The 47,274-nt window shown below is 44.9% G+C and carries 35 protein-coding genes, 1 tRNA gene and 2 pseudogenes; 17 read left to right on the top strand and 21 right to left on the bottom strand.

Annotation, left to right across the window (positions count from 1 at the left end):
- Window positions 1-635: IS91 family transposase (locus ACFOEE_RS17325; RefSeq protein ID WP_449301154.1), on the bottom strand; the 635-nt coding region annotated here is incomplete at its 3' end.
- Window positions 632-910 (bottom strand): annotated as a pseudogene (locus ACFOEE_RS17320) (tyrosine-type recombinase/integrase); the annotation flags it as partial. The gene ACFOEE_RS17325 and the pseudogene ACFOEE_RS17320, both read right to left, overlap by 4 nt.
- Here ACFOEE_RS17320 and ACFOEE_RS17315 point away from each other — a divergent pair.
- Window positions 872-1,063: a hypothetical protein gene (locus ACFOEE_RS17315; protein WP_377127243.1), complete on the top strand. Its 192-nt coding sequence runs from the start codon at window positions 872-874 to the stop codon at window positions 1,061-1,063. The pseudogene ACFOEE_RS17320 and the gene ACFOEE_RS17315 overlap by 39 nt on opposite strands.
- A 58-nt stretch (window positions 1,064-1,121) precedes the next feature.
- Here ACFOEE_RS17315 and ACFOEE_RS17310 read toward each other — a convergent pair whose 3' ends face one another.
- On the bottom strand, window positions 1,122-3,659 hold the full coding sequence (locus ACFOEE_RS17310) for a glycoside hydrolase family 3 protein (protein WP_377127237.1): 2,538 nt from the start codon (window positions 3,657-3,659) through the stop codon (window positions 1,122-1,124).
- Window positions 3,660-3,685: 26 nt separating this feature from the next.
- Window positions 3,686-4,924 (bottom strand): sugar MFS transporter, encoded by a 1,239-nt coding sequence (locus ACFOEE_RS17305; protein WP_377127234.1) that lies wholly within the window; start codon window positions 4,922-4,924, stop codon window positions 3,686-3,688.
- A gap of 335 nt (window positions 4,925-5,259) precedes the next feature.
- Here ACFOEE_RS17305 and ACFOEE_RS17300 point away from each other — a divergent pair, with 335 nt between their 5' ends.
- The 3 genes from ACFOEE_RS17300 to ACFOEE_RS17290 are packed head-to-tail and all read left to right on the top strand — an operon-like array spanning window position 5,260 to window position 8,994.
- Window positions 5,260-6,585 carry a GH1 family beta-glucosidase gene (locus ACFOEE_RS17300; protein ID WP_377127231.1) on the top strand — a complete coding sequence of 442 codons (1,326 nt, stop codon included), beginning with the start codon at window positions 5,260-5,262 and terminating at the stop codon, window positions 6,583-6,585.
- A 22-nt stretch (window positions 6,586-6,607) separates the two neighbouring features.
- Entirely contained in the window at window positions 6,608-7,948 is a 1,341-nt protein-coding gene (locus ACFOEE_RS17295; RefSeq protein ID WP_377127228.1) for a glycoside-pentoside-hexuronide (GPH):cation symporter, read from the top strand.
- Between the two features lie 41 nt (window positions 7,949-7,989).
- Window positions 7,990-8,994 (top strand): LacI family DNA-binding transcriptional regulator, encoded by a 1,005-nt coding sequence (locus ACFOEE_RS17290; RefSeq protein WP_377127225.1) that lies wholly within the window; start codon window positions 7,990-7,992, stop codon window positions 8,992-8,994.
- Window positions 8,995-9,074: 80 nt separating this feature from the next.
- Here ACFOEE_RS17290 and ltaE read toward each other — a convergent pair whose 3' ends face one another.
- The 5 genes from ltaE to ACFOEE_RS17265 form a co-directional block, all read right to left on the bottom strand.
- Window positions 9,075-10,085 (bottom strand): low-specificity L-threonine aldolase, encoded by a 1,011-nt coding sequence (gene ltaE, locus ACFOEE_RS17285; protein ID WP_377127222.1) that lies wholly within the window; start codon window positions 10,083-10,085, stop codon window positions 9,075-9,077.
- Between the two features lie 200 nt (window positions 10,086-10,285).
- Window positions 10,286-11,038: a peptidylprolyl isomerase gene (locus tag ACFOEE_RS17280; protein ID WP_377127219.1), complete on the bottom strand. Its 753-nt coding sequence runs from the start codon at window positions 11,036-11,038 to the stop codon at window positions 10,286-10,288.
- Window positions 11,039-11,389: 351 nt separating this feature from the next.
- Window positions 11,390-12,400, bottom strand: a complete 1,011-nt coding sequence (locus ACFOEE_RS17275) for a hypothetical protein (protein ID WP_377127216.1) — start codon at window positions 12,398-12,400, stop codon at window positions 11,390-11,392.
- Between the two features lie 85 nt (window positions 12,401-12,485).
- Window positions 12,486-13,946: a bifunctional metallophosphatase/5'-nucleotidase gene (locus ACFOEE_RS17270; protein ID WP_377127213.1), complete on the bottom strand. Its 1,461-nt coding sequence runs from the start codon at window positions 13,944-13,946 to the stop codon at window positions 12,486-12,488.
- Between the two features lie 124 nt (window positions 13,947-14,070).
- Window positions 14,071-14,310, bottom strand: a complete 240-nt coding sequence (locus tag ACFOEE_RS17265; protein WP_377127210.1) for a DUF2960 domain-containing protein — start codon at window positions 14,308-14,310, stop codon at window positions 14,071-14,073.
- Between the two features lie 200 nt (window positions 14,311-14,510).
- On the opposite strand from ACFOEE_RS17265, the pseudogene ACFOEE_RS17260 reads away from it, so the two are divergent.
- Window positions 14,511-17,662, top strand: a pseudogene (locus ACFOEE_RS17260) (two-component regulator propeller domain-containing protein).
- 12 nt (window positions 17,663-17,674) lie between these two features.
- Here the strand turns inward: ACFOEE_RS17260 and ACFOEE_RS17255 are convergent.
- Window positions 17,675-19,783, bottom strand: a complete 2,109-nt coding sequence (locus ACFOEE_RS17255; protein ID WP_377127208.1) for a deaminase — start codon at window positions 19,781-19,783, stop codon at window positions 17,675-17,677.
- A 306-nt stretch (window positions 19,784-20,089) separates the two neighbouring features.
- Between ACFOEE_RS17255 and ACFOEE_RS17250 the strand changes: the two genes are divergently transcribed.
- Entirely contained in the window at window positions 20,090-20,860 is a 771-nt protein-coding gene (locus ACFOEE_RS17250) for a hypothetical protein (RefSeq protein ID WP_377127205.1), read from the top strand.
- Here the strand turns inward: ACFOEE_RS17250 and ACFOEE_RS17245 are convergent.
- The 3 genes from ACFOEE_RS17245 to ACFOEE_RS17235 form a co-directional block, all read right to left on the bottom strand.
- Window positions 20,857-22,152: a methyl-accepting chemotaxis protein gene (locus ACFOEE_RS17245; RefSeq protein WP_377127202.1), complete on the bottom strand. Its 1,296-nt coding sequence runs from the start codon at window positions 22,150-22,152 to the stop codon at window positions 20,857-20,859. The genes ACFOEE_RS17250 and ACFOEE_RS17245 overlap by 4 nt on opposite strands.
- 355 nt (window positions 22,153-22,507) lie before the next feature.
- Window positions 22,508-23,434: an electron transfer flavoprotein subunit alpha/FixB family protein gene (locus tag ACFOEE_RS17240; protein WP_377127200.1), complete on the bottom strand. Its 927-nt coding sequence runs from the start codon at window positions 23,432-23,434 to the stop codon at window positions 22,508-22,510.
- Complete coding sequence (locus tag ACFOEE_RS17235) at window positions 23,431-24,183, bottom strand: electron transfer flavoprotein subunit beta/FixA family protein (RefSeq protein WP_377127197.1); 753 nt, start codon at window positions 24,181-24,183, stop codon at window positions 23,431-23,433. Before ACFOEE_RS17235 ends, ACFOEE_RS17240 begins: the two co-directional genes overlap by 4 nt.
- A gap of 266 nt (window positions 24,184-24,449) precedes the next feature.
- Here ACFOEE_RS17235 and ACFOEE_RS17230 point away from each other — a divergent pair, with 266 nt between their 5' ends.
- The 3 genes from ACFOEE_RS17230 to ACFOEE_RS17220 all read left to right on the top strand — a co-directional run bounded on the left by ACFOEE_RS17230 (window position 24,450) and on the right by ACFOEE_RS17220 (window position 28,870).
- Window positions 24,450-26,099 (top strand): electron transfer flavoprotein-ubiquinone oxidoreductase, encoded by a 1,650-nt coding sequence (locus ACFOEE_RS17230; RefSeq protein ID WP_377127194.1) that lies wholly within the window; start codon window positions 24,450-24,452, stop codon window positions 26,097-26,099.
- A 287-nt stretch (window positions 26,100-26,386) separates the two neighbouring features.
- Entirely contained in the window at window positions 26,387-26,872 is a 486-nt protein-coding gene (locus ACFOEE_RS17225; protein ID WP_377127191.1) for an acyl-CoA thioesterase, read from the top strand.
- Between the two features lie 129 nt (window positions 26,873-27,001).
- Window positions 27,002-28,870, top strand: coding sequence for a methyl-accepting chemotaxis protein (locus ACFOEE_RS17220; RefSeq protein WP_377127188.1), 1,869 nt, complete (start codon window positions 27,002-27,004; stop codon window positions 28,868-28,870).
- 100 nt (window positions 28,871-28,970) lie between these two features.
- Here the strand turns inward: ACFOEE_RS17220 and ACFOEE_RS17215 are convergent, their stop codons facing one another.
- On the bottom strand, window positions 28,971-30,194 hold the full coding sequence (locus ACFOEE_RS17215; RefSeq protein ID WP_377127185.1) for an FG-GAP repeat protein: 1,224 nt from the start codon (window positions 30,192-30,194) through the stop codon (window positions 28,971-28,973).
- A 127-nt stretch (window positions 30,195-30,321) separates the two neighbouring features.
- On the opposite strand from ACFOEE_RS17215, the gene ACFOEE_RS17210 reads away from it, so the two are divergent.
- The 4 genes from ACFOEE_RS17210 to efp all read left to right on the top strand — a co-directional run bounded on the left by ACFOEE_RS17210 (window position 30,322) and on the right by efp (window position 36,553).
- Window positions 30,322-30,400, top strand: a tRNA-Leu gene (locus ACFOEE_RS17210).
- 126 nt (window positions 30,401-30,526) lie between these two features.
- The gene (locus ACFOEE_RS17205) at window positions 30,527-34,702 is read left to right on the top strand and encodes a DEAD/DEAH box helicase (RefSeq protein WP_377127182.1); all 4,176 of its coding nucleotides are present in this window, start codon (window positions 30,527-30,529) and stop codon (window positions 34,700-34,702) included.
- Window positions 34,703-34,861: 159 nt separating this feature from the next.
- Window positions 34,862-35,959, top strand: coding sequence for an elongation factor P maturation arginine rhamnosyltransferase EarP (gene earP, locus ACFOEE_RS17200; protein ID WP_377127180.1), 1,098 nt, complete (start codon window positions 34,862-34,864; stop codon window positions 35,957-35,959).
- A gap of 30 nt (window positions 35,960-35,989) precedes the next feature.
- Window positions 35,990-36,553, top strand: coding sequence for an elongation factor P (gene efp / locus ACFOEE_RS17195; RefSeq protein WP_377127177.1), 564 nt, complete (start codon window positions 35,990-35,992; stop codon window positions 36,551-36,553).
- A 28-nt stretch (window positions 36,554-36,581) separates the two neighbouring features.
- Here efp and ACFOEE_RS17190 read toward each other — a convergent pair whose 3' ends face one another.
- Complete coding sequence (locus tag ACFOEE_RS17190) at window positions 36,582-36,869, bottom strand: hypothetical protein (RefSeq protein ID WP_377127174.1); 288 nt, start codon at window positions 36,867-36,869, stop codon at window positions 36,582-36,584.
- Between the two features lie 297 nt (window positions 36,870-37,166).
- Here ACFOEE_RS17190 and ACFOEE_RS17185 point away from each other — a divergent pair, with 297 nt between their 5' ends.
- Window positions 37,167-37,604 carry an energy transducer TonB gene (locus ACFOEE_RS17185; RefSeq protein ID WP_377127171.1) on the top strand — a complete coding sequence of 146 codons (438 nt, stop codon included), beginning with the start codon at window positions 37,167-37,169 and terminating at the stop codon, window positions 37,602-37,604.
- A gap of 112 nt (window positions 37,605-37,716) precedes the next feature.
- Here ACFOEE_RS17185 and upp read toward each other — a convergent pair whose 3' ends face one another.
- From upp to trhO, 3 genes are all read right to left on the bottom strand, one after another.
- A complete protein-coding gene (upp, locus tag ACFOEE_RS17180) occupies window positions 37,717-38,352 on the bottom strand; it encodes a uracil phosphoribosyltransferase (RefSeq protein ID WP_377127169.1) in 636 nt (211 codons plus the stop codon).
- A 189-nt stretch (window positions 38,353-38,541) separates the two neighbouring features.
- On the bottom strand, window positions 38,542-39,144 hold the full coding sequence (locus tag ACFOEE_RS17175; protein WP_377127166.1) for a DUF998 domain-containing protein: 603 nt from the start codon (window positions 39,142-39,144) through the stop codon (window positions 38,542-38,544).
- A gap of 358 nt (window positions 39,145-39,502) precedes the next feature.
- Window positions 39,503-40,486 (bottom strand): oxygen-dependent tRNA uridine(34) hydroxylase TrhO, encoded by a 984-nt coding sequence (gene trhO, locus ACFOEE_RS17170; RefSeq protein ID WP_377127163.1) that lies wholly within the window; start codon window positions 40,484-40,486, stop codon window positions 39,503-39,505.
- Between the two features lie 202 nt (window positions 40,487-40,688).
- Here trhO and ACFOEE_RS17165 point away from each other — a divergent pair, with 202 nt between their 5' ends.
- Both ACFOEE_RS17165 and ACFOEE_RS17160 read left to right on the top strand, forming a co-directional pair.
- Window positions 40,689-42,026 carry a DEAD/DEAH box helicase gene (locus ACFOEE_RS17165; protein ID WP_377127160.1) on the top strand — a complete coding sequence of 446 codons (1,338 nt, stop codon included), beginning with the start codon at window positions 40,689-40,691 and terminating at the stop codon, window positions 42,024-42,026.
- 3 nt (window positions 42,027-42,029) lie between these two features.
- Window positions 42,030-42,860: a CvfB family protein gene (locus ACFOEE_RS17160; RefSeq protein ID WP_377127157.1), complete on the top strand. Its 831-nt coding sequence runs from the start codon at window positions 42,030-42,032 to the stop codon at window positions 42,858-42,860.
- Window positions 42,861-42,954: 94 nt separating this feature from the next.
- Here ACFOEE_RS17160 and ACFOEE_RS17155 read toward each other — a convergent pair whose 3' ends face one another.
- The 3 genes from ACFOEE_RS17155 to ACFOEE_RS17145 all read right to left on the bottom strand — a co-directional run bounded on the left by ACFOEE_RS17155 (window position 42,955) and on the right by ACFOEE_RS17145 (window position 46,169).
- Window positions 42,955-43,170: a hypothetical protein gene (locus ACFOEE_RS17155; RefSeq protein ID WP_377127154.1), complete on the bottom strand. Its 216-nt coding sequence runs from the start codon at window positions 43,168-43,170 to the stop codon at window positions 42,955-42,957.
- A 131-nt stretch (window positions 43,171-43,301) separates the two neighbouring features.
- Window positions 43,302-43,586 carry a hypothetical protein gene (locus ACFOEE_RS17150; protein WP_377127151.1) on the bottom strand — a complete coding sequence of 95 codons (285 nt, stop codon included), beginning with the start codon at window positions 43,584-43,586 and terminating at the stop codon, window positions 43,302-43,304.
- Between the two features lie 396 nt (window positions 43,587-43,982).
- Window positions 43,983-46,169 (bottom strand): OsmC domain/YcaO domain-containing protein, encoded by a 2,187-nt coding sequence (locus ACFOEE_RS17145; protein ID WP_377127148.1) that lies wholly within the window; start codon window positions 46,167-46,169, stop codon window positions 43,983-43,985.
- Between the two features lie 460 nt (window positions 46,170-46,629).
- Between ACFOEE_RS17145 and ACFOEE_RS17140 the strand changes: the two genes are divergently transcribed.
- Entirely contained in the window at window positions 46,630-47,157 is a 528-nt protein-coding gene (locus tag ACFOEE_RS17140) for an AidA/PixA family protein (RefSeq protein ID WP_377127145.1), read from the top strand.
- The last annotated feature ends 117 nt before the right edge of the window (window positions 47,158-47,274 follow it).

The following is a 47,274-nucleotide window of genomic DNA, read 5'->3' as shown; positions in this document are numbered from 1 at the left end:
CATTCTGTCGGCGTGTTTATATGCACAATATCCTTATTTTTTGCATACAATGCCGCTAGCATTTTGCCTCTAAATACGCGCGAGAGTGCTTTGACTGGGTATAAGTAACGTTTCTTTACCACACACCACCTCCCTTGGCGTATCGACCCCGCCGGAATTAGACAGTGTAAATGGATATGCTGACTCAGAGTTTGCCCCCATGTATGTAACACACAGGTCATCCCCAATTGACCCTGTCCTTTCTTTGCGGCGAACTGGGTCAGTGTCGCCCAAGCAGCCTGAAATAAGCTTTGGTACACCAATGCTGGCTGATGTTGAGCCAGTGGATTCAGTTCATGAGGCAGCGTAAATACCAAGTGGAAGTAACGGCACGGCAATAGTCTTGCCTGTTGCTTCGCTATCCACTGCTGTGTCGCATAGCCCTGACAACGTGGACAATGCCTATCTCGACAACTGCACCCAATACGTTCAACCTCAGAGCAAGCTTCGCATTGCCACTCTTGATAACCCAGTTTACCCGTGCGACAAGATTGAATATGCTGACATGCTCTTATTTGCTGATAACTTATCGTATGGTGCTGTCGGTAGGATGCTAACCCCTCATGTAAAATATCGGCAATGTGGTACCCACTCACGGGGCTAACCAATTGGCCAGTAAATCCACACCACCATGCCCGAGTTCCGGCAGCCAATGCAGGTACGCCTCGGTGGTTTTTATGTTGTTATGCCCTAATTGATGTTGTAACTGGTGCAGCGGCATGCCTGCTTCAAGTTGATGAGTGGCATAGGCATGACGCAGTGCATGAGGGTGGTAGCGCGTCTCCAGTCCTATCGCTTTTGTGTGTCCTTCGCATAAAGCAAAGACAGCTGTATGGACTGCCATCAGTACGCAAATATTGCCAAACCAACGCAAACTGCGGTTATCGCGGCTTTTAATCAGCTGAAATTGGCAGGTAGCAAGGCGCCAAGAAGTTTGGTTGCAGCAAGCACCTCTAAGGCCAATGCCGATGCTTCTTATGCCTCTTACTATTCGTTTGTATTCTCAGCGCATACCGTGAGGTAGCGTAGGAAGAGTTAAGCCCTCTTAATCTTAAGAGGGCTTAAGCTGGTGCGTCACTCACTTATTGACAAGTTAACTCAGTAGCCGGGTGTACTTTGGCGTCAATATAAACCTCAGATACCGCAAAGCTTGCTTTATCGCCAGCACTTAATTGCAATAACGTCATCGCTCCTGCCATTGGGTTATTGTCACTTTGCAAACAGCGTAGTGGGATAGCCAAGGTTTGCCATTGCCCTTCGGGTTGAGAGAGCAACTGCTCGCGAATTGAAATGGCTTTACCACACTCTGCATCGCACAACGCGTTGAGCTGCACATCGGCAATCTCAGCGCTTTGGCGCGCAACCGATAGATACAATTTCGCATCGGCCGCCAGTTGACTGCGTAAATCCAGAGGGAAAGCTGCACGAATAGCAAAGCTGGCATTGCCTTGGCCGTTAAACTCTAAGCTGCGCGCGTCTTCTTGCACTTTGCGGTCTGCAGTTTTCACTGTTAAGTATTGTCCGCTTAGCGTACTTGACGCAATGCGTAAGGTACTATCGGCTTCTACCACTTCAGCCCAGTTTGGCGCTTTGATGTCGCCAAGCATGATATCTACCACTGCGGTTTCCGTAGTGAGTGTGCTTTGCTCAGACAAGTCACTGAGTTTAATCTTGTCTTTATCGTGACTTTGGTAGCTCAAGCCATAACCATAAGGTAGGAGTGGCTGGTAATCAGCATCAAAGCGATTAACTGTGGTTTGCTCTGGCGTTGCAGGCCACGAAAACGACAGCTTACCTTTAAAGTCATGCTGTACTTGACCATGCGCATCTTGTAACAACACATCAGCCACCGCACTCCCTTCAGAACCCGGTAACCACGCCGCGACAAACGCATCAGAGGCATTCAGCTCAGGGTTAACCCATAGCGGACGTCCAGAAATAAATACGGAAACCACTGGAATGCCTTGCTCTTTTAGCTTTTTCAGTAAAGCAAGGTCGCGCTTATTACCACGCTGGTATTCTAAATTGGCAATATCGCCGTTACCTTCTGCGTAAGGTTCTTCACCAAATACCACCACGGCAACATCAGGTTTTTGGCTATAATCACCCTCGGTGTTGAGTTCAATCTCTCCCCCTGCGGCTTTAACTTGTGCTGCGATACCATCGTAAATGCTCGTACCACCCGGAAAGTCATCGTTGCTGTTGCCAGTCCCTTGCCAAGTAATGCTCCAACCACCCGATTGCTTGCCAATATTGTCCGCAGCATCACCTGCCAATAAAATTCGCTGTTTAGGATTGAGCGGCAGTAAGGCTTGCTCATTTTTAAGCAGCACAAGGGATTCGCGCACCGCTTGTTTAGCCACTTCGCGATGTGCCTTGGCACCAATCACATCCGCACTCACTTGCAGTGCTCTTTGCGCTGGGCTTGGGGCTGTAAATAAACCCGCTCTTACTTTTACGCGCAAAATACGCGCCACCGCATCATCTAAGCGCGAAAGCGGAATTTCACCACTTTTAACTTGCGCTATGGTGTTCTCGAGTAATGGCTTCCATTCCGGGCCTGGCACCATAAACATATCAAGGCCCGCATTCATTGCTTGGGCGCAGCTTTCGTTACTGCAGCCCGGCACTTGACCATGACCATTCCAATCACCAACTACAAAGCCATCAAAGCCCATTTTGTTTTTTAGTACTTCTGTCAGCAAATAATGACTACCATGGGCTTTATTACCTTGCCAGCTGTTAAACGACGCCATGACAGTTTGGGCACCCGCTGCCAGCCCACCTACATAACCTTGGGCATGAATATTGAAAAGTTCCGCCTCGCTCGCGATGTTGTCACCTTGGTCATCGCCCCCCACAGTGCCACCATCACCGATAAAATGTTTCACTGTGCTTATGACTTTATCTTTGCTAAACAGATCTTGTTGCGGCTCGCCTTGTAAACCCATAACCATAGCTGCCGCATAGGCTCTGACCAATTCTGGGTCTTCCGAATAACCTTCATAAGTGCGCCCCCAACGGTCATCACGTACCGTTGCCACCGTTGGTGCAAACACCCAATCTATACCGGTAGCGCGCACTTCTCGTGCCGTGATAGCCCCAATTTGTTTGATCAGCTCAGCATTATGGGTTGCACCAAGGCCGATATTATGCGGGAAAATAGTCGCGCCAATTACATTATTGTGACCGTGTACGGCGTCGGTCCCCCAAATCGTAGGGATCGTTGTACCGTCTAAGGTATCGTCGATAGAAGCTTGATACATGGCCTCAGCCAATGCGACCCAATCGCTAATCGCGGCGTGTTTGTTGTCATTGGGAAATGCGCCGCCGCCATTAAGATAAGAGCCAAAACCGTAGCGTTGCATGTCTTCAACTGTAATTGAACGTATCTCGGGTTGAATAGTTTGTGCAACTTTTTGCTCTAAGGTCAGCTCTGCAAGCAGCGCCTGCACTTTGGCTTCAACTTGAGCATCAGTGGCAATTGCTGACTGAATATGTGGCCAGATTTCGTCTGGCTTTTTAGTCTGCGTTTCAACTTGCGGTTTACTACACGCGGCCAATAAAGACGATGCTACGGCTGCGGCCGCCAGGTTAAGTATAAAGCGATTTTTCTTCATTTTTTGTTCCCTAATTTAACCTGAAATTAAGCTGTAGTAGCCTGCTGACGACGAATATAACGGCCATAAAACGCGATATAAACGTAACATACTACTGGCACCAATAGAGAGAATTGAATGCCATAAAGATCAGCGAGTTGCCCTTGAACTAACGGAATAATCGCGCCGCCAACAATGGCTAAGCAAAGTAAGCCCGATGCCTGCGCAGTTTTAATGCCAAGGCCAGATACCGCCAAGCTGAAAATAGTTGGGAACATAATAGAGTTACACAAGCCAACCAGTAATAGCGCCCACATTGCTATGCTGCCCTGAGCAAAAACCGCAACCAAAATTAGCGCCACCGCAGCCACACCGTTAAATGCCAGCACTTTGGCCGCTGACACTTTTTGCATCACCATAGCGCCAATAAAACGCCCAACCATGGCACCGCCCCAATAGTAAGCAAGGTAACTCGCTGCTTGCGACTCACTGAGCGCGGCTATCTCGTCTAGCATTAAAAAGTTAACCATAAAACTGCCGATGGCCACTTCTGCGCCAACGTAACCAAATATCGCTAATACACCAAACAGTACTTGCGGTTCTTTTAAGGTTTGTAGAAATGATGCGGGCGAAGCGCTACTTGCTTCATGCGCAAGTTTAGGTAATTTCAGGCACTTAAACACCACTGCTAACACCACAAAACTTGCAGCGAGCATTAAGTAAGGTAATTGTACCGATGAGGCGTCTTCAACCCCAGCCGCCGCGGCTTTATCTAAAATCAGCAAAGCACCAAAAAATGGCGCAATCGTGGTGCCAAGCGAGTTAAACGCTTGGGTCATGGTTAAACGTGACGATGCAGTTTCCTTATCACCTAAGGTTGCCACATAGGGATTTGCTGACACTTGTAAAATGGTGATCCCCGCCGCTAACACAAATAGCGCGCCAAGAAACAAAGCATAAGTATGAATTTGTGCCGCCGGATAAAATAGCGCACAGCCAAGGCCTGCCACCAGCAAGCCAGTCACTATGCCATTTTGATAACCGATTTTTTCAATCAACTTACCAGCGGGTAACGAAACCAAAAAGTAGGCGCCAAAAAAGCAGAACTGCACCAACATCGCTTGGCTATATGAAAGCGCAAAGGTATCTTTTAAATGAGGGATTAAAATATCGTTTAAACAAGTAATAAAGCCCCATAAAAAAAATAAAGTGGTCAGCCACGCCAGTGCAACAGGCTGTCGCTGCCCCGCTTGCGTTTGTCCCTGTTCAATTAAGGTTATCGCCATATTGTTCTCCAACTTGGTTGTTTGTGTATCGCTTTAAAAGCAAAGTCATGGTCAATATAAGTTTTCCTTTGGCGTAATAGTAAAGCCTACTTAGGTTCTTCGCATGTCACTTGGCAGACCACCAAGCGCAGCGAAAATACCTGTTCATCTTATGTTTTACCTTGACCGATGCGTTGTTTGTTATGTAATCTAAATCAAAATGTAAGCGCTTTCATATCACTTTAAACTGTTATTGGAATGCATTTCAAGCATTTTTGTAACCGCTTACATTGCTGACTTTACGTGGAAGACTGATGACAAATACAACAACACTGACTCTAACGAAGGACTCTCGCATGCATAACGCCGATTTTATCTTCGGTGTTGCCACTGCCTCATTTCAAATTGAAGGCGCAGCCGACCAACGCTTACCCTGCATTTGGGATACCTTTTGCAGCACCCCCGGGAAAATCGCGGATGGTTCAGACGGTCTTACCGCTTGTGAGCACGTAAAATTCTGGCGCGATGATGTAGAGTTGATAGCGAGCTTAGGTGTTGACGCCTATCGTTTATCTATTTCTTGGCCGCGAGTCATCACCCAAAATGGCGAACTTAACGCCGAAGGGGTTAAGTTCTATTGCGACTTGCTTGATGCGTTAAATGCCAAAGGCATTAAACCTTTTGTGACCCTTTACCACTGGGATTTACCGGCGCATATTGAAGCCAATGGTGGCTGGTTAAATCGCCAGACTGCGTTTTTGTACGCAGATTATGTCGAAAAGATTGTCACTGCGTTTGGCGCGCGGGTTTATTCTTATGCCACCTTCAATGAGCCTTTTTGTAGCGCATTTTTAGGCTATGAGGCGGGTGTGCATGCACCGGGCTTAACTGGGCAAAAAAATGGCCGTCAGGCGGCACATCATATTTTGTTAGCACACGGCTTAGGCTTGCAAGTATTAAGACGCCTCTCGCCACATACCATTAATGGCATAGTGTTAAACTTTACCCCCTGCTACGCCAATAGCAGTGCTGAGGCGGATTTACGAGCCACGCAAGCCGCCGACGAATATCATAACTTATGGTATTTAATGCCAATCATGACTGGCCGTTATCCGTATGTGATGGCACAAATTCCAGAACAAAATCGACCACATATTGAAGCCGGTGACATGCAGCTTATTTCAGCACCGCTCGATTTTCTTGGTATTAACTTTTATACCCGCCGCTTTTACAGTGCACCAAACGAGCCTGATGCGCTCTTCCAAGAATTACCCCATCGCGCACCGCTAACAGATATTGGCTGGGAAATTTACCCGCAATCATTTACTAAGTTACTGACAGATTTACACCAGCGTTTTCAACTGCCACCTATTTACATTACCGAAAATGGCGCGGCAATGGCAGATGAATACGTCGCGGGTCAAGTTCATGATGTCGGGCGCTTAGCCTATTACCAAAGCCATATCGGCGCGGTTAACGACGCTATGGAGCAAGGCGTTGATGTACGCGGCTACTTTGCGTGGAGCTTGATGGACAACTTTGAATGGGCCGAAGGCTATTTAAAACGCTTTGGCATAGTGTATGTAGATTACCTCACGCAGCAACGCACAATTAAGTTGAGCGGCTTGGCTTATCGGGATATGTTAGCCGCACGCCGCAACAGCAATCTGTGCCAAAAATAACTTAAGTTGCAGGGCAACAAAAATGATAACGATAAAAGAAAAAATTGCCTATGGACTTGGCGACACCGCCAGTAACATCATTTTTCAAAGCGTAATGATGTTTTTAATGCTCTACTACACCGACATTATGGGGTTAAACCCTGCGGTGGTTGGCACTATGTTCTTGGTGGTGCGCGTTTTAGACGCCATTACCGACCCCTTGATGGGCGCATTGGCCGACAATACCAGAACCAAATATGGGCAGTTTCGCCCTTATTTGCTGTGGCTCGCGCTACCATTTGCAATAGTCAGCGTGCTCGCCTTTACAGTGCCAGATCTCTCGCCTGCCAATAAAGTCATTTATGCCTATGTGACTTACGGTTTATTGATGTTGGCCTACACCGCTATCAATATTCCTTACTGCGCGCTCGCAGGCGTACTTTCTAACGACCCTTCTGAACGGGTCAGCATTCAATCGTTTCGCTTTGTGTTTGGTATGCTAGGTGGCCTGATTGTCGCCAGTTTAACTTTGCCGCTCACCGAGTGGTTTGGTCAAGGTGATGCCGCCAAGGGCTATCAATTGGCGATGTTAGCCATGAGTACATTAGGTTTTGTGCTGTTTATTCTGTGCTTTTTAGGCACCAAAGAGCGCGTTGCTAGCCCTGAAAAGCAAGGCTTTAACCTCAAGCAATTTAAAGTCTTACTCGCAAACGACCAATGGCGCGTGCTCTGTGCTGCGGCCTTGTTTTTACTTTCTGGCCAAGTTTTACGGTTAACTTTAGCGGTATATTATGTGAAGTATTTTCTTGGCCGTGAAGACTTAGTCAGCCTCTTTATTACCCTCGGCGTGCTTGGCAGTATGTTTGGGTGTGCAGTCGCGCAGCCCTTAGCGGCACGTTTTTGTAAGGTAAAATTATATATTGGCCTGCAATTTAGCGCGGCTGTACTGTGCGCATTAAGTTACTTTATTCCCGCATCAGAAGTAGTATTAGCATTTGCCGCCTTTATTGTATGGAAGTTTTTAACTGACGCAGCAACGCCGCTACTCTGGGCGAAAATGGCTGATACCATTGATTATGGCGAAGCTATCTCGGGCGTACGCACCACTGGGCTGGTTTATTCTAGTGTGATATTTTTCATTAAACTCGGGATTGCCATAGGCGGAGCGTTAGCCGGGTGGTTTTTAGCCTACTTTGATTATCAAAGCGGCGCTGTGCAAACCACCGACACCATCCACGGCATAGTGCTGACTTTCACCTTGCTTTCTTCTATTGGTTCTTTATTGGTGGCTTGGGTAATGCGTTACTATCGCCTAAACAATAAAAAACTAGAGGAAATTCAAAGTACATTAACTTTTAAAGGTGAGCCACACGCGCTAACATAGCAGAGCGGCAATTTTGCCTGCAGGAATAATAAAGGTATTTCATGGCGACAATTTACGACGTTTCAGTAATGGCTGGGGTTTCACTCGCAACCGTTTCTCGCGTGATCAACAAAACCGGTAACGTGAGTGAGAAAACCACCCAAAAAGTAACGCAAGCCATGGAGCGCCTTGGTTATCGCCCCAATGCCATTGCCCAATCATTAGCCTCAAATCGCTCGAACAGTATTGGTATTTTAATTCCTGAATTGTGCGGCCCGTTTTTTGGCAACCTGATGGCAGGTGCTGAAAAACGCTTACGCGAAGCCAACAAGCATGCCATCATCACCGCAGGTCACAGTAAGGCTGAAACTGAAAAAGCCGGTATCGAGTTTTTATTAAGCCGAAACTGTGATGCTTTGATCTTACATATTGATGCGCTATCTGATCAGTATTTGGTCGATTTAGCCGCCCAAGGCAAGGAAATTGTCGTTATCAACCGATATGTTGAGCCGCTCAAGTCGCGCTGCATTTATCTTGATAATAAAACTGGCGGCTATCTAGCTACCAAAGCCATGTTAGACGCAGGCCATAGTAAAATTGCTTATATCAGTGGCCCGACTTGGAAAGAAGATGCCAATCAACGTTTAGCTGGACATCACCAAGCGTTACAAGAAGCCGGTATTGCCGACAACCCGCACCTTTACGTCACGGGCGATTTCAAACAAGAAAGTGGTACAGCAGGGTTACAAACCTTACTCGCGCGCGATAGCGATTTTACCGCCTTAGTTTGCGCCAATGACGAAATGGCTTCTGGTGCTATGGCCTATGCGCGTGACATCAAATTGGCGCTACCTGAGCAACTGTCCATTATTGGTTTCGATAATATCGTCTATTCCAGCTACCTTTACCCAAGCCTAGCGACGGTTGACTATCCAGTAGAAGAAATGGCAAAAATGGCTGCGGCACTGATTTTAAAAGAGGTCTACCAGCAAAAAGGGTTGCAGATCAATAACGAGTTTTATCCGTCTATCGTGATGCGCGACTCACTACAAAAACGGCCAAGTTAGTTGCAGTAAAAATGCGCATAGAAAATCGATCGCCAAATTCTGAGGCAGAAAGTCGTAACGCTCACTGCCTCATGCGCTCTTTAGAGTAATTGTTGCAAACAAGCAATAAGCTTATCGATATCGCTTTTTGTCACCCCTAAGTGCGTCACCAAGCGCATCTTCTCATAGCTTGGGCTCATAATAATGCCCTGCTCTCTAAGCTGCAGCGCTACGGCTTTAATATCAATATGCGGTGCAACATCAACAAACACAATATTGGTTTGTACTGGGTAGCGGCGGGTATCAAATCCCGGCAAAGTATTTAATTGCTCTGCCAAGTAAGCGGCGTTGTGGTGATCTTCTTGCAATCTTGCCACGTTATGCTCAAGCACATACTGACCTGCTACCGCCAAAATACCAGCTTGACGCATACCACCACCGAGCATTTTACGAATACGTCGTGCTTTGGCGATAAATTCACGATTGCCAAGTAGTAAAGACCCCACTGGCGCGCCAAGCCCTTTGGACAAACAAATGGTCATAGAATCAAAATGCTTGGCAATGGCTGTGATATCAACATTTAGTGCCACAGCCGCGTTATACACCCGCGCACCGTCTAGGTGCAAAATCAGTTGATGAGCATCACAAAACGCCCGCGCCTGTGCCATATAATCAAGGCTCAGCACTTTACCGCCTATGGTGTTTTCCAAACTGAGTAGTTTGGTTCGTGCATAGTGAAAATCATTGGGCTTAATAGCGGCGGCTAGCTTTTTAAAACATAAACTGCCGTCCGGCTCATTGTCGATTGGTTGAGGTTGCACCGAGCCAAGCACCGCAGCGCCGCCCGCTTCATAGCGATAGTTATGGGCATTTTGACCACATAAGTACTCGTCACCCCGTTCACAGTGGCTCATAATGGCCAATAAGTTAGCTTGTGTGCCCGAGGTGACAAACAAAGCTGCTTCAAAACCATGGCGCTCTGCCGCAAAAGCTTCTAGGTGATTAACGCTCGGATCGTCGCCATATACATCATCACCGACTTCTGCATTGGCCATTAAAGTACGCATCGCAGCGCTTGGTTTTGTTACGGTATCGGAGCGAAAATCTATCATGGATATCCCTTAGTTTGAGCAGTAAGACCACAACTTAACAAGCAGTCCTTCGGCATTCAATCAAGTTGAGATAAGTGGTTAGGCAATCACAATAATAGGGATATGGGTTTAGTCGGCAGATTTTCCAACCATGAGTGCTGTCGCTAAGCGCAAATCAATTATGGAAAATCTGCATTTTTCGGCAATCTGTCGGTGGCAGCTTACTGGTTAAAACGGCGACGCGCCGCAAAACCGACTAAACCAGCAAGTAACCAACCAAATAACGCACCACCTGATGACCCCCCATTGTCCACTGGCTTTTGAGTAATTAAAGTATTTGGCTTAGGATTTAGACCCTGAGCTGATTTTGGATCTTCATCAATTACCGTCACCGAGTAAATCACCACATGGTTTTCTTGTGCCGGTTTCACCGCAGTGTCTTTACACTGAGCATCAGTAAAATTCACCACAGGTACTTCACCACAACGACTTAACTTAGCAATTTTGTCGATAACCGTCATGCCTTCACCAATCACTTGACCAAACACAGTGAAACCACCATTTTGTAAATCTAAGTTAGCACTGTTATCAGTGAGGCTAATAAACCATTGACTAGTTGCACTGTTTACGTCACCTGGTTTTTTCGCCATGGCAATTGTGCCTTTTACATTCGATAATTTTGGCTCGTTTTCAACCGCAGGGAAAGTTGCAATCGCTTCTACTTCGGCTTTACCTTGGAAACTGTAACCACCACCTTGTACCACAAAATCACTCACTGCACGGTGGATAATCGACTCTTTGTAGCTTTCTTCACCAACGTATTTCAGGAAATTAGCGACCGTTTTTGGCGTTGTCTCATCATAAAGATTGACTTGGAAATTACCTTGCGAGGTTTGAAATTCAACGATTGTTGCTTGTGAGCCAAAGCTTGCTGAAAAAGCAGAGATAAGCGCAAGTTTAGTTAGTTTTCTCATTGTTAAAATACCCTGTAATTTTGAAAGATATAAATTGCAATAAACGACATAGTAAAGTGAACCACTGCCTCAGCTAAAAACTCGAGTACAATGCACAAACATTACACTTAGTCATTTGTTTTATTTGAATTTTATTTTTACAACTGCGAATGCCGAACCAGCCGTCGATGAAAAAATACTTGTTATTTACGGTTTTACGATGATTTAAGCGTATAAGGTTCTAAATAAGAGTTCTAGAGTTTAAAACAATTGATAACAAAAGGGATATCTTTTTGTAAACTACGCGTAGGAGAATATACGGGCTCGCTCTTATTGCAAGCAAATCGGAGGAATTGCTTAGCTTGCGGAGCGCTACAGTAGGGCTTGCCACCAGTTGAAAAACGCTTGTTCATACAAGGGAAAATGGTTTTCCATTAAAGCTTGGATGTGCTCAGCTGTGAGCGTAGTACAAGGTGTTTGCGCTTCGGCATGCAAGATGGCTTTAAGCGCGTTGCGTCCTTGAACATGAGTCATTAAAAACTGACTCCAAACCCGCGCGGAAAAATACAATTGGTCACGGCTTTGGGTCTCCCACTGCGCTTCTGAGCTGAGCATAACCGAGAACTCTAAGGGTTGTGTTTTATCGCTCAACACCTGCCCTTTACCAGCCAGTTTGATACTCGCAAGCATTTCAAAATACTCTGCTAAACCTTCGTTTAGCCACCTTGGCAACACGCCAACTAGGCGATAGTTATAAACATGGATTGCCTCGTGCACAGCAGTGGTTAAAGCCTGATGTACACTATTGTTCTCAACCAGCACAGTGTTACTATCGCCAAGGTAGAAACCTTGCGAGCCACGTGGATCAACACCCAGTCGCGACGCTAAGTCATCAAATGAAGTCGCATAATTTGGTGCGAACACCATATTGACGGTAAACCTGCGTCTAGCAGATAACGCAAAAGCGTTGCGATATTCGCTATAGCTTTGTGTCAGCAAGCTTTTTATTCGCGGCATGTGTTCTTCAAGCTCGGTGGGCAGATAGAGTTCAAGCGCAGCTAAATTAGACAATTGTCCATGGTATGGCGTCAGTTCATCACTGAGTTCTTGAAGCAGTTCTTCAACATACTGGATAGCATCAGGGTCATGGCGCTCTGCTGCACAAACCACCGCTGCAGGTTCGATAGGTTTAGTGGGTTCGTTGGCACGAGAATGTGTTGGTGGCATTACATCATTTTGCGTCGCAAATATTTTTGCCGCCACCTGCCGCGTTTGAATTCTGACTTCAGTTTCAAGAGGGCTGACTACATCATCAAATAGGTTACGCATCAATAGGAGCACTAAACTTATGAGCAAGATCACCCACAATAATCGCTGTTTCATCACGCCCACCTTACCACTTCGCGCCGCCCAAAATTGCTGCTGAAACACCAAACCTAATCATGATCCAACTTATCTTGCCGAGCGTTTAAATTGCATGGCTGGCTAAATAAGCAATTAACGCCTTGCGGGCATCTACTTTATCTTGTGATAACACTTTGATGCGAGGATTGTTGACCAAAAACGTTAAATTCGCATCTCCACGCTCAATCAAAAAGCTGGCTATTACTATTTTGTATTCTCGCTTCGCGTCTATATCTGCGCCATCGAGTTGCCATTGATTACCGCGTCGGCTGATATTCGCCATTTGCAAGTAGCCACCTGTACCTTTATTGCCAGCACCTGCATCCAAAGTTTGGATTAATAAATCACCGGGGATCTCTACTAAGCTATAGTCCCCGCCAAACGGTAAAATGCGTATCACATCATACTCGCTCAGTTCTCCTGCTGGTAATACATCATCAATACGAATACTGCCGGCATTGTAAATAGCCGCTTGCGCGTCTGGATACGCGAGCAGTTCACTTTGCGCGATTACTTGGGTGAGGTTAGTTACGCCGTTTCGCACATCCGCCTCCAAGCCGTTTAGATCCGTTTTGGTGGTAGCTATGACTTTGGTTGGTTCAAAACCTTGCGCCCGAAACGCGTCAAATGCTTTGTTTTGCCACGCCTTTGCTCGTGCGGCGATGACTTTATCTTCAGCAATTGCAGCGGTGACAAGCTTTAACTCTGAGTGGACTTTTAAGGTTTTGCGCTCAGTGTCAAACTGCAAATGGTGAATGTAAACAGAGCGCGCATTGGCATCTGCTTTAGCAACGGGAACGAAGTGCGCACCACGGCGAAAATACATATTTTCGTGCTCATGGCCACCTAGAATAAGGTCAACATCCAACTGGTTTGCAAATGCCAAGTCCGTTTCAATTTCTTGATGTGTTACCAACACCACAATATCAGCGCCTTGGTTTTTTACTTTCTCGATTGCTGCTTTTGTCTGAGCAAGTGGGTCAAGAATTTTTACAAAGTCTTTCGCCAGTGAAGGCAACACTACACCAATCAGCGCCACTTTCACTCCATCAACACTAAACACCACCTCGCCCTTTAGGTTTGCCAGAGGCTTATTCGTTTTGGGATCAAGTACGTTGCTGCTAAAAATGGTAAATTGCGCTTCTGCCAAACGCGCCAGTAGCGGCTCATAACCATTATCAAATTCATGATTACCTAAGGTCATAAAGTCCCAGCGCATGGCATTGAGCACATCAACCATTTGCTTACCCGCGAGTTTATCACCGTCTACGACTGCGGTACCAATGGCAGACGGGCTAAATAGGTCACCAGCGAGAATAGAAAAGGTATTGGGGTTGCGTTGTCGCAATTCCTTCATGATGGTTTCAACTCGAGCTAGGCCGCCAAATTTTCCGCCGTTAACCGGGGTCATTTCATAAACATCATTGGCGTGCAAAAACGTAATATCGACGTTTTTTGCCAATCCGAATGAAGAATAAAATGAAATTAGTGCGACAAGCAGGAGCTGTTTAATAGTATGAGGCATAAGCGATTCCTTCAGCTGTAATTTTATTTACTTTGGAAATCAGTGTAATCGCCTTTACCGAGATTGCACTGCATAAGTTTAACAAAATCACGCAGTGCCCTTAGGAAAGTAGAGAGGATATAGCTTACTCTTTAATGAACTTAACGTTGCTAAAACCCAACTTAGCGAAGTACTGATCGCGGAAGTTACGCACCGCCGCAGAGCCTTTTGAGGTCATCGCTACGGCTTGTTCCATTTTCACGTAATCACGAATATCAACGCCTTCAGCAGCTGCTATCGCTTCAAACATATCGTGATATTTGTCGTTGGCGAAGTTGATTTCTTTAGCTTTATTTTTAAACGTGTATTGAATTCTGCGTGCCATAAAATGCCCTACTGTAAATTTGCGGCGGTATTATAACGCCAATCGCCGACATCCGTGTAAAAATCTCTCTTCAGAGTACTCGAATTGGGCCACAAATCTCAGCTAAAACTATGATTAATGATAAATATTAAACAAATAGGTTTTCACAATCCCTCCGCTTGCATTACTATTTAACTACTCAATAACATCTAAACCCTGCCATGCGCTGCTTATCTATCTTATTTTGTTTGTGGTTTTGTTTGTCATTCAATGTGCAAGCGAAATTATTTGACCAAGGTATGCCCTACTTAGAGCATGTTGCTGCGGAGGTTAAACAATTAAGCGGTGCAATCACTGCCATAGCGCAAGATAAACAAGGGTTTATGTGGTTTGGCACGCAACATGGCTTAGTGCGCTTTGACGGTTATCAAATTCGCCATTATCACGCGTCGCAGTTAGACCCGAGATCGTTGCCTGGCAACTTTGTTATCAGCCTGCATGTAACTGCGGACGGGCAGCTGTGGCTTGGTACACGCGGCAACGGCGCGGCACTTTATAACCCTAAAACAGATGACTTCACCCGTTTTGTGCATAACGCTGCAGAGCCGCAATCGCTTGCCAATAACCGTATTTCAGCGATTGTGAGCGATACCCTTGGCCAAATTTGGCTAGCCACAGACAGCGGTCTCGACAAATTTGAGCCTGCAACCCAGAGCTTTATCCATTTCACCGTCGAAAATGCCAGCGGCCTTAACGACAATCGCATTCGCTCTTTATTACTGAGCCGTGATGGCAGTTTATGGGTTGGCAGTTATAAAGGACTCAATACACTGCGTAAAGGCAATTCAAGGTTTCAATCCATACTAAGTCAGCCTGACGAGCCATTTCACGACCATGTGGTCTTCAAATTATTTGAAGCCCGTGACCATAGCCTCTGGTTTGCAACACCCCGCCGTGGGGCAGTAAAGCTTAACTTAACCACTTCGCAGTTTACCCGTATCGCCCCTGATTCCGAAAAACCTTATCAACTGAGTGACCCTTGGGTAACCGCGATTGCTGAGCCGATTACCGGCGAAGTATGGCTTGGCACTGAAGGTGGCGGTGTTGCCATTGTGGAAGGCCAATCAGCGCAAATAAAACAAATCCTGCGCCCTGCCAAGGGTATTCCCGGCACATTAAGGCACGATGATATTGGCAGTTTTTTTGTTGATAAAGCAGGCCTTTTATGGATTGGTACGTGGGGCGCTGGTATCAATCGTTACAACCCAAGCAATCAAGCCATTCGCACGCTCCGTGCGCTAACAGATAAACCGGAAACCTTATCCAGTAGCCAAATTTTCAGTATTCTAGAAACCCAAGACCACGCAGTGTGGCTGGCAACGCAAAGCAATGGTATAGATATTTTTGACCCAAAGCTTGGGCGTTTAACTACCCTTTCAGCTTTTCCCGGTCAAGCCAATGCGCTGCAAGAAACCAGTATTCGCGCCCTAGCACAAACTCGCGATGGCACCATTTGGGCAGGTGGCGCACAAACTGGGTTATATCAATATCGCCAAGCACAACAAGATTTTAAGTTATTTACCAGTAAAGATGGTTTGGTCAATGATCAAATCCGACGGCTAAAAAGCGTGGGGAATGACCTTTGGATAGCCACCTTCCGTGGCCTGAGCAAGTGGCAAGCAAGCAGTCAAACTTTCCTGACTCCACGGTTAGAGAATCAGCAAAGCTTTGGCAAACCTGTGCTTGCCATGGCACCCAGTGAGCAAGGTGCGCTGTGGTTTGGTAGTACCGATGGGCTCTACCTAGTAAGTTTTGATGGCAACACAATTTATCCGCAGCGTATCGCCAATTTTCCCGAAGGGCTGCAAGTTAACGACTTGCTGTTTGCAACAGACAAACGTTTATTTGCCTCCACCAGTGAAGGCATTTATCGCATTGAATTAGACAGCGCAGGGAAGCCCATTGCTGCGCAGTTGGTCAACACTTTGCTTGCCGTACCAAAGCAAGATTTAGGCGCCAACATGTTGCTGGATGATCAAGGCCGCCTTTGGACCGCAATTAATGTTATTGACCTTGACAACAATAGCATTCAGCCTTTGGCTAAACCGCAAGGTGTTGATGTAGGTGTCGCCTGGGATGGTGCCCATGCCAAACTACATGATGGCACTTTGCTATTTGGCGGTAATGAAGGTTTGCTGATGATTGCCCCTAGCCTCTATCAAACATGGCAATATCAACCCCAAGTAATGTTAAGCGCAGTGTTAATTGACGAGCACAGCAGCGACCCATCTTTTGCGCAATTCGTTTTACCACCTGAACAACGTAAGTTTTCGGTAGCGGTAGCAAGTAGTGATTATTCCAACCCAGATACCACCTTATTTCACTATCGTTTGCGCGGCTACGACGACAACTGGTACACCTTAACCGCACAGAACCGCATTATTACATATACCAATTTGAAGCCCGGCGAGTATGAACTGCAAATTCAAGCCAGTGATGCAAATGGTATCTGGTACGACAATCAAAGGTCGCTCTTCATTAGCAAATTACCTGCATGGCAACAAACATCTTGGTTTCATGGCCTAGCTGTGCTGGCACTACTCGGTTTGTTGTATTTTATTTATCGCTTACGAGTACGACATATAAATCATAATGCCCGTATTTTAAAAGACTTAGTTGCCGAACAAACCAAAACGCTGAGCGAACAAAACCAACAGCTGCAATTGGCATTGCAAGCGGTTGAAAATGCTGCACGTACCGATCCACTAACGCAACTTCGCAACCGTCGTTACTTACAAGACGTTATCGCGGCTGATATTGCCCAAACCTTGCGCTTACAGCAAACAGCGCAAAATAATGCTGACCTAGTGTTTTTTATCATCGATATTGATTATTTTAAGCAAGTTAACGACCAATACGGCCATAGCGCAGGTGACGAACTGTTAAAACAATTCGCGCAAGTGCTGACTCAGTGTTTTCGTAGTAGCGATATTCTAGTTCGCTGGGGGGCGAAGAGTTTTTAGCTGTATCACGCTTTACCGACCGCAACCAAGCACCCAATATCGCCGAGCGGATCTGCCGTGCAGTTGCAAATACGCCTTATCAAGTATCAAGCACGGTCACGCTACAAAAAACCTGCTCGGTCGGCTTCGCTGCACTGCCGTTTACACCTAACGAGCAAACACAACTCGGCTGGGAGCAAATCATTAAACTGGCTGATATCGCCTTATACCAAGCCAAACAAAGCGGCCGTAATACTTGGTTTGGCATTGAGGCGGGTCATACTTACAAACAAGATAGTGTTTCACATGAAATCAATAACCCCAAACAAGCCATTCTGAATGGGGTCATAAAGTGGGTAGAACGTAGTTAGTTGTTTGCTAAATTAAGGTTCAATCACGACATCTATAGCGTGAACCTTTCCTGAGCTTTTGCTAATTTCTGTTCTGAATTTTACTAATTGCCCTACTTCTATTTTGTCTGGTGAAGAATTAATATTTTGAGGCACAAAATAGTAATCCTTGCAATTATTGTCCAATGTATGGATAAACCCTTTGCTTATGCTTCCTTCTTGATCATGTTGCAAAGATTTTATTTTAGACTCCAAATATTCTATATCGTTAAATCGCAGCTCAATTGCGCACAAGGTGCCCTCTTCATTGGGACGGATTTGAAAAGACGCAATGTTACCTAATTTGATTTTATCGCTATCTTTTTGCTCGAAATCTCTTCTAGAAAAGTAATAATCTTTCGCGCCTTCAAACGATTTTAAATGGCCAAAACCGCGTTCTTCATTCCAGTATTTGATAACTGAACTCACTCGTTTTTCATGGAAACTATTTTCTTCACAGACTCTCAGAACAAGTTGAGTTAAATCGTCTTGATTAAAGCTCGATAGATAATCTACCCTATTAAATTCACAGATTGGTATCGGCGTTGCCAGACGAGGGGATGATTGTGTACCACGGCTCAATGTGAAAGCATTTTCTCGCTGTTTCCTAACTAATGGATGTCCGCTTGAGAGCTTCATTGAGAACAAATCAGTAAACCGCCGGGGACCCACTCCTGTGTAGGGTTTAAAGTAAACACGATGATTTTCGGTTTCTCCATTTTTATATTGTTCTAAAAAATGGTTGGCCATCATCCTTATTATATGTTCTTTACTTTGCCCTCCAAGCGCTACCGCATCAGGGTCATAAATAGCGTCCAAGTGCAATGTGTTGGCCCGACTTTTAGGATATGGCTCAATATACATCACCTCTTGTATGCCGCTAGAAATAATGTGTTTAGCACAATTGTGACAAGGATAGGTGGTACAGTACATAACCGTTTCATGTACCGAAATACCATTTTTAGCAGCGGAGGTAATCGCTGACATCTCGGCATGGACGACTCGACCAAATTCAGTGATATCGTTAAGGGACGTATTTTGTAACGCGTGAAGTACTTTCTTTTCCACTGTCTCCTCATCTACAAGAGCACCTGCCTCTTGCAATGAGTACATAATTTCGTCAAATATCTCGTTTTTGACTTTTGCGTTTGCGTCATAGCCCTGAACGAAATCACGGTTGTCTTTTTTGCTTTCTCTGATTGCTTTAATGCCATCAGTTGTGTGTTCTACATAGGGTGCTGTAGCCCAATATTGACCGCCAAATGCTTTGGGTACTTCATTAACCCCAAAGGCAACAATATCTTTTTGCTTATTAGTTATGGCTGCGCCAACTTGTCTAGATAAATCGGCAGAACGTAAAGAATACATGTAAGCCATAAACATACTATGTTCGTCTGCGGTCGGCGTTACGTAAGGCGCTGCGAATATAAGATCTGCGATACGAGTAAACTCAGAATTCTTTCCAGTTTCGTTTTCAATGACACCAAGATTCAGGAAAAAATCACATAATTGATAAGCTTTACCTGTTTCATTATTGAATTTGCTACTGCCCACCCGATGTTCGAAGTCTTCGTAAATCTCCCTTATCGCATAAAACAATGCGCTTTCATTATCTACAGGGGTAAGCTCGGGATTACGACTGTCGAACTTAAATTTAATTCGATTAAATAGTGAATCCGTCACACCAATGCAATAAAACGACTGGTCAAATATTTTTCTCAGCACTTCGATTTCAGCAGGGTGTTTTATTCCATCTACTAAGTAGATCTTTCGACCTGAGTTCATTGAGGCTCTTAGTTTATCCATTTGCTCAAGCAGTAATAGCGCATAGAACTCTGCTCCCTTCTTGTCGTTTCCTAATATTTCAGCAAATCGTTGCCTGTGTTTAGGCATACGGGACATTGCGGATTCGACATAAGCTCTCTTATCTGAGGGCGATTTTTGTCCTAAAAAAGCATCGGGTAACGTCGCTATATTTATGACTTCAACGCAACAAGCATATTCTTCAAATACAGAGGTTAGTTTTTCCTTAACAAGTTCAATGTCTACACCTATCGGCGAAACTAAACCTATAACTAATGCAAATTCATTTGTGATTGCCATACTTTATAATCCTTTTAACTCACTTTCTGTATACTCCCACGTAACCGCCAACAAACGCAACAAAATGAAAACGAAAAATTAACAACGTTGATTTATCTCACTTAAAGCAAAGTATTCAGCCCAAAAGTATTGACATCAAACATTGATGCTTCATTTTGTGTATCGAGAAGTCACTTTTCCATTTGGCTGCACATCATGCATATAAAAACTAGATTTAGCTTCGTTCTTTGTTTGTTGATTAGTTTGGTCGTTGCTTTTACTTGCACTGCTTCAAACACTCTTTTAATTTTGGATGCAGAATCTTGGATGAACGAAGAGAACTTTCAATCCGATCAAGCTAAAGCTGCAAGGCAGATCTTAAATGCTTATGAAGGTGAATTGGATATTCAAATTGTGCCGAGAAATCGCGCGCGGCAAATGTTGGAAACGCACCCTACCGCATGCTCACCTTGGGTGCTAAAAAATGCCGCACGTGAACAGCTCTACAATTTTAGTTTACCCTATATGTTGGAGTCGAGCCTTAAGCTACTAGTTGCCAATGAGTCCCCGTGGGGGAAAAAATTACTACAGCGTGAGCAAGACACAGACACCCTGCTTTCATTACAACAACTATTGACCTCTAACACGCCGCCGGTACTCGGTATAGAAACGGGGCGCAGTTATGGCGACTCCGCTGATAAAGTAATCAAACCACTTATTGGCAGCAAAGTCATTTATCAACGGACCAGTTCAACAGACAATTTGGCGCCGCTCATGCCTATGCTGCACCACGGCTATATCGATTTGATGATAGAGTATGACAAAATCCGCGAAGACAAAAAGCACCTTTTCTCGTATTTAGCGTTTAAAGAGACCGAACCTTTTCAACTGGTTTATTTTGCATGTTCTAAGTCTTTGCAAATCGGGCCACTGCTGAATAAGTTGAATGATGCAATAAAAAAACTTAGCGCCGAACGGCGTTATCAGACCTTGATTTTAGAACATTTACCTACCGAAGAGCGCGATGCTGCGTTTCGCTACTGGCAACAACATTTGCTCCCAGCGCCTAGCACATCCACTGTGCTAAAGCAGGATTAAAGTGCTAAATCTGCAACGGTGCGCGACACATTTGCCGCACCTTGCTGGATCTCTTCCATAACATCCGACACAGCTTGAATTTGCACTAACCCTTGCTCCGTTGTATTTGAAACTAAGGTCATGATTTTTTTAACCTGATCTGTCAGTGCTTGATTTTCGCAAACCACAGTATTGATCTCACCAGTCGATTGACTGGTTCTAGCGGCAAGGCTACGCACCTCATCAGCAACCACAGCGAAACCGCGTCCTTGTTCTCCAGCTCTGGCCGCTTCAATAGCCGCGTTTAAGGCCAACAGGTTGGTCTGCTCGGCAATAGCTGTAATCGTCGACACAATTGCAGTGATATGTTTAGATTGTTCATTCAAAGAGCTAATTGCCTGCATGGCTTCCTTAACCTGTGTAAAGATCTGTCCAGTGGTATCCACGGTTGTTGCAAGCTTTTCAACACCAGCTGTGGCGATTTTTTCCGTATCAAGCGAAGCATTGTGAGCAAGTTGGGCGGCTTGGAGCACTCGTTGTTCGCGCTTCACGGTTTCGGTAATATTGGCTGCAAACTTAATAACTTTCACTACTTTGCCGTGGTTATCTAGGATAGGATTGTAAGACGCCTCTATCCAGATCTCATTGCCCTTGGCGTCCAAACGCAAGAAACGTCCAGTTTTGAATTGGCCTTGACTTAACTGACTCCAAAAATGGGGGTTTTCACGGTAAAACTGCTCTGTGCAGAGCATACGATGATGCTGTCCACGTAGCTGTTCAACGCGATAACCCACCGCCTGACAAAAATTATCATTGGCGTGTAGTATAGTACCATCGGGTGAAAACTCGATAATCGCAGTTGACGCTTCTAGGGCTTTAAACACCGATAATTGATCTTGCAGTGCCTGTTTTTCATGACTGATGTCGGACGCAATTTTGACCACTTTGACCACTTTTCCCTGATGTTTTACTGGAAAATAAGAAGCATCTAGCCAAATCATCTGACCATTTTTGTTGACCCGCTCAAATTGACCAACATGTGGCTGTCCTTGGGCCAATTGGCGCCAAAAGGCCTCATAATGGCTGCTATTGGCATAGTCAGCGTGGCAAAAAATTCGATGTTTTTTGCCGATAATTTCCTGACGCTCATAACCTACCACACTCAAAAAAATATCATTGGCCGCGATAATAGTCCCATCGGGTTTAAATTCTATTTTCGCGACAGATTCATCAATGGCATTTTGCATAGCTTCAAGTTCCGCTATGCGCCCCGTTAAATTCACTATTTGTTGCTTGAACCGATTAAAAATCATTAAATTACCCTTTAAGTCTTACCTCATAGCGAAGGCGTATTCGGCGCTATCATTAAGTTCAATAACGCGCTAACCGCAGCAGCCCTATACAAACTTCTTAGTTATTTTCGTAGTTAGGTTCTCTTATACGCAATAAGTTATTTTTAGATGATAATTTTAACCGGATTATTTATTTAATTGCGAACATCCATCGGATAAAAGTGGGAGATTGTCGAAAACGAGCAATAATGCAGATAGTGAATGAGGCAGCAGACCAGCCTCTTTTTGGCATCACTAAGTGTTATTTTAGTAACGAATTAGTAACGAAAAAAGCCGCGGCACAAGGCACTGCGGCTTTAACAACCAGAATAGGTAGTTATAGTGCTTTTTCAAGCTCTGGCAATACTTCGAATAAGTCTGCCACTAAACCATAATCAGCAACTTGGAAAATCGGCGCATCTGGATCTTTATTGATTGCGACGATGACTTTTGAGTCCTTCATCCCGGCCAAATGCTGGATGGCACCGCTAATCCCAACCGCAATATACAGATTTGGCGCAACGATTTTACCCGTTTGACCCACTTGCATATCATTAGGTACGAAACCAGCATCAACCGCTGCCCGTGACGCGCCAATCGCAGCACCTAGCTTGTCGGCAATGCCATTTAAAAGCGCAAAGTTTTCGCCATTTTGCATCCCACGACCACCAGAGATAACCACAGGTGCTGCGGTCAATTCTGGGCGCTCTGATTTGGTTTGCTCAATACTGACAAACTCAGCATAGCTATTTGCCGTACCAAGATTAATCGCATTAATCGCACAAGCTGCTTGTGAACCCTGCGCATCAAATGCACTGGCACGTACAGTAAGCACTTTAACCGTTTCGTTACTTTGTACCGTCGCAATCGCGTTACCGGCGTAAATTGGCCGCTTAAAGGTATTGGCGTCAACTACCGCAATCACTTCAGAGATCTGTGACTTGTCTAAAAGCGCTGCAACGCGCGGTAAGAGGTTTTTACCTGTGGTTGAGGCACTGGTTAAAATATGGCTATAACCTGCCGCTAGCTCAACAACTAGATCTGCTGTATTTTCCGCCAATTGCGTCGCGAATACTGGATTATCTGCAACTACAACTTGCTGCACCCCAGCAATTTGCGCCGCACTGTCGGCAACTGCAGCAACATTGTGACCTGCTACAAGTACGGTAATATCGGCACCAATTTTTGTTGCAGCATGAACAACTCTAGCGTTTTCCGGCTTTAATGTGCCGTTATCGTGGTCGGCAATAACTAAAATCTTCATGAAATCACCTTTGCTTCGTTCTTAAGTTTATTCACCAACTCGGCAACGCTTTCCACCATTACACCGCCTTGGCGTTTTGCTGGCTCATCAACGCGCACTAAAGTGACACGTGGGCTTAAATCCACCCCTAAGGAATCCGCTGCTACGACATCTAGCGGCTTACGCTTTGCTTTCATAATATTAGGTAGTGACGCATAACGTGGTTCATTCAAACGTAAGTCCGTGGTAACAATTGCAGGCAGATTGACTGCGATTGTTTGTAAACCACCGTCAACTTCACGCGTAACAACTGCTTTACCGCCTTCAATCACCACTTTTGAAGCAAATGTCGCTTGGCCACGTTTAGTGAGTGCGGCCAGCATTTGACCGGTTTGGTTATTGTCTGCATCAATCGTTTGCTTGCCTAAAATCACTAGCTCTGGCGATTCTTGCTCAACTAATTTAGCGAGCAGCTTAGCAACATGGAGCGACTCTAGCTTTTGCTCTGTTTCAATGTGAATAGCACGGTCAGCGCCCAATGCCAGGGCTGTACGCAACTGCTCCTGACAAGCTTTATCACCGATTGATACCACCACAACTTCCGTTGCAGTACCTGATTCTTTTAAACGTACGGCTTCTTCAACAGCGATTTCGCAAAATGGGTTGATTGCCATTTTAACGTTGTTTAAGTCAACATCACTGTTATCTGCTTTAACGCGCGCCTTGACGTTGTAGTCAATCACTCTCTTGATTGGTACAAGGACCTTCATAGCTGCTCCAATTTCTGGTTATTCTGTTGGATTTACACGCAAGCTTTACAACCTAACGCAAGCGTAAACCTATTTTATCTGGAAATCAGACTACTTCCTGTTGACGTAAACGTCAACCTAAAATAACCTTAGCTTAACTTAAATCAAGTAAACTTAGATTTACTGAGCTACAGTGTTATACCCATATGACTTGACGTTGCAATTGTGCGCCAAGCTAAAAGGGTAAATCCACTATAGAGATACCGTCACAGCAGAGCGAGGTAGCAATGGTCGAACGTGAAACCATGGAATTTGATGTCGTGATAGTCGGCGCGGGACCCGCGGGCTTATCTTGTGCTATTAGATTGGCACAACAGGCACAGGCAAAACAACAAGAATTAATGATCTGTGTGGTTGAAAAAGGCTCAGAAGTCGGCGCCCACATTTTATCTGGTGCAGTATTTGAAACAACGGCACTTGACGAACTTATCCCTAACTGGGCAGAAAAAGGTGCGCCACTTCACACCAAAGTCACGCATGATGAGATTTACCTCTTTAAAGATGAACAAAGCGCCAGAGCTTTGCCGCATTTGATTGTCCCAAAAACCTTTATGAACGAAGGCAACTACATTGTTTCAATGGGCAATGTGTGCCGTTGGCTTGCCGAACAAGCTGAGGCGCTTGGTGTAGAAATATTCCCAGGTTTTAGCGCTCATAGCCTGATCATTGAAGACGAACAAGTCAAAGGTATCGTCACCGGTGATATGGGCGTAGATAAAAATGGCGAACATAAAGACAGTTATATGCCCGGTATGGAACTACGTGCTAAATACACCGTCTTTGCGGAAGGTTGCCGTGGTCATTTAGGTAAACAATTAATCAAATATTTTGAGCTTGATAAAGACGCTACGCCGCAACACTACGGCATTGGCTTCAAAGAAATTTGGCAAGTCAGCCCAGATAAGCACCAAGCCGGTTTAGTGGTACATGGCGCAGGCTGGCCGCTGGATGACAACGCCCATGGCGGTTCATTTATGTATCACGCCGAAGATAATCAAGTGGTGGTTGGTCTTATTATTGACCTCAATTACGAAAACACCTATTTAAGCCCCTTTGATGAATTTCAGCGCATGAAGCACCACCCCGTGTTTGCCAAGGTGCTTGAAGGTGCAACACGGATAGCTTATGGCGCGCGCGCCATCGCAAAAGGCGGATTACATTCTTTACCAAAAATGCACTTCCCCGGAGGCCTGCTAGTAGGTTGTGATGCCGGCACACTAAACTTTGCCAAAATCAAAGGTAATCACACCGCAATGAAGTCCGGCATGATTGCCGCAGATTGTATCGTTGCAGCATTAGCAAAAGAAGATTATGTGGCCGACCTTGCAGTGTACGCAGATAAGTTTAAGTCGAGCTGGGTATATGACGAGCTCTATCGCTCTCGCAACTTTGGCCCGGCAATGCACAAATTTGGTCGTATCCTTGGTGGTGCGTACAATATGATTGACCAGAATCTATTTTCTGGCAGTTTGCCGTTTACGCTAAAAGATACCGTGCCAGATCATGCTTGTTTGAAACACAAGTCACAGTGCCAACCTTTGAATTACCCAAAACCAGACGGTAAATTGAGCTTCGACAAGCTTTCTTCGGTGTTTTTGTCTAATACCAACCATGAAGAATCTCAGCCTTGTCACTTACATTTGGCTGACGCGGCTATCCCAATTCAAGTCAACCTTGCGCAATTTGCAGAGCCAGCGCAGCGTTATTGCCCTGCTGGGGTCTATGAAGTAGCCAAAGATGAACAAGGTGAGGACAAGTTTGTGATCAATGCGCAAAACTGTATTCACTGCAAAACCTGCGATATTAAAGATCCCAGCCAAAACATCACTTGGGTCACGCCAGAAGGTGCCGGTGGCCCTAACTATCCAAACATGTAATTCGCTATAACCCGCGCTCAATTTTGCGCGCGTTATGCTGCCCAATCCTAAATTGCAAGGGGTACGTTGTGCCCCTTTATCTGCAAACTCAATCACACAGACTATACTAAAAGTAACGTTGAGGCTCTCAATAAGCTGTCGATTTGCGCAACTTTGCCTGTGGCATAGCCAAAATGGCGGTTGTAACGCGTTTATACCTTTATTTTTAATCATTACAGAGCTTTAGGCGTGCACTTTACGCTGAGCTCAAGTAGATTAGAGCCTTACTCTCATATTAAGGAGCTTTTATGCCCCAACAAAAAACCACCTTCAGATTTTTAGCCGAGCCGACTGACGTTAACTTTGGTGGCAAAGTCCACGGTGGCGTGGTGATGAAATGGATAGATCAAGCGGGTTACGCTTGTGCTGCTGGCTGGAGCGGAAGTTACTGCGTGACGGTATCGGTGGCCGGGGTGCGCTTTCACCGCCCTATCTTGGTAGGTCAAGTTGTTGAGGTTTCTGCGCAAATCGCCCACACCGGAAAAACCAGTATGCAAATTTTTATCCGCGTACGCTCTGGCGACCCTAAAACACAACACTTAGTTGAAACTAATCACTGTATTATCAGCTTTGTTGCGATGGATCAGGCCGGCTATCCTGTGGACGTACCAAAATACGTCGCCAAGACAGATGAAGAAAAGCGCCTTGAACAATATGCTATCAAAATGAAAGATATCGCTATTGAAACCGAGACCTTACTACAAAAAACAGTCCATCTTGAAGAAGATAAATAACGGTAATAGGTAAAGATTACCGACCTGCTGGCGATAAAAACAGAATAATAACAATCATTGAACGCCGAAAGTTGCAACTTTTTGTTAATACATTAAGTTTAAGTCTGAACGGTGTTTAGGAGAAGTCAGGTGAAGTTTAAACACAAAATAGTATTGCTCTCGTCCTTAGTGCTGGTGATTGCCCTTGGCACGCTCTCACTCAAGCAGTATTTTCTACTTGAAGCCAACTTAGAAAAGCAGGTAAATCACAGTGTTGATGAAATTCTGCAAGGCATTAGCAATACGGTTACGGCACAAGTACAAGGCAGTATAGATTTAGCTGAGTTAACCACCAGCCTCGTGGAATCAACAAATTCACTCCCTGACGCCTTCCCTATTCTTTCACAACCTAAATTAACCAAGCAATTTTTGCTGATTGGCTATGGTCAGGAAAGTAGCGGCAAATATGTTGCCAGCGACCCAAATTGGAACCCCGGCGCAACTTGGGACCCAAGAAAGCGCCCTTGGTATATCGATGCTAAAAATGCAGGCAAGACTATAGTTACCGCGCCTTATGCTGATGCAGTATCAAAAGAAATTCTGGTTTCCATCGGGACAGTGGTTAAGCAACGTGGCAGTTTCAGCGGTGCGATTTTCTTTGACGTTAGCCTTGCGCGCTTAAGCGACATGGTTAATGCCTTTAAGCTCTTTGATGCCGGTTATGCGTTTATGGTGAGTAACGACGGCACTATTATCTCCCATCCCAATGCGTCTTTAAACGGCAAAGCCATGAGCAACTTTTTGCCCAATATCAGCGCTCGCAGTGGCGCGCAAACTATCGTTCATGATGGAGTAGAAAAGCTGCTGGTCTTCCAAGAGGTGAAAAGTCTAAATTGGAAAATTGGCGTATTGCTGGATAAAAACAAGGTTTTTGCCGCAGTCAGTGAAATGCGAAATGATTCAATTATGCTAACGCTTTTGGCACTTGCTGCCAGTATTGGTATTTTACTGTTTTCAATCAACACCCTCTTGAAACCACTTGAAGAAATAAACCGTGCAATGGCTAATATTGCCAAAGGCAATGCTGATCTCACCGTGCGTCTGGCTGCGCCAAGCGAGCCTGAATTTAAAGCCCTGGCTGAAAACTTCAATGCTTTCACTGCCCTACTACAACAGCTAATTGGTGAAATTCAGCGCCTTGGTCATGAGATTTTGGCAGATGCTAAACAAACCTCCAAAGATGCTAAGCAGTCACGTCAAGCTATCGATAAGCAACTGAGTGCTATCGACACCCTGACAAACGCTGCAACACACTTGAGCGATACTGAGCAACAAGTTGCACAAACGGCGCAAAATGCCGCCAAAGCCATTCAAGAAACCGACAGCGCCGCCGTAGCTGGGCAAAAAGTGGTTACCGACACGACCACCACCATAGCTCATTTGTCGACGCAAATTGACGAAGCGGTAAGCGTTGTTACCGCATTGGAAGTTTCTTCCAGTGGTATTGAGCAAATTCTGTCTGTGATTAACGGCATTGCCGAACAAACCAACTTGCTTGCCCTCAATGCGGCGATTGAAGCAGCGCGTGCTGGTGAGTCAGGACGTGGCTTTGCGGTAGTTGCCGATGAAGTACGCACCCTTGCACAGCGCACGCAAGAAGCCACCACAGAAATCAAAGCTATGATTGAGAAATTGCAAGCGGGCGCAGTCAGCGCAGTGCAAGTGATGAAACTGAGTAAGCAAGTGGTTGAAAAGACTGTTAATAAAGCGGATGAAACGCGGGATTCGCTCGAAACCATGCGCCACTCAATTGCGCACATTGTTGAGCTAAATCTAGAAATCGCCAATATGCTCAACCAACAAGGTCAAATTGTCGCGGATGTTAACCGTAACGCCGCGGATATTCGTCATATCTCGGAAAAGGTCTACCAAGACTCACAAACCGTAGATAACACAATGAGTTCGCAAGTGAAGAAAATAGCCCATCAAGAAGATATGTTGGAACAATTTAAAGTTTAAATTTACTGCGAATTTAAAAGCACTAAAAGCCCCGTCAACTTTGTCGGGGCTTTTTTATAACACATGCTTAAGCGATTTTACCCTCAACACCGATACTGTATTAGTCCACCAGCTTTAACACATAAACCGCACCAGCAGCATTCCCTTTATCATCGCGAAGCGGCGCTGCCACCGCTGCGGTGGAATCCGAAAGCGCCACATTCCAACCGAATTTATCTTCTGCTACAGCATCATTGGCGACGATTTTACGCGCATAGCGCCATTGTCCTAATTGCTTTTTAAACACATACAGCGCACCGCTATTATCGCCCGCAGCATCGTGGTGCATGGCTGTGATAAGCGCAGTATCTTGGTTAAGTGCGACACCTCGCGCAAACCTGTCATCAGCTTTACCATCCGGTGCAACTAACTTCTGTGTTTGTGTCCAACGGCCATTAGTTCGCTCAAAAATATATGCCGAACCCGCATCAATGCCAACGCCTTCGATATCGTCTCTTCTAGCGGAAATCAGTGCTGTGTCACCATACAAAGCCACTCTTACGCCAAAAATATCCGTGTTTGCACCATCATTAGCCATCAGCTTGGCTTGTTGCCGCCATTGTTTACCATCAAAAACATAAGCATAAACAGCACCCGCTTTTTCAGCACGCTCGTCGTTCAAATCCGCGCCAACTAAAATCGTGTCACCATCAAGTGCAACACTTATTCCGAACAAATCGCCCTCTGCACCATCGCTGGCAGTGAGTTTGGTGTGAAACTGCCAAGCGCCATGGGCGCGTATATAAACATAGGCTGCGCCTGAGTCATGCTGTGGGGTATCGCTATGAGGCGCACCGATAACCAAAAAACGCTCGCTGAGTGCAATACTTTGACCAAACGCATCGCCCGCTTTGCCATCATCTGCGGTGATAATTTGCTTTTGCGACCATGAGCTTGCGCTGCGCTCAAAAGCAATGACAGCACCTGCGTCTTCGCCTTTATCGTCTCGTTTTGAGGCACCTAACATAGCAATATTGTTTTTCAACGCAACATTGCCACCTAAGGTGTCATTGGCAAATGCAGGTTCAGCGACGAGTTTGGCTTGTTGCTGCCAACCGTCAGCGCCTAAGGTGTAAACGTAAGCTGCGCCAGAATCTTTAAGCTTGTTTACATCTGCGTTTAACGCGCCCACCAAGGCGGTTGTGCCATCTAAGGCAACACTAAAACCAAACTGATCTTGCGCGTTACCATCATTTGCTAATAACTTTTGTTGGTTGGCATCACTTTGCCAAGTAAGAAGCGAACCAAAACAAACTAGACATTTAAAAATTAAAGCTGGTTTCATTGCCACTATTTGTATTCGATTTGGGTATTAGTCATGCTATGTGAGTCTGCCTTGCTGCACAAGGGTTATATCAGAGAGGGGAAAACCCTGATTTACAATACTCCTGTCCATAGGTAATATTTGCCTAGCGGCAGTGTTTCCAATGGGTAAAGGTTAACGGGCTAAGAGCCCTGTTATGATGCGAGTTCGAGTCTCGCCCTGTCGCACAATTTATCACCTCAGGTTTGGCCAAGTTATTTTTCATACAAAGCACGCATTCTCTTTCGTTTGCGCTTTAAAGTTTAAGCTGCTAACTTGCCTCGCAAATCATGTTAACTATCGCTATTTGTACCATGGCATTTCAATTACCTAACGATTCAGACGTTGCAATCCTTGATGCGCATTTACAGCAATTACCAAATGATATTGTTAATTTGCTAAAAATTTTGGCCGTTGCAGATGCCCCTTTAAATTCCCGTCAAGTAGTGCAACTTGCCGAATATGCTAGCCGCCATTTGCAGCGAGCCTTTGCGATACTAACGCCTGAGTTGAAAAAACACTTAATCCCATTAGCGCTAATTCAAGTTGATCATTTCGGTGTGCATCTGCCGCCTTTAGCCGCCGCTCGAATAGCAAAATTGCTGAGTGAAGCCGAGTACCAACAACTGCGCAATGCGTTACAACAAAGCCTCGGAGGCTATGGTACATTAACCTGGCAATCACAACGAAGCCTTTACCGCCACCTAATACACAACGCGATTGAAAGTGGCGATTGTAGGCAATTTGAAGCGTTACTGAATCTTGGTAAAGACCCACAACTTTTTGATTTTGAACGAAACCAAGCGTTACTACCGCTTTTGTTCAGCCCGTTTGAAATCGAGCAATTCTGCCGTTTGTCGAATGTTATACAATATCAAGCATTGGCAACCTTGTTTGAAAGCCAGCTGCGGCAAGGGCTTACGCTTGGCCCCGTCGCCGATATCATAGAGCAAGTATTAAATCACAACCCACATAATACGCCGCTTAAATTGTTGTTGGCCGATTATTGGTTATTAAATGGCGACATAGCTAAATTAGCGGCACTTTGCCCGATTCTCGGCGATTCCGCATGGGCATTGCAGTTACAAGCAGCCTTGTTATTTTTACAAGGGGAGCACAACGCTGCGCTGACCGAATTTGAAAATGCCCTGCAAGCGCGGCAAAAATACGGCCGTAAAAAGAAACAACGCTTATTCGGTATACCTGCGCTTTGTCATTTATTGACTTTATTAGCACTTGGTGCAGAGCAAGAAGCGCGCTATTACGATAAGTTGCTTGAGCAAGTCGAACATATGCGCAGTAATCGCAAAGACAACGATGCAGTCTATTACAGCGCCATCATGCTCGAAGCTATCTGTAAACACGTGATGAATGGCGCAAAGTTCGATTTAAGTAAAATCGATTTAGTCTTTCTCGATGAATACCAATTATTTTATGCTCGGGTACTAAGATTAATTGGCCTGTGTGGCGTGCGTTGGACCAACCAGTTTGGTCATGCGGAACAACAACTTGCCAATGAACTGGCGATGGCATTTAGCAACCAAAATGTGCCGCTACTTGTACACTTTGCTGAACAACTGCAAGGTAAAGAAGCTCAACAAGCACTCCCGTTAAATATCGCCACGTTGGTGTCCCCAAAAGCTGCGTGGGAAACCGCACTTGAGCGTTTAACGACTCTCGTAAGCAAAGCGCAGCCCGAACCGCCAACCACAGCAAGTAAACCAACCCGCTTAGTTTGGGAGCTGGATATCGATTATTATTCAGTGACTTTTCGTGCCAAAGAGCAAAAAGCTACCGCCAAAGGTTGGAGTAAAGGTCGCACTGTGGCACTAGAACGACTTGCCGAGCACCCACAGCAGTTTGATTATTTAACCGAGCAAGACAAACAACTTTGTCGTGCCATTGCAGTACGACCAAGTTATGGCTATCAACGCGGGTTGGATTACGTGCTTGAAGGCGCTGCAGCTCTTCACGCCGCGGTAAATGCCGATAACCTTATACTTGCAGCAAACGAGCAAACCATCAGAATCAGCGCCAAGGCGCCGCAATTGGTCGTAAACCACAGTGGTGATGACATCATTGTGACCATGGCCACACTGCCAAATTATCGCGACCCTATAGCACCTTACGCATTCCATGAGCTAAAACCTCGCCATTGGCAGTTTTGCCAGTTTGCCCCTGAGCATGTGAAAATTGCCGAGATAGTCGGCGAAGGCGGTTTAGTGGTGCCGCTGGAGGCCAAAGACAAGCTACTGCAAAGTATTGCTGCCATTGCGCCACTTTTGGATATTCAGTCAAACCTGCCTGATATTCATGGCGAATTACAGCAACATAATGCTGATAATACGCTGATAATTAATGTTACCCCTTATCAGCAAGGGCTGGCGTTTCAATGCGTGATAATGCCATTTGGCGAACAGGGGCCTGCCTTTGTGCCTGGCATTGGCAACATCAGTCAAAGTGCCGAAATTAACGGTAAACGACTCGCTACCACACGCGATTTAGCCCAAGAGCAACAACTTTTAGATACCCTTGATACGCTCTGCCCCGCATTTTTAGCCATGAGCAATAATCAGTTGCAGCAACCTGAGCTACAAGCTGCGCTCGAGACGTTGGAAGCATTGCAAGCCATTCAAACCGAGCAGCAAGCCACGCTCGCGATTAAATTACGCTGGCCGCAAGGGAAAAAGTTTAGCCTCAGTAAACGCTTAGAAAGTCACAGCTTACAGTTGGCAGTCAGTAAGAAAAACGAGTGGTTTGATTTAACTGGCGAGCTGCAAATAAGTGCAGAGCAAGTTATCGCGCTCAAACCTTTACTGGGCTTAGTTGCCGCCAGCCGTGGTCGCTTTATTGCCCTTGAAGGCGATACCTTTTTGGCTCTCTCGGAAGAACTTAAACAACGTCTACAATTATTAGCTGACATTGGCGAACAAGGTTTAGTACACCCGCTTGCTATCCGCCAAGCCTTAGATGCCACCACAGGGCTGAGGATGCAAACCGTGCCCGGTTGGGAAGAGCTAAAAACCAAAATGCAGGAATCGGTCACATTGGATATCAACTTACCGACTACCTTGCAAGCGTCGCTACGCGAATACCAACGCCAAGGTTTTGAATGGGCAAGTCGACTCGCTCATTGGGGTGCTGGTGCCTGCTTGGCCGACGATATGGGACTTGGCAAAACCTTGCAAGCGCTGGCGGTGATTTTATCGCGCGCGCAACACGGCCCCACGCTCATTATCGCGCCTACTTCGGTGTGTTTTAACTGGCAACAAGAAGCCTTTAAATTCGCCCCTACACTCAATTTTATTATGTTGGCTGAAAGCCAATTTGGTGAAGCGCGTGACCAACGCTTAGAAAGCTTACAACCGTTTGACGTAGTGGTCATAAGCTACGGTCTATTGCAACGCGAGAGCGAAGAGCTACAAAAAATCTACTGGCAAACCATTGTCGCCGACGAAGCCCAAGCACTGAAAAACCCGCTCGCGAAGCGCACTGTGGCAGCCTATCAGCTTAAAGCTGCATTTAAGATGGTGACCACTGGCACGCCGATTGAAAACAACTTAACAGAGCTTTGGAGCTTGTTCCGCTTTATCAATCCGGGTTTACTTGGCAATTTAAAACGCTTTGCTGCCCGTTTTGCTTTACCGATTGAGAATCGTAAGGAAGATCCCATTGCTGCGCGGCGCGCCAATCAAGCACTAAAACATTTAATTCAGCCATTTATATTGCGCCGTATAAAACAGCAAGTATTGCAGGAATTACCTGCTCGCACTGAGATTAATTTACAAGTCACGCTGAGCGATGCAGAAATGGCATTTTACGAAGCAATACGCCAACAGGCCATTGAATCGCTTAGCAAAACCGCTACAATAGATAACCCAGGTGAGCAGCGCCTACGGATGTTGGCAGAGCTAGTGAAGTTACGCCAAGCTTGCTGCAACCCAGCGTTATTACTAGGTGATGCACGTATCCCGAGCAGTAAACTCGCGATGCTCGACGAGCTGGTCGAAGAACTTATTGAGAACGGCCATAAGGCGCTTATTTTTAGTCAGTTTGTTGGTCACCTCCAACTAATTAAACAACATTTGGACACTAAGGGCGTGCGCTACCAATACTTGGATGGCTCAACACCCGTGAAAGCACGACAAAGTGCAGTTAACGCCTTTCAAAGTGGTGATGGCGAGGTGTTTCTGATCAGCCTTAAAGCGGGCGGCTCTGGACTTAACCTCACCGCGGCAGATTATGTCATTCATATGGATCCGTGGTGGAACCCCGCGGTTGAAGATCAAGCCTCTGATCGCGCGCATCGTATTGGGCAAAAACGCCCTGTGACTATTTACCGGCTCATCGCAAAGCACACTATAGAAGAAAAAATAGTGTCGTTACATGAACATAAACGCGATTTAGCCGACAAACTACTCAGCGATAGCGATAGCGTACAAACACTTTCGGTCAGCGATATGTTAATGATGCTTAAAGAAACATTCTGAGTTAACGTGCGCTGCTCGAACACTAAGCAAGCCAGATTGCCTTCAGCAGCCCTGCGCCATACGCTAAAACTAAGTTGTCGATGAGATGATGTGGCGCAACTGGTTTCATGCAGGATTTACTGGTAAACTGCCGGCGCATTTTTAGTGGTAGGAACCGGCGTGACAGAGCAGTTTACCTGGGACATCTTTTGCGATGTTATTGATAATTTCGGCGATATTGGCGTCACTTGGCGGCTGGCAAAGCAACTTGCCGCGCGCGATTTAGGCTCAGTACGCTTATGGGTAAACGACCTCAATAGCTTTGGTGCAATGTTGCCTGAAATTGTAGGCAAGCAAAGTGGCTACCACGCTGGCGTGCAAATTCAATACTGGTCAGAAGACTTTGACTCGCATGTTATCCCTGCCAAATATGTGATTGAGGCATTTGCCTGCACTTTACCCGCTTGCTACCAAACGCAAATGCCGACGCATAGCCTAATTTGGTTAAACCTCGAATACCTTTCGGCGGAAGATTGGGTCGAAGGCTGTCACGGTTTGCCTTCGGGACTGCAAGCAGTGCCGAAGTTCTTTTTCTTCCCGGGCTTTACCGAGCGTACCGGTGGTGTTGTTATCGAACAAGACTACCAACAGCGTCAAAATGCGTTCAATGAGCCAAAGTTTTGGCAACGTCTAGGCATTCCTGACAGGCAAAACGATGAGCTGCGTGTCAGTATATTCACCTATGAAAACCGTGCTTGGCCTAGCCTACTGCAAGTGTGGCAGCAGCATGTTGGACTTGTGCGCTTATTAGTGCCAAAAGGCCGCGCTCTAACGAGTTTACTTCCGTTATTTAGCCAACAAATTGCTGCGGATCACTGGGTTTTAGGGAATATTCACCTTCATGTCATACCCTTTACGCGCCAAGAAGCGTATGATGAACTCCTTTGGGCCTGTGACTTTAATTTTATTCGTGGTGAGGACTCATTTGTCCGCGCCCAATTGGCTGCGAAACCTTTTGTATGGCACATTTATCCGCAGGACGAAGATGCTCATATCGAAAAACTCAGCGCCTTTTTTAATTTGTTTGACTGTCCTGTTGACGCCGTAACTCAGTTGCAACTGACGTTTAACCGTGAACAGGATTGTTTTACAACACTGACCCAAGCGACAAACAGCTGGTCAAAATGGCAACAACATTGCCAACATTGGGCCACATTACAAATAAAAAGTGATGATTTGGTCAGTCGAGTAGTGAAATTTTTAAATAGCAAGATATAATCCTTGCCGTTCAATTTTGAGGACTTTTAGATGAAAACAGCACAAGAGCTTCGTGCAGGTAACGTAATCAGTTTTGGCAATGAGCCAATGATCGTGTTAAAAACTGAATTCAACAAATCAGGTCGTAACGCGGCTGTGGTTAAAATGAAATTGAAAGGCTTACTTAACAACAGTGCAACTGAAACTGTGTTAAAAGCTGACGAGAAAGTGGAAACTATCCACCTAGATCGTAAAGAGTGTACTTACTCATACTTCGCTGATCCTATGTACGTATTTATGGATGAAGAATACAACCAATACGACGTAGAGAAAGACAACCTTGGCGATGCAGTGATGTACATCGTTGACGGTATGGAAGACAAGTGTGAAGTTACTTTCTACAACGAGAAAGCGATTTCTGTTGAATTACCAACTATCGTTGTTCGTAAAGTTGAGTACGCAGAGCCAGCAGCACGTGGCGACACTTCAGGCAAAGTAACTAAGCCTGCGCGTCTTAACACTGGTTACGAAATCAACGTACCAGCGTTCGTTGAAATCGGTGACGACATCGAAATCGACACACGTACTAACGAATTCCGTAAGCGCGTTCTTTAATCGCTTAACAATTCGCAAAAAGCCGACGTTAGTCGGCTTTTTTGTTTGGTCGAGATTTAGCTTTAATCAGTTCAATCTCTTCTTCCTCATCCCCTTCTCCCCCTGCTTGCTCTTTACGTTTACGCTGCTCTTGTTTTGCTTTGGCCACATTTTTAAATACCGGCGGCGGTATCGGGAATAAAGAAATCAGCGGAAATAGCATCATCACCAAATAAGCGCCTTTTGGCATGCTCTTCGCCCATTTAACCGCACGCACTAAAAACCAAATAAAGAGCAGAATCAATACGCTGATCAAAGCAATTGTCACTAAATCCATGTTTAATTTCATTGATACCTGTTCAAGATAACTATAGATATAGGCTTAAAGTGGGCTAATTCAAGGTTTAAAACATATTAATCAATAGAATCCCATTGTAAATATGACGCGGAAAATATAAAAAATTAACTATTCCCCAACGCTGACATACGGACTTATAATTAAATAAGTGAATGGTTTAATCTTAATGATGGCTTTTTTATCCAACATTGACTTAACCCTATGACCATTAATAGAGTTTACTCTCAACCCACTTAACTTTCTGTATTGCATAAATCACTGACTAAGGAAATGTCTATGAAAACCTTATTAATATCAATCGCTTTATCGCTGCCCTGTTTTTTAGCTAGCGCGAGTGCAACTTATGGAGATGTCAAACTTACCCATATTAAGCCAACTAAAGAAGAAGCAAATTGGATAAGAGAACAGCAAGTTTCGCCCAAGTACCCTGTTTCATTAGCGCAAAAAGGGATTATTGGATGTGGAATATTTAAGGTAACTGTAAATGAAAATGGTAGAACGGATTCGGTTGAGTTAATCCAAAGCACTCCTGAAAAAGTGATTTACAAACCGAGCAAGGAAATTATAAAAAAATGGCGCTGGATGCTAACACCAAATGGTAACGCACAGGCCGAGGAAAAAATTATACGTCTCGATTACTGCCTTGGCGGTCAATCTCTTGAAGAAGCACAAGCGCTTTGTTTAAAACAGTCCCAATTTAATTGTGGCGATTAAGATGAATTAATAACGTTGTCAGAAATCAGGCGAGCATACTCAAATGAAAATCCATCAGCTATTAAACCCGCCCACAGCTTAGGCGCTTAGGACGGGTTTGCTGTAAGCGCTATTAACGGATCACAGTACCAAAAATTTTATCACCCGCATCACCTAAACCAGGCACGATATAGCCCTTTTCATTTAAATGGCTATCCAGCGCAGCGGTAAAAATTTCTACATCAGGGTGGGCGGCTAAAGTAGCAGCCACACCTTCAGGCGCAGCCACCAGCACTATGGCTTTAATATGCGTACAACCGGCGTTTTTCAGCATATCGATAGTGGCTATCATAGAACCCCCCGTCGCCAGCATCGGGTCCACCACCAAACTTAAGCGCTCACCAATATTGCCAACCAATTTTTCAAAATATGGAATTGGCTCGAGTGTTTCTTCATTGCGTTCAAGGCCGACCACACTCACCTTCGCAGCTGGAATTAACTGTAAAACACCATCTAACATGCCTAACCCTGCACGTAAGATTGGCACTACAGTGATTTTTTTGCCTTTAATATGCTGCACTTCAATGGGCGAGCCTTCCCAGCCAGTAATTGCTGCAGTTTCAAGCGGGAGATCTTTGGTTGCTTCATACGTCAGCAAAGTGCCCACTTCGGAGACGATTTCACGAAAGCTTTTGGTGCTAATACCGTGTTCACGTAGTAAACCGAGTTTATGTTGCACTAAGGGGTGTGAAACGACATGTAAAGCCATAAATAGTTCCTTTGTTGTCATTCAGGATGTCGTTGCCGACAGCGCAACGACTTGCCCCTATTTTAACTGCTGAACGCGAAACTGCCCACTTGATTGCCGTAAAGTGTGAGCATTTCTCAAAAAATATCAGCCTTGATTGCAGATGTACCGTTAAGCTGCTTTGAAAAGTGGTAATTAGAATCGAACAGATCAGGCTAATAGCAGCGAAAATACACTTAACCAGCTCAATTGAATACCGTAGGAAATACGTTGATAAAGACCCGGATTACTTTGTGCCTTTATGGCTTTGACCATAAGGCTGAGGAAGTAACAAGCTGCAACGACATTTACCACCGAGAAAATACGAAAAGACCAAGGAATAAGGTCATTTGGTGGGCTTATTACAATTAAGATGGGAGCAACTATCAGCGACAACAATATGATCATACCGGCTATTGAATGGATCTTACAAGCTGTGGTGGGATGCTTAGTATAAGGGTCCAAATCCATAGGAAAATAACCCGCAAACCAAGTGCCGATACCATGGCAAATCACTAACCAACCGGATGCAGTGAGTAGCATAGGTACTCCTTGCAGCTGTGTTACGTACCAGCCAAACAAGCAAAACCATACACCTAAGGGGTAATTATTAATGAAAGGCGATATTTTTTCGGTAGGGCTGCCAGCCGCGCCGAGCTCACTACAAAACTGCTTTGAGTGGCTGTAACCTTGGTAAAACCGGCCCGCAACATAAACACCAACGAAAATCCAAATGCTCGCAATGAGGCCAGCATAAACAGCCACAGTTTCCAATCTAATAATGTCCTTACTATTATCTTTAAACACATGATCAACGACTGAATTTAGGTCGCTTGCTAGCTCTTTCGAAGATCAACTACCATTAAACAAAAAATACAGCCAACAATCCATAGTTTTTACCTATAGCAGAAACCCTAAGTGACGAGGGTTCAAGTTTCTATAATTAGTCCGTTGTTTGCGAGTTTACTATCTCGTTGATTTGAGCTGTGATGTAAGAGACTGAAAATAAGACGATTCGCTAAGTCAAGAATGCAAGGTATTTGGTTTAGGCTAGCCCTAGGTAATTCGTTTAGTAAACATTGTGAGGGCTTAAGATTGGGCACACTAAACCGTATGCCCAAAACGGCAGAGATTAAGAACGCGCGCGCTGTGCTTGTTTTTGCGCTTGTTTTTGTTCACGGCGCTGCTTTAACGCTTCTTGGCCTTCGTGACCGATGTGGCCTTCACCACGTTGTTTTGCCAGTTCAATTTGCTTTTGACGTTCAGCAAAACGTGCGACTTGCTCTTCGCTTAGATTGTCGTGGCAGTGGTGACAAGAAACCCCTTCCATATACTCTGGAAGCGCTTTTTCAGCTTCTGTAATTGGCATACGGCAGGCGTGGCATTGGTCGTAGGAGCCTTTTTGTAAGTCATGATTTACCGCCACACGGTTATCAAACACAAAACACTCACCTTCCCATAGAGTCTGTTCTTTTGGCACTTCTTCTAAGTACTTAAGAATGCCGCCTTCAAGGTGGTAAACTTCTTCAAAGCCTTGCTCTTTCATGTAGGCTGTTGATTTTTCACAGCGTATCCCACCCGTACAGAACATCGCCACTTTTTTGTGCTTAGCAGGGTCAAGGTTATCCTTCGCCCACTGCGGGAATTCGCGGAAAGTTTTGGTTTTTGGGTCAACCGCATTTTTAAACGTGCCGATCTCAATTTCATAATCGTTACGGGTATCAACCAAAATCACATCTGGGTCTGAAATCAGCGCGTTCCAATCTTTTGGCTTTACGTATGTACCTACCACATTGCGCGGATCAATCCCTTCCACACCCATAGTGACAATTTCTTTTTTCAATTTCACTTTAGTACGGTAGAAAGGACAAGTTTCGTCGTACGACTCTTTAGATACAATGTTGTCTAAGCCAGGCTGTTTATCAAGCCAAGCTAATAAGGCGTCGATCCCTTCACGTTTACCCGCGACAGTACCGTTGATCCCTTCTTCGGCTAGCAATAAGGTACCGCGTACTTCGTTTGCTTCCATCACATCGAGTAAAGGTTGACGAATTTGCTGGTAATTTGGCAAAGAAACAAATTTGTAGAGTGCACACACTACGAAAGCATTAGACATAGTTTTTCCTAAATTAGCTTTAACTTAGTCTGCGTTTAGCACGACGCAAACCGTAAAACCGGATCGTAAATCCGGCGCCTGGGTCGCGTATTATAAGGATTTTTGCAAACAATGCAAAAAACCATATTAGCTATTCTTGCATGGCAATCCATTTGCTATAATTGGGTGTTTTTAGCAATCTTTTCTTTAATGGAGTAGCCATTTGCTGTTTACCGAATTAGGCATAGACACTCGCCTTGCCAAACAACTTGCTCATCAAGGGATCACTGACGCGACTGAAGTTCAAGAACGCGCTGTCCCCGTCGCCTTGGCAGGCCACGACGTATTTGCGCAGTCAAAAACGGGTTCAGGGAAAACCTTGGCGTTTTTGTTACCGGCAGTACAACGTGTGATCAAACAACGCGCGTTAAGTAAGCGAGATCCGCGTGTGCTCATTGTTACGCCCACTCGTGAACTGGCAAATCAGGTATATAGCCAATGTCGTCTGCTTATCGCTGGGCATAATCTGAGCGTGACTAAAATTTTGGGCGGTGAAAACTTTAACGACCAAATTAAAGCGCTACATAAAGACCCGCATTTTGTGATTGGCACGCCAGGTCGTTTAGCTGACCATCTATCGCACCGCTCTTTGCATTTGCAAGGCCTTGAGATGCTGATTTTTGATGAAGCTGACCGGATGTTAGATTTGGGCTTTAAAGAGCAGCTTGATGCCATTAATGAAGCGGCTAACCATAGATTACGCCAAACCTTACTGTTTTCAGCCACCTTAGACCATGCGGAAGTAACGGCAACCTCACGCAATCTATTAAAGTCGCCAAAAAGTATCATGCTGAGTGACGCCCATGAAAAACACGAAGACATCACCCAAGCGCTCTACTTGGCGGACCATTTAGATCATAAAGAAGCATTGTTGCAGCACTTTCTACAAGCCGACAAAGTGGGTCAATGTATTATCTTTACTGCCACGCGCGCCGATACTACCCGCCTTGCCGACCTTTTAGTAGCAAAAGGCTTGAAGGCCGTTGGCCTTGCGGGCGATTTGGCGCAAACTAAACGGTTAGAGATCATGGACGCATTTAGCCGCGGTATCTACAAAGTGTTAGTGACGACCGATGTCGCTTCACGTGGTTTAGATTTGCTCTCAGTGACCCATGTTATCAACTTTGACTTACCCAAACATGCTGAAGAATATGTACACCGCATTGGTCGTACGGGTCGCGCGGGCTTTAAAGGCACGGCGATTTCCTTGGTGGGGCCAAAAGACTGGAAAAGCTATTTAGCTATTCAAGCTTATCTGAAAGATGGTTTAAGCTTCGCAACAGTCGAAGGTCTTGAAGGTAAATTTAAAGGCTTTAGACCTGAAAAGCCAAAAAGCCCGCAAACTAAAACCGCAAAAGATAACGCTCAAGGCAAACCTGTGGCGAAAAAGGCCGTTAAGTCAAATAAACCTAAAGCGCCGAAAAAACCAGTGGCAGCCCCTATCAATGTTGATGGCATGGCGCCACTACGCCGTAAACCTAAGCCTGCAGCCGAGGAATAACCTGTGTTAGGACAATTTCAATTACTGACTATCTCTGAAATCAATGCTGAAGGTGCCTACCTTGCTGGCGGTGCGCTGGGTGAAGTGTTTTTACCTAAGGCAGAGCTTGAAAGCCACCTTGAAGCTGGCGACCCGGTTTCGGTGTTTGTGTTTTTAGATAGCGCTGGCCACCCAACGGCCACCACCACTAAACCACTTGCACAAGTGGGCGACTTTGCCTTGCTGCGCGTTAAAGCCATGAACAGCATCGGCGCATTTATGGATATTGGCATCAGCAAAGATGTGCTTGCGCCTTTTAATGAGCAAAAACCGCGTATGCAAGAAGGCCATAGCTATTTGGTGAAGCTGTATTTAGATAAAGCCAGCCAACGGATTTGCGCCTCAAGCAATTTAAATAAATTTTTAAATAAAACCCCCGCCAACTACAAGCCATTTGAGCAAGTTGAAATTATTATCGCAGCTAAAACCGACATTGGTTACAAAGTGGTGGTTAATGAGCAGCACTTTGGCGTGGTGTTTTTTAGCGACCTATTTAAGCGCGTTTATATTGGCCAGCGTATGCCGGGTTACGTCAAACAAGTGCGTGATGACAACAAACTCGATATCGTACTAGAAAAGCCGGGCATGGAAAAAATAGATGGCCTAAGCAGCCAAATTTTAACTGCATTGAAAAACAATGGTGGCAAGCTGCCGCTTGGCGATAAAAGCGATCCAGAACTTATCAAAAAGCATTTTAATACCAGTAAAGCCAACTTTAAAAAGGCCATTGGTGGATTATTTAAGCAAGGCTTAATTGAGTTAGAAGCAACCGCTATTAAGCTGAAAAATCAATAATCGCTAATGTGATTAAAAAAGGCTCAACAGAGCCTTTTTTGTTGCGTTGCATTGTGTTGTAAAACCCTTCCCTTGCTCATGCCAATATTTGAGGTTATTCAGGTCGAATATCGCTCTTAAGCATCAAAACCGTCAAATACAGTAAACCAACTGGTGGCAGAAAAGCCCACAGCACGCCAAAAATGCAACACAAGGTGGGGTTAGTGGTTTTTTGTTTTCCCAAACGATAACTGACAATGCCAGCAAATAAGACAAAAACAACAAAAAACAGCGCCATAAACTCTGCAAATAGCATGGCTGATACATTCATATCATGTGATCCTTAAGGTCAAATTTGAAATAGAAAAAGTACATAAAAGTTCGGATTGGCAAATAACTATGGTGACTTAATTGAGGGTATGTTCTAAAACTAGGTCACTAGAACGTGGTCAATGTTGACTGTTATGGCAATTTAGTGAGGAACCAACCCGCAGCATTTTTTATAAATTTACAAAACGATGTTTTGCGATTTTGGCCACTACTGGTGCGGACGTTAACACGCGCTTCTTGCTCTGCATTAAATTGATGTTTTTCTTTTATATCCGAGAAAGTTACCCCGATAATACGGATATTTTTTGCATCGCGATCGAGATACCAACGCTCGTAAGCACGCGCCAAGATCTTAGCTGCGCGTAAACGCTCTACCTCGTTTAACTCTATAGGCATTTGCGCAATAAAGGCATTCAAGTCTTGCTCTTTAATCAACTCGAAGCTTTGAAGGCAGCGCTCTTTTAAAAGTGTTTCTGTATCCTGCGCGTGGCAATAAAGCGAACTAAAAGGAAAAAGCGAAAGAAAAGTAACCAATTTGTACATCATTTTATCCTTTGACGTTAGGTTGTTTGCTAAAGTGCAATACCCTTGGCATCCGTTTTGCCGATAGTAGCTGAAAATCCCCCTTAAAATCCAGTTATTTCAATGACTCCGAGCAACTTAATGTCACTATTATAGATCCTGTGCGCTAGTATTTACACAATAGTGCATCTGGTACAAAAAAGCCGATACATCATGCATCGGCTTTAGTGCATCTGGTACAAAAAAGCCGATACATCATGCATCGGCTTTAATACTGCACTTATCTAGCCATTATTTATTGACCGCTATTTTCGCCCTTGCGGCATGCAACTTTTTGTAGCTTTCAATTAAACGTAAGTGTTTATCTAAGCCTTCTAGTTTCATGCTGGTTGGGGTTAAACCATAGAATCTAATATCACCGTTGATTGAACCAATAACTGCTTCCATGGTTTGCTCACCAAACATACGGCGGAAGTTGTGGATGTAATCTTCAATTTCTAGGTCATCATCAAGTGCAACCTCAAGTACCGCATGCATTGCTTGGTAGAACAAGTTGCGAGCAACAGTATTGTTGTTGTACTGCAAGAAAGACTCAACCAGCTCGATGGCCTCTTCTAAATCACCTAACGCCAAATAGCTGAGGATCTTCAACTCAAGAATGGTGAGCTGGCCCCACACGGTATTTTCGTCAAACTCAACGCCTATCAACGTGATGATGTCGATGTAGTTATCTAACTGGCTCTCTTCTAAGCGCTCTATTAAATCAACGAGCTCGTCTTCGTTAAGGTTATGAATATTAAGGATGTCTGAGCGATATTGCAGCGCTTTATTGGTGTTATCCCAAATTAAGTCTTCAACTGGGTAAACTTCTGAATAATCCGGCACTAAAATCCGACATGCCACACCAAGGTCGGTAAATTCAGCGACATAGGCTTCTTTACCTAGTTTGGCAAGAATCGCAAACAGGCGCTCACACTCTTCTTCATTCGTGCCAGAGAAATCCCACTCCACAAATTCGTAATCGTGTTTAGCACTAAAGAAACGCCATGAAATCACACCGGTAGAATCAATAAAGTGTTCAACAAAGTTTTCCGGCTCTTGCACTGCAAGGCTATTGAAAGTTGGCTTTGGTACATCGTTCAAGCCTTCAAAACTACGCCCTTGCAGTAACTCAGTTAAACTGCGCTCAAGCGCGACTTCTTGACTCGGATGCGCACCAAACGAGGCAAACACACCGCCGGTTTTTGGGTTCATTAAAGTCACACACATCACTGGGAACTGACCGCCCAAAGAGGCATCTTTAACCACTACTGGGAAACCCTGCTCTTCCAAGCCTTTAATACCCGCCACAATACTTGGATATTTAGCGAGTACTTCAGCAGGCACGTCTGGTAAGACGATTTCTTGTTCTATGATTTGACGCTTTACCGCGCGCTCAAAAATCTCAGACAAACACTGCACTTTGGCTTCGAACAAGTTATTGCCCGCACTCATACCGTTACTTAAGAACAAGTTTTCAATCAAGTTAGAAGGGAAATAGACAGTTTCACCATCTGAATGGCGTTTGAATGGTAACGAGCAGATCCCACGCTCAATGTTACCTGAGTTTGTATCAATCAGGTGCGAGCCACATAGTTCACCGTCTGGGTTATAAATCTCCAAACAGTATTCGTCTAAGATCTCAGGTGGCAGCTCGTCATTTTCGCCTGGTTTAAACCACTTTTCATTCGGGTAGTGCACAAATTCTGCGTTGGCTATCTCTTCACCAAAAAACTGGTCGTTGTAGAAGAAGTTACAGTTTAAACGTTCAATAAACTCGCCAAGCGCTGAACATAACGCGCTTTCTTTGCTGGCACCTTTGCCGTTAGTGAAGCACATTGGTGATGCGGCATCACGAATATGTAAAGACCACACATTCGGCACGATATTGCGCCATGAGGAGATCTCAATCTTCATCCCTAAGTCCGCTAAAATGCTGGTCATGTTGGCGATGGTTTGCTCAAGTGGGAGATCTTTACCCAAAATAAAGGTGTTGCTGTTGGCATCTGGACTTAACATCAACATGGCTTGGGCGTCTTCATCTAAGTTTTCAACCACTTCGATTTGGAACTCAGGCCCAGTTTGTACTACCTTTTTCACCGTACAACGGTCAATCGAGCGAATGATACCTTCACGGTCTTTTTCAGAAATGCTTTCCGGTAGCTCTACCTGAATTTTAAAGATTTGGTTGTAACGGTTTTCAGGGTCAACGATGTTATTTTGCGACAGGCGAATACCGTCAGTTGAGATTTCACGCGCATTACAATACACCTTAACAAAATACGCGGCACATAAGGCCGATGACGCTAAGAAGTAATCAAATGGACCGGGTGCTGAGCCATCACCTTTGTAACGAATTGGCTGATCAGCAATAACAGTAAAATCATCAAACTTGGCTTCAAGACGCAAGTTGTCGAGAAAGTTAACTTTAATTTCCATGGGGTCATTCCGAATAGGGGCTGTGGGTATCTAATGCTGTCAAGGTGACAATACCCAAGATAAATCATTGCTGCTAATTATCTGCTTTTTCGCGCCATTAGTCTTGGTTTTCTTTAATACAATGCGCAATTAATTCGCTATCTAGTGCTAACTGATATAAATATGGCAATCTGCATCGACTGGCATACTAGAAGATCTCTGAAATTCACAACAAGAGTCAGGTGGTACGCATATTTTAGTTGCAAAAATATGAAATCAAGCGAAATAAATATTCAAAAAATACCTTGCTTAGAATGATAAACCCCTTAAAATTCACACTGAGTTTACATTTAGCTCACATAAAATTACACCTAGCTATGCTCATTTCATTGAAATGATGTTGTTATTTATTCTATTGAGACTCGCAAGGACACTCGCAACTCTTAATAGAATTGTATTCAATTTGCTTTAAGGAGAAATTATGGCAATTCAACGCATTGAAGTTGTTATCGATTGCGAAAGCATCGAAAACGGCGCAGCTGCTTACACCGCAGTAAATATGTTCGCTTCACCAGAAATCGTGTTAAGCAACTCTCAAGGTTCTTATGAGTTAAGCGTAAGAGTAAACAACGACGACGTGATCCGTTGGTCTGCCTTCCCTAAAGTTGTGCAACCAGAAGGTAGCGACGAAAACTACGCTGTTATCATTTCTGCTCAGCACGACTGGAACAACGATACTCTGCTAAAAGATTGGACTGCGTTTCAAGGTGATACAAACGTCTACGTATATCAAGACGACGGCATCGAAATGCGTGATGACGTTGAAGTGCCAGTAAAACGCGTGACTGGTTACATGCCTTATGTTCAAGCGACTGCTCGTCTTCCAGACCGTCCAGATCCAGGTACATCAAAAACTGAAGCGTACACTTTCTGGGTTAAAGTATACAAAGGTTCACAATTAATCAGAGAAATTAATTGGGACCCATATGTGACTGTGGTTCAACCATAATCCAACAGTAAAAAAGCCAATACGTCACGTATTGGCTTCAGATTGATGATAAACCCTGCTTTTTTAAGTGGGGTTTATTTTTTCGATAGTTAGGTCGTTTTTTCTAGTGCAATCGGG

This window comes from Pseudoalteromonas fenneropenaei (assembly GCF_042643375.1).
Classification (GTDB): Bacteria; Pseudomonadota; Gammaproteobacteria; order Enterobacterales; family Alteromonadaceae; genus Pseudoalteromonas; species Pseudoalteromonas fenneropenaei.
Note: the sequence above shows the minus strand (reverse complement) of the source record. Positions and strands in the feature narration are given on the sequence as shown.

Excerpts from the sequence above, each read along its gene's own strand:
- ltaE (WP_377127222.1), bottom strand. The coding sequence starts at position 10,085 with ATGATAGATTTTCGCTCCGATACCGTAACAAAACCAAGCGCTGCGATG.
- ACFOEE_RS17305 (WP_377127234.1), bottom strand. The coding sequence starts at position 4,924 with ATGGCGATAACCTTAATTGAACAGGGACAAACGCAAGCGGGGCAGCGA.
- ACFOEE_RS17230 (WP_377127194.1), top strand. The coding sequence starts at position 24,450 with ATGGTCGAACGTGAAACCATGGAATTTGATGTCGTGATAGTCGGCGCG.
- ACFOEE_RS17300 (WP_377127231.1), top strand. The coding sequence starts at position 5,260 with ATGCATAACGCCGATTTTATCTTCGGTGTTGCCACTGCCTCATTTCAA.
- ACFOEE_RS17240 (WP_377127200.1), bottom strand. The coding sequence starts at position 23,434 with ATGAAGATTTTAGTTATTGCCGACCACGATAACGGCACATTAAAGCCG.
- ACFOEE_RS17155 (WP_377127154.1), bottom strand. The coding sequence starts at position 43,170 with ATGAATGTATCAGCCATGCTATTTGCAGAGTTTATGGCGCTGTTTTTT.
- efp (WP_377127177.1), top strand. The coding sequence starts at position 35,990 with ATGAAAACAGCACAAGAGCTTCGTGCAGGTAACGTAATCAGTTTTGGC.
- ACFOEE_RS17145 (WP_377127148.1), bottom strand. The coding sequence starts at position 46,169 with ATGGAAATTAAAGTTAACTTTCTCGACAACTTGCGTCTTGAAGCCAAG.
- ACFOEE_RS17270 (WP_377127213.1), bottom strand. The coding sequence starts at position 13,946 with ATGCCTCATACTATTAAACAGCTCCTGCTTGTCGCACTAATTTCATTT.
- ACFOEE_RS17190 (WP_377127174.1), bottom strand. The coding sequence starts at position 36,869 with ATGGATTTAGTGACAATTGCTTTGATCAGCGTATTGATTCTGCTCTTT.
- ACFOEE_RS17140 (WP_377127145.1), top strand. The coding sequence starts at position 46,630 with ATGGCAATTCAACGCATTGAAGTTGTTATCGATTGCGAAAGCATCGAA.
- ACFOEE_RS17255 (WP_377127208.1), bottom strand. The coding sequence starts at position 19,783 with ATGGCAATCACAAATGAATTTGCATTAGTTATAGGTTTAGTTTCGCCG.
- ACFOEE_RS17290 (WP_377127225.1), top strand. The coding sequence starts at position 7,990 with ATGGCGACAATTTACGACGTTTCAGTAATGGCTGGGGTTTCACTCGCA.
- trhO (WP_377127163.1), bottom strand. The coding sequence starts at position 40,486 with ATGTCTAATGCTTTCGTAGTGTGTGCACTCTACAAATTTGTTTCTTTG.
- ACFOEE_RS17185 (WP_377127171.1), top strand. The coding sequence starts at position 37,167 with ATGAAAACCTTATTAATATCAATCGCTTTATCGCTGCCCTGTTTTTTA.
- ACFOEE_RS17265 (WP_377127210.1), bottom strand. The coding sequence starts at position 14,310 with ATGGCACGCAGAATTCAATACACGTTTAAAAATAAAGCTAAAGAAATC.
- ACFOEE_RS17295 (WP_377127228.1), top strand. The coding sequence starts at position 6,608 with ATGATAACGATAAAAGAAAAAATTGCCTATGGACTTGGCGACACCGCC.
- ACFOEE_RS17250 (WP_377127205.1), top strand. The coding sequence starts at position 20,090 with ATGAACGAAGAGAACTTTCAATCCGATCAAGCTAAAGCTGCAAGGCAG.
- ACFOEE_RS17245 (WP_377127202.1), bottom strand. The coding sequence starts at position 22,152 with ATGATTTTTAATCGGTTCAAGCAACAAATAGTGAATTTAACGGGGCGC.
- ACFOEE_RS17310 (WP_377127237.1), bottom strand. The coding sequence starts at position 3,659 with ATGAAGAAAAATCGCTTTATACTTAACCTGGCGGCCGCAGCCGTAGCA.
- ACFOEE_RS17275 (WP_377127216.1), bottom strand. The coding sequence starts at position 12,400 with ATGAAACAGCGATTATTGTGGGTGATCTTGCTCATAAGTTTAGTGCTC.
- ACFOEE_RS17235 (WP_377127197.1), bottom strand. The coding sequence starts at position 24,183 with ATGAAGGTCCTTGTACCAATCAAGAGAGTGATTGACTACAACGTCAAG.
- ACFOEE_RS17215 (WP_377127185.1), bottom strand. The coding sequence starts at position 30,194 with ATGAAACCAGCTTTAATTTTTAAATGTCTAGTTTGTTTTGGTTCGCTT.
- ACFOEE_RS17280 (WP_377127219.1), bottom strand. The coding sequence starts at position 11,038 with ATGAGAAAACTAACTAAACTTGCGCTTATCTCTGCTTTTTCAGCAAGC.
- ACFOEE_RS17225 (WP_377127191.1), top strand. The coding sequence starts at position 26,387 with ATGCCCCAACAAAAAACCACCTTCAGATTTTTAGCCGAGCCGACTGAC.
- upp (WP_377127169.1), bottom strand. The coding sequence starts at position 38,352 with ATGGCTTTACATGTCGTTTCACACCCCTTAGTGCAACATAAACTCGGT.
- ACFOEE_RS17315 (WP_377127243.1), top strand. The coding sequence starts at position 872 with ATGGACTGCCATCAGTACGCAAATATTGCCAAACCAACGCAAACTGCG.
- ACFOEE_RS17205 (WP_377127182.1), top strand. The coding sequence starts at position 30,527 with ATGGCATTTCAATTACCTAACGATTCAGACGTTGCAATCCTTGATGCG.